The sequence below is a fragment of the Streptomyces sp. A0592 genome (assembly GCF_004795115.1).
In the GTDB taxonomy this organism is placed as follows: Bacteria; Actinomycetota; Actinomycetes; order Streptomycetales; family Streptomycetaceae; genus Streptomyces; species Streptomyces erythrochromogenes.
The window spans coordinates 1-49,003 of the sequence record NZ_SSBM01000040.1 but is presented as its reverse complement, the minus strand read 5'-3'; the positions used below and the strand labels follow the sequence as shown (position 1 = coordinate 49,003).

Genomic DNA, 49,003 nt, shown 5'->3' with positions numbered 1-49,003 from the left:
TCCCAGGGTTACCGGGGTTCCCAGGGTTACCGGGGTTCCCAGGGTTACCGGGGTTCCCAGGGTTACCGGGGTTCCCAGGGTTACCGGGGTTCCCAGGGTTACCGGGGTTCCCAGGGTTACCGGGGTTACCGGGGTTCCCAGGGTTGCCCGGATTCCCGGGGTTGCCCGGGTGGTCGTCGCACGGTTCGTCGTCGCCCGGGTTTCCGGGGTGTCCCGGGTGACCGGGGTGACCCGGCTTGCCGTGGCCCGAGGCGTTGGCGCAGTGGTTCCCGAAGGCCGGGTTGAGGCCTCCCACCACCGTCACCGTGTTCCCGCAGGCATTCACCGGCGCGTCCACGGGCGCCTGCACGGTGTTCCCGGACAGCAGGCCCGGAGAGTTCTTCGCATGCCCCGTAGCGGCGGAATCCGCGTGCGCGTGGCCCCCGCCCAGCGCCAGGACACCCCCCGCGGCAGCCATGGTGATCAGGGTCTTCCTGGTGACCTGTGCCGGTCGTCGCATCTGTACTCGTCCCCTGGTGTGTACGTATCGGCCGGAGCTCGCAGACCCGGCCGCCCAGGCTCCCCCGCCTGGTACGCCGATGAATGATTTCGGGCCGTAAAAGGCCGGTGGCCCCGGAGCGCTGGATTGCGCTCCGGGGCCGAAGACTTCAGTCGCGTCAGGCGTTGACGCAGGTGTTGCCGAAGGCCGGGTTCAGCAGGCCGATCACGGACACGGTGTTGCCGCAGACGTTGACCGGGATGTGGACCGGGACCTGGACGACGTTGCCGGACAGGACGCCGGGGGAGCCGATGGCCGCACCCTGGGCGCCCGCGTCGGCGACGGCCAGACCCGCACCCGCGAGAACCAGACCACCGGTGGCAGCCGCAGCGGCGACAACCTTCTTGAGCATTGTTCCTCCTAGTAGGCAAAGTGCGGTCCCAGCCGCGGACCGCACCACCTGTAACGAGGAGGGATCACCAGGGCTACGAGCGTATGAGTGCATTCACTCTTCTCAGTGGAATGCGCACACCTTCTCGAATCTCAGGCGTTGTCGATGAATCGGTCGAGCACCCGCGCCCCGAACTTCAGTCCTTCCACCGGCACCCGCTCGTCCACGCCGTGGAACATTCCGGCGAAGTCGAGCTCCGGCGGCAGCTGCAGCGGCGCGAAGCCGAAGCAGCGGATGCCGAGGTCGTCGAAGGACTTGGCGTCCGTGCCGCCCGAGAGCATATACGGGACCGCCCGCGCGATCGGGTCCTCCGCCTGCAGGGCGCCCTGCATCGCCTCGACCAGCCGGCCGTCGAAGTCCGTCTCCAGGGCCTTGTCGGCGTGCACGTCCTCGCGCTTCACGCGGGGGCCGAGGATGCGGTCCAGGTCCGCGAAGAACTCCTCCTCGTAGCCCGGCAGGAAGCGGCCGTCCACGTGGGCCGTCGCCTGGCCCGGGATGACGTTGACCTTGTAGCCGGCGCCGAGCATCGTGGGGGCGGCCGAGTTGCGCAGGGTCGCGCCGACCATCTTGGCGATGCCGCCGAGCTTGGCGAGCGTGGCGTCCATGTTGTCCGGGTCCAGCGGGGTGCCGAGCGCGTCCGAGAGCTCGTCCAGGAAGGACCGTACGGTCTTGGTCACGCGCACCGGCCACTGGTGGCGGCCGAGCCGGCCCACGGCCTCGCACAGCTCCGTGATGGCGTTGTCGTTGTTGGTCATGGAGCCGTGGCCCGCGGTGCCCTCCACCGTCAGGCGCATCCAGTGCATGCCCTTCTGGGCGGTCTCCACGAGGTAGAGCCGGAGGTTCTCGTTCACGGTGAAGGAGAAGCCGCCGACCTCGCCGATCGCCTCGGTGACGCCCTCGAACAGGCCCGGGTGCTTGTCGACGAGGTGCCGGGCCCCGTAGATGCCGCCGGCCTCCTCGTCGGCGAGGAAGGCCAGCACGATGTCCCGCGGGGGCTTGCGGCCGCTGCGCATCCGGTCGCGGACGACGGCCAGCGTCATCGCGTCCATGTCCTTCATGTCGACGGCGCCGCGGCCCCAGAGGCAGCCGTCGGCGATCTCACCCGCGAACGGGTCGTACGTCCAGTCCGCGGCGTTGGCCGGAACCACGTCGGTGTGCCCGTGGATCAGCAGTGCGGGCCGCGAGGGGTCCTCCCCCCCGATCCGGGCCACCGTCGAGGCGCGCCCCTTGTGCGATTCGAAGATCTGCGGCTCCAGCCCGACCTCGGCGAGCTTCTCGGCGACCCACTCCGCCGCCTTGCGCTCCCCGGGGCCCGAGTGGTCTCCGTAGTTGCTGGTGTCGATCCGGATGAGGTCCCGGCAGAGGTCGACGACCTCGTCCTCGCCGGAAACGGTCTTGCCCGCGCTCGACTCGCTCACGCTGCTTCCTCCCACTGATCCACTCAGTACCGAACGTTCCCATCCTCGCCCCCCGGGCCCCTGTCCCCAAGGGCGATCCCCGGCCGTCGGGGGGTGTGATCGAGGACCCCCCGCCGTTTGGTAATGTTTTCCACGTCGGAACGGCCCGCGAGGGACGGACGGCACACACCCGGTCCGGGTGGCGGAATGGCAGACGCGCTAGCTTGAGGTGCTAGTGCCCTTTATCGGGCGTGGGGGTTCAAGTCCCCCCTCGGACACCAACGAGAAGGACCCCGCTTCGGCGGGGTCCTTCTTCGTTCCCGGGAGCGGCCGCGGTCGGCACCGGGCGCGCGGCGGCGGCCCCGGATTGTTTGGTAGTGTTTCGCTCGTCGCAACGGCCCGCGAGGGCGGACGACACACACCCGGTCCGGGTGGCGGAATGGCAGACGCGCTAGCTTGAGGTGCTAGTGCCCTTTATCGGGCGTGGGGGTTCAAGTCCCCCCTCGGACACAACGACGAGAGGCCGGTCGGGAGAAATCCCGACCGGCCTCTCGCGCGTCTCGGGGCCGTACGGGCGAGGGCGCTCCCGCCCGACACGACACCGGCCCCGGTCCCCCCGCCGCTCAGGGCGGGCTCGGCAACATGCGAGGCCCCCCGCGCCGGCGGGTCGCCGGTGCGGGGGGCCTCGGAGCCCTCGCGAACGTCAGTCGCGGTCGGCGGCCAGTTCGGCCACTCGGCCTCGGACCAGGAACCAGCCGCCGACCAGGGCGGCGGCGATGGCCGGGAGGAGCATCACCGTGGTGCGGCCGACGCCGCCGTCGCTCCACATCAGCACCAGGACCGTGACGAGGAAGATCAGGGTCACGATCTGGGTGTACGGGGCCCAGGGCAGGCGGTAGGACGGGCGGGAGACCAGGCCCTTCGTCGAGCGGTGCCAGAAGAAGAGCGAGCAGAGCATGACCATGCCCCAGGTGCCCAGGATGCCGATGGAGGCGAGGTTGAGGACGATCTCGAAGGCCTCGCCCGGCATCCAGTAGTTCAGGCCGACGCCGGCGACGCCGAAGGCGGCGGTGAAGAGGACGCCGCCGTAGGGGACCTTGCCCTTGTTCATGACGCCGGTGAACTTCGGGGCGGAGCCGGAGAGGGCCATCGAGCGCAGGATGCGGCCGGTGGAGTACAGGCCCGAGTTCAGCGAGGAGAGGGCGGCGGTCAGGACGACCAGGTTCATGATGCCCGCGGTACCGGGGATGCCCAGCTTGTCGAAGACGGTCACGAACGGGGACTGGTCGGCGGAATAGGCGGAGTACGGGAGCAGCAGGGCCAGCAGGACGACGGAGCCGACGTAGAAGACGCCGACGCGCCACATGATGGAGTTGATCGCCTTCGGCATGATCTTCTCCGGGTTCTCGGTCTCGCCCGCGGCGACGCCGCACAGCTCGACGGAGGCGTACGCGAAGACGACGCCCTGGACCACCAGGAGCATCGGCAGTACGCCGGAGGGGAAGAGGCCGCCGTTGTCGGTGATCGTCGACAGGCCGGGGGTGTGCCCGTCGATCGGGTGGCTGGTGGCGAGCAGGTAGATGGCGACCAGCATGAAGATCACCAGGGCGCTGACCTTGACGATCGAGAACCAGAACTCCATCTCGCCGAAGTACTTCACCGAGATCAGGTTGGCGGTGAGGACGATGGCGAGCGCGATGAACGCGAGGACCCACTGCGGGACGTCGGTGAACGCGGACCAGTAGTGGGCGAACACGGCGGCGGCCGTGATGTCGGCCACGGTGGTCGTGGACCAGTTCAGGAAGTACAGCCAGCCGGCCGTGTAGGCGCCCTTCTCGCCCATGAACTCGCGGGCGTAGGAGACGAAGGCGCCGGAGGAGGGACGGTAGAGGACCAGCTCGCCGAGGGCCCGGACCACGAAGAAGGCGAAGACGCCGCAGACCGCGTAGGCGATCGCGAGGGAGGGGCCGGCGCCGGCGAGGCGGCCGCCGGCGCCGAGGAACAGGCCGGTGCCTATCGCTCCGCCGATCGCGATCATGTTGATGTGGCGGGACTTGAGGTCCTTGCTGTAACCCTCGTCACCGGCGTCGACATGGCGGGAGGGCGCCGGAGCGGGTGCCTCGGTCATGGTGCGGTCACTCATGTATGACATTCGCCTTCGTGGGTGGGACAGGCAGCCGGGAGGGCCCCGCAGGGGAGCTGGGTGGTGTCCCCTGTGACGCGTTCCGGGTGTTTTGATCGCCATAGGAGACCACGAGGCTCGGCCAGCCGCCAAAATCGCCCCTGTACGTCGAAGCCCCCGACGACCTTGGAAACAGGCGTCGGGGGCTTCGTAGGGGCTGGAAAGCGAGGTCAGTCGGCGGGTGTGCCCTCTGCCACCTGATCGAGGCGGAAGGCTTCGTTGCCGAGCCCGATGCGGGCGTGGACCTCGGGGCGGCTGCGGCGCAGGAAGACGCCGTAGAGCAGTCCGGCCACGACGGCGGCGCCGATGATGCCGGGCAGGACCCAGCTGAGCGCGGAGCCCTTCTCGGCGCCGACGAGGACACCGAAGTCCTTGACGGTGTAGACGGCGATGGCAAGCAGGGCGAGGCCGGCGGCGGCCGCCGCGACGAGCCGCCAGACCTGGGCGCCGGCGGTGCCGCGGCGGACGAAGAAGGCGATCACGGCGAAGGAGGCGGTGGCCATGAGGAGCGTCACACCCAGAGCGCCGACGCTGCCCATCCAGGTGAACAGGTGCAGGACGGGGGCGGTGGGGTCGCCGGCCGGGAGGTCGTCGGTGACCGCGAAGGCGAGGACGACGACGGTCGCGATGCCGGTCTGGAGGAGCGAGCCGGTGGCGGGGGCGCCGGTGCCGGCGTTGGTGCGGCCGAAGGCGGCCGGGAGCAGGCCCTCGCGGCCCATGGCGAAGGCGTAGCGGGCGACGACGTTGTGGAAGCTGAGCATGGCGGCGAACATGCCGGTCACGAAGAGGACGTGCAGGACGTCGGTGAAGGCGGTGCCGAGGCGGGCCTCGGTGAGCTGGAAGAGCAGGCCGGGGCCGGCCTCCGCGGCCGTCTTGACGACCTCGCCGGGGCCGGTGGCGATGGTGAGCGCCCAGGCGCTGAAGGCGAAGAAGAGGGCGACGAAGCCGACGGCGAGGAACATCACGCGGGAGACGACGATGTGCGGCTTGCTGGTCTCCTCGGCGTACACCGGGGACTGCTCGAAGCCGACGAAGGCGGCGATGCAGAAGCACAGGGCGGTGCCGAGGCCGGCTCCGCCGAGGGTCTCCGGGTTGAAGGCGTGGAGCGAGAGGCCTTCGGGTCCGGGCTTGGCGAGGGCGGCGGCGTCGAAGACGACGACGAGGGCGCACTCGATCAGGAGCAGGACGCCGAGGACCTTGGCGTTGAGGTCGATCTTGAGCCAGCCGAGCGCGCCGGTGACGGCGACCGCGAGCAGGGCGGGGATCCACCAGGCGAGTTCGATGTCCAGGTAGGTGGCGAAGAGGCCGGAGATCTCGAAGCCGAGGATGCCGTAGACGCCGACCTGCATGGCGCTGTACGCGACGAGGGCGACGAGGGAGGCGGCGGCGCCGGCGGTGGGGCCGAGGCCGCGGGCGATGTAGGCGTAGAAGGCGCCCGCGTTGTGGACGTGGCGGCTCATCTCGGCGTAGCCGACGCTGAAGAGCGCGAGGACGAGGCCCAGGATGACGAAGAGCAGGGGCTGGCCGACGACGCCCATCAAGCCGAAGGTCGTGGGCATGACACCCGCGACCACCATCAGGGGGGCGCTCGCGGCGAGTACGGAGAGCAGCATGCCTGCGGTGCCGAGGCGGTCGGCGCGCAGCGCGCGGTCCTGGCCCTTGTACGTGCGTATCTCGGCCGGTTCCTGGAGCGTGGTGGATCTGCCCGTCGGCATGGCGGCGTCCTTTCCGGGGCGCGGTTCTTTCGGGGGCGGATGGGGAAGCGGGGGGTGAGGCGGTGGGGCCGTGGGGAGGGTCAGGCGGTGCCGAGTGCGACGTTGCGCGCGGCGAGGAAGGCCTTGTGCGGGTCGCGGTCGGGATAGGACCAGGGGGCGCGGGTGGCGTGGCTGCCGATGCGGTGGAACAGCGCGGCGGCCTCCGCGGGTCGGCCCTCGCAGAGTTTGGCGTGGGCGAGGAAGTTGAGGTCGACCCGGTTGCGGGGGTGGTCGTCGCGCTCCCACTCCAGCCACCAGTCGAAGGCGGACCGCAGCACTTGGCGGGCGCGGCGGCCCTCCCAGTGCGCTGCGGCCGCCTCGGGGGTGTGGCCGCGCGTGGCGGCGAGCACCCGGTAGCGCTCTGCGTGCGCGACGACGGGGAGCACGGCCAGCGGTGAGTCGGCCGGGGACTCCTCTGCGGCCCAGGCCGCGAAGTCGTAGACCTCGTGGAGCGGGTCCTGGCCGGGGGCGAGGGTGCGTTCGGCCAGCTTCGCCACCATGAGGTGGTGGGCGTGGTGGTGCTCGCGGTGGCGGGCCCGGACCTGGTCGAAGTGGCGGCTGAACTCCTCCTCGGTGCCGAAGGCGCGGGAGAGCAGGAGCAGACCGAGCCAGGGGGTGGGGTCGTCGGGGAGCAGGGCGGCGGCCCGGCGGCAGGCTTCCTCGGCCGCGGCCGGGGTGCACTTGTGGCGCAGGGCGGTGAAGACGGCGGCGCAGGCCAGGAGGGTGGCGGCGTCGGCGCTGTCCGGTTCGGCGAGCAGCCACTCGCGGGCCCAGGCGGTGGCCGCCGGGGTCTGGGCGAGGACGACGACGCGGTGGCCCCGGCGGTCCCAGTCGTCGCCGGTGCCGACGAGGAGGGAACGGACCCTGGCCCAGCGCCCCTGGGTGAACTGGGAGCGTACGTCGATGAGTTCGGCGTCGCAGAGGGCGGGGTCGAAGAGCTGGGCGTCCCGCTTGCGGGCGCGGCCGAGGGGCGGCGGAGGCGGGGACATCCGCGGGGTTTCCCTCCAGGACGCGGGCGGACGGGGATCGGGTCGGTGGCGACCTCCCCCGCGCGCGCCGGGCGCACGCGCGTGGTGGGGTGGTCGGGCCGTGAGGTCTGGGGATCGTGCCGGTGGAGCTCCGCGGAACTCCGGGGGACTGCGGAGGAACTGCGGTGGTGCTGCGTCGGGTCGCCGGTGCGCAGGCGGAATTCGCTCGGAACTCCGGTGAGCACTCCGGTGATCACGCACAGCAAAGCGGTACGCGCAGCTCCGAGTCAAGGTCCAGTCCACTGCGTGGCGGGTTTCAACTGCTGTGGCGACCGTGCCAGTTGGGCGGGCGATATTCGTTCCGGCAGGTCGGGGGCGGCGCCTTAGGGTGGCCGTATGACTGCATATGACGATCTTCCCCCGTACCTGCTGGGGTTCCCCGGCCCGTTGCGCGACCAGTTGGTCGCGGCCGTGCTGAGCGGGGTGAAGACCAGCACCACCGGCCTGCTCGCGGAGTACGAGGCGGAGCGGGAACCCCTGCCGGAGCCCGGCGCGCGGTCCCTGCTGGTCGACTCCGACGAGCGGGGTGTGGCGGTGGTGGAGGTGACGGCCGTGGAGGTGCTGCGGCTCGCCGAGGTGGGGCTGGAGCACGCCCTCGACGAGGGCGAGGGGTACACGTCGGTGGCTGAATGGCGCACGGCACACGAGGAGTTCTGGCACAGCGAGCCGGTGCGCACCGTGATCGGCGACCCGGGGTTCACGGTCGACGACGACACCCTCGTCATCGCGGAACGGTTCCGGGTCACCGAGCGGCTCGTCTGACGCCCCCGGCGCGCGGGTCGCGGGCCGCGGGCCGCGGCCGACCGCACGCGCCGCGGCCTGCCTCAGCCGACCACACGCGCCGGAGCCGGCCTCAGCCGACCGCCTGCGCCGCGGCCCGGCCCGCCGCGCGGCCCGAGAAGATGCACCCGCCGAGGAAGGTGCCCTCCAGGGCCCGGTAGCCGTGGACCCCGCCGCCGCCGAACCCGGCCGCCTCGCCCGCCGCGTAGACGCCCGGCAGCGGTTCGCCCGTGCCGGTCAGGACCCGCGAGGAGAGGTCGGTCTCCAGGCCGCCCAGTGACTTGCGGGTCAGGATGGAGAGCCTTACCGCGATCAGCGGGCCGGCCTTCGGGTCGAGGATCCGGTGCGGGGCGGCGGTGCGGATCAGCTTGTCGCCGAGGTATCTGCGGGCGCCGTGGATGGCGGTGACCTGGAGGTCCTTGGTGAAGGGGTTGGCGATCTCCCGGTCGCGGGCCACGATCTCGCGCCGGACGGCGGCCTCGTCGAGGAGGTCCTCCTTGGTGACGGCGTTCATGCCGCGCACGAGGGCGGAGAGGTCCCGCTCGACGACGAAGTCCGCGCCGCGGTCCATGAAGGCCTTGACCGGGCCGGGCACGGCCTGGCGGGCCCGGGTGATGACGTCGCGCACGGACTTGCCGGTGAGGTCCGGGTTCTGCTCGGAGCCGGAGAGGGCGAACTCCTTGCCGATGATGCGCTGGTTGAGCACGAACCAGGTGTGGTCGTGGCCCGTCTTCATGATGTGGTCGAGCGTGCCGAGGGTGTCGAAGCCGGGGAAGAGCGGGACGGGCAGCCGCTTGCCCGTGGCGTCCAGCCAGAGCGGGGACGGGCCGGGGAGGATGCGGATCCCGTGCTGGGACCAGATCGGGTCCCAGTTCTGGATGCCCTCGGTGTAGTGCCACATCCGGTCCTTGTTGATGTGGCTGGCGCCCGCGGCCTCCGCGATGCCCAGCATCAGGCCGTCCACGTGCGCGGGGACCCCGGAGAGCATCCGCTGCGGCGGGGTGCCGAGCCGGGCGGGCCACTGCGCGCGTACGAGGTCGTGGTTGCCGCCGATGCCGCCGCTGGTGACGATCACGGCCTGGGCCCGCAGGGAGAAGGACCCGGTGGCCTCGCGGCTGCTGGCGGTACCCCGTACGGCGTCGGAGGGCTCCAGGACCTCGCCGGTGACGGTGTCCACGGCGCCGGCGGTGGCGGACAGCCCGGTCACCCGGTGGCGGAAGGCGAGGCGGACCAGGCCGCGGGCCACGCCCTCGCGGACCCGCCGTACGAACGGCTCCACCAGGCCGGGTCCGGTGCCCCAGGTGATGTGGAAGCGGGGGACGGAGTTGCCGTGTCCGTTGGCGTCGTAGCCGCCGCGCTCGGCCCAGCCGACGACGGGGAAGAAGCGGACGCCCTGCCGGTGCAGCCAGGGGCGCTTCTCCCCGGCCGCGAAGTCGACGTAGGCCTCGGCCCAGCGGCGCGGCCAGGCGTCCTCGTCGCGGTCGAACCCGGCCGTGCCCAGCCAGTCCTGGAGGGCGAGGTCCCGGTTGTCCTTGATCCGCATCCGGCGCTGCTCGGGCGAGTCCACGAAGAACAGCCCGCCGAAGGACCAGTGCGCCTGCCCCCCGATGGACTGCTCCGGCTCCTGGTCGAGCAGGATGACCTTGCGGCCCGCGTCGACGAGCTCGGCGGTGGCCACGAGCCCCGCGAGCCCGGCTCCGATCACGATCACGTCTGCGTCGTACGTCATGCGGATACCCGTCCTCCGTCGATGGTGGGGCAGATCCTTTGCTACGGAGCGGTAACCAGTCAACAGCGGTGGTTGGATGAACCCGTGAGTGCCGCAGATGAAGTACTGGACGTGGTGGACCGGGAGGACCGGGTCCTCGGGCAGGCCCGGCGGGGCGAGGTGTACGCCCGCGGACTGATCCACCGCTGTGTGTTCGTGCTGGCCAGGGACGCGCAGGAGCGGATCTTCGTGCACCGGCGGACCGCCTCGAAGCTCGTCTTCCCCTCCCACTACGACATGTTCGTGGGCGGGGTGCTGGGCGCCGGCGAGAGCTACGGGGAGGCCGCGCTGCGGGAGGCCGGGGAGGAGCTCGGGGTGCGGGGGCTGCCGCAGCCGGCACCCCTGTTCAAGTTCCTGTACGAGGGCCCGGGCGGGTCCTGGTGGTCCTCCGTGTACGAGGTGCGGTGCGAGCTGCCGGTGGCCCCGCAGGTCTCGGAGGTGGACTGGCACACCTTCCTCACGCGGGAGGAGCTGGACCGGCGGGTCGGGGACGGGGAGTGGGACTGGGTGCCGGACGGGCTGGAGGCCTACCGGCGGCTGCGCGCGTACCGGCTCCCGCCAGTAGATTGATCAGGTGATCGACTTCGTCAAGGACGTACGCCTGTGGTTCGCGCCGTCGCGGCTGAAGGACGAGGGCGACACCCCCGACTACCGCTTCTCGCTGGCCAACGAACGTACGTTCCTCGCCTGGATCCGGACCGCTCTGGCCCTGGTCGGCGGCGGTTTCGCCGTCGACCAGTTCCTGCCCGACCTGCGGTGGGGCGTACGGGTGGGGATGGCCCTGGCGCTGCTCGTGGTGGGTGCGGCCTGCGCGCTGCGGGCGGTGAACCACTGGGTGCGCTGCGAGCGGGCGATGCGGCGGCACGAGGACCTGCCGCTGTCGCGGTTCCCGGTGGTGCTGAGCCTGGGCGTGGGGCTGGTCGCGGTGGCGATGGTGGTGGTCGTGCTGCTGGGCTGGACGTCGGGGCGGTGAGCGTTCCGGGGACGGACCGCGACGCCGGGCTCCAGCCGGAGCGGACCCGGCTCGCGTGGCGGCGTACGACCCTGGCGTCCTCGGTGGTGGCGGTGCTGGCGCTGCGGCAGGCGCTGCGCGGGTCCGGGTCGTCGACGGAGGTGGCCGGTGCGGCGGTGATCGTGTTGGTCTGGCTGGCGTTCCTGTGGGTGGCGCACCGCCGGATCCAGGCGCTGGCGACCGGCCGGCCGCAGGTGCTGGGGGCCCGGTCGGTGCTGGCCGCGGTCGCGTGCACGGTGGCGCTGGCGGCGTTCGCGGTGGCGGTCATCCTCTGACCCTGACCCGCCCCTGGGCGGGTCAGGGTCAGAGGATGACCGTGACCCGCCCCTGGGCGCTGAGCGCCGAGCCCTGAGTCCTGAGCCGCCTGACCGATCATCCCACTTACCCCTTCTGATCGGGACACAACGGGTGATAGCCGACCATTCGCACTAGTCTCGACGCCATGACGACCCTCCACCACGAACACCCCACGCACCAGCACGTCCACGGCGCGGACTGCGGCCACCAGGCGGTCCCGCACGGCGACCACGTCGACTACGCGCACGACGGACACCTGCACCGGGAGCACTCGGGGCACTGGGACGAGTGCGAGCCGGCCGGGCACACCGCCCACGAGGGCCACGCCCACGCGCACGGCACGGGCTGCGGGCACGACACCGTCCGGCACGGCGACCACGTCGACTATCTGCACGACGGACACCGGCACGCAGCGCACGACGGGCACTACGACGACCACTGACCGTCGCCGCCGCCCCTGACCGGCGCTCCGGGCCAGGCCCCTCGCGGGCTCCCCCGGCCGGCCCGGGGCGGCACCCGCTCTCCCCCGGCGCGACGGCGGCTGGCAGGATGCCGACCGCCTGTCACAGCGACCCGGGGAGAGCGCAGATGCCCGTCGACGACCCGTACCTCGTCCAGCCCGCGCCGGGGGTGTACGCCTACGTCCAGCCCGACGGCGGCTGGTGCCTGAACAACGCCGGCTTCGTGAGCGACGGCGGCCGGACCCTGCTCGTCGACACCGCCGCCACCGAGCGGCGGGCCCTGGCGCTGCGCGAGGCGGTCGTGGCGGCCGGGGTGCCGCTCCCGCGGACCGTGGTGAACACCCACCACCACGGCGACCACACCTACGGCAACTCCGTCTTCACCCCCGAGGCGCTGGTCCTCGCGCACGACAACGCCCGGACCGAGCAGCTCGCCGCCGGCCACCAGCTGGAGATGATCTGGCCCGCGACGGACTTCGGGGCGATCGACATCACCGCGCCCGACCTCACCTACAGCGACCGGGCGACCGTGCACGTGGGCGGGACCGAGGTGCAGGTCGTCCACCCGGGCGTCGCGCACACCACCGGGGACTCGGTCGTGTGGCTGCCCCGGCAGCGGGTGGTCTTCACCGGGGACCTGGTCTTCGCCGGGGGCACGCCGTTCCTGGCGATGGGCTCGCTCGCCGGTTCCCTGCGGGCGCTGGAGCTGCTGCGGTCGCTGGACGCGGAGACCGTCGTCCCGGGCCACGGGCCGCTGACCGACCCGTCGGCCTACGACTCCACCGAGCGCTACCTGCGGTACGTCGCCGAACTGGCCCGGGAGGGGAGGGCCACGGGGCTGACCCCGCTGGAGGTGGCCCGACAGGCCGATCTCGGCGAATTCACGGCGTGGCGGGAGAGCGAGCGGCTGGTGGCGAACGTGCACCGGGCTTATGCGGAGCTGGCCGGGGAGCCGGAGGGCGCGCCGCTGGACATACTGGCGGTCCTCACGGACATGACGGTGATGAACGGCGGTACGCCGATCCTCTGCCACGCGTGAGCCCGCCGGGCCGGAGGGGTTCTTTCGGCCCGCCCTCTGGACGGCATACCGACTGGTCGGCATGATTACCTGCGGTGGTGCGCCGACGCACCGCCGCTCGTCCCTCATCGACTCTCCGCACGGAGGTGCGCACATGACCTCAGCCCCGGCCGACCCGCGAGGCCTGGATCTGGAGCGGCTGCGCGGTCATCTCGACCGGGCCCGGCCGGGACTCGTGGCCGGTGCGCTGCGCGGCCGGCTGATCGAGGGCGGCCGGTCGAATCTCACGTACGAGATCACCGACGGGACCGCCCGCTGGGTGGTGCGCCGGCCGCCGCTCGGCCACGTCCTGGCCACCGCCCACGACATGCGCCGGGAGCACCGGGTCATCGCGGCGCTGCACGGGACGGCCGTGCCGGTCCCGGAGCCGGTGCTGCTGTGCGAGGACGAGGAGGTGCTCGGGGCGCCGTTCTACGTCATGGAGTACGTCGACGGGGTGCCGTACCGCACGGCCGACGAGCTCGCCGCGATCGGCCCGGAGCGGACCCGGCGGGCGGTGCTCGGGCTGGTCGACACGCTGGTCGAGCTGCACGCGGTGGACCCGGAGGCGGTGGGCCTGGGCGACTTCGGCCGGCCGGAGGGCTTCCTCGACCGGCAGCTGCGGCGCTGGGGCAAGCAGCTCGCGGCCTCCCGGGGGCGTGAGCTCGCCGGGATCGACGAGCTGCACGGCGCCCTGGGCCGCAGCCTGCCCGACTCCCCCGCCCCGACCGTGGTGCACGGCGACTACCGGCTCGACAACGTCCTCATCGGCGGGTCCCCGTCCGGCCCCGACACGATCCGGGCGGTGCTGGACTGGGAGATGTCCACGCTCGGGGATCCGCTGACCGACCTCGGGCTGCTGGTGATGTACAGCTCCGACCTGGGTCTGCCCGCGTCCCCGGTCGGCACCACGAGCGGGGCCCCGGGGCATCCGACGCCCGCGGAGCTGGTCGAGCGGTACGCCGCCCGCTCCGGGCGGGACACCGGGGCCATCGCCTGGTACACGGCCTTCGCCTGGTTCAAGCTCGCGGTGATCCTCGAGGGCATCCACTACCGCTACACGCTCGGGCAGACCGTCGGTGCGGGCTTCGACCGGATCGGCGAGCTGGTTCCGGTCTTCATCGAGCACGGACTGACCACCCTCCAGGGCCTCCATCCATTCGACAACGGCCAGGAAGGCTGAGGCACGCAGCATGGACTTCGCATTCGACGCCCGGACCGAGGAACTCCGCGAACGGCTGCTCGCGTTCATGGAGGAGTACGTCTACCCGGCGGAGCCCGTCGCCGCCGAGCAGCGCGCACGGCTGGCCTCGCCCTGGGACACCCCGGCCGTCTTCGGTGAACTGAAGGCCGAAGCACGCCGCCAGGGTCTGTGGAACCTCTTCCTCGTAGACCAGCACAGCCTGCCCGACGCGGAGTACGGCGCGGGACTGACCAACCTCCAGTACGCGCCGCTCGCCGAGATCACCGGCCGCAGCCCGCACCTGGCGCCCACGGCGACCAACTGCGCGGCCCCCGACACCGGGAACATGGAGCTGCTGGCCCAGTTCGGGAGCGAGGAGCAGAAGAAGCAGTGGCTGGATCCGCTGCTGAACGGCGAGATCCGCTCCGCGTTCGCGATGACCGAGCCCGAGGTGGCCTCCTCGGACGCGACGAACATCGAGACCCGGATCGAGCGGGCGGGCGCCGAGTACGTGGTCACCGGCCGCAAGTGGTTCATCTCCGGCGCCATGAACCCGGACTGCAAGGTCTTCATCGTGATGGGCAAGACCGACCCGGAGGGCGCCGATCCGCGCCGTCAGCAGTCGATGGTCCTGGTCCCGCGGGACACCCCGGGCGTCGAGGTGCGGCGGGCCATGACGGTGTACGGGTACGAGGACCACGACCACGGCGGCCACGCCGAGGTGGTGTTCGACGGCGTACGGGTCCCCGCGGCGAACCTGATCGGCGAGGAGGGCGGCGGCTTCGCCATCGCCCAGGCCCGGCTCGGTCCGGGGCGCATCCACCACTGCATGCGGCTGATCGGCATGGCGGAGCGGGCGATCGAGCTGATGTGCCGGCGCGCGGTGGAGCGTACGGCCTTCGGCAAGCCGCTGGCCGCCCAGGGCGTCGTGCAGAACTGGATCGCCGACGCCCGCGTCACGGTGGAGCAGCTCCGGCTGTTGGTGCTGAAGACGGCCTGGCTGATGGACACGGTCGGGAACCGGGGTGCGCACACCGAGATCCAGGCCATCAAGATCGCGACGCCGCGGGCGGTGGTGCGGATCCTGGACGACGCGGTGCAGCTGCACGGCGCGGGCGGGGTGAGCCAGGACTTCCCGCTGGCCGAGCTGTGGGCGGCGGCCCGGACCCTGCGGCTGGCCGACGGCCCGGACGAGGTGCACCAGCGCTCCCTGGCCCGTAGGGAGCTGAGGCGCTACATGTAGCCTCCGGCGGAGCGGGGCCCGGGCCGGGAGCCAGGTCCCGGAGCGCAGCACCGGGCCCCGGGCCGACCGCGTCCAGGGGGCGGAGGGCTACACCGACCACCCCGCGCCGGACGCCTCGGGGATCAGGGCCGCAGCGCCCGCAACAGCAGGTCCGCGAGGTGGTCGGCGACCTGCTGCGGTGTGAGCGGGCCGTCGGCCCGGTACCAGGTCGACAGGTGGTGCACGGACCCGAAGTGGTAGTCCACCACCAGGTCGGCGGGGGTGGCGGTGGAGAAGACGCCGGCCTTCTGCCCCTCCTCGATCAGGGCCCGGAAGCGCTCGTGGTAGCGCCGGCGCTCCGCCCGCACCTGCTTGAACTTCTCCGGGCTGAGCTGGTGCATCGACCGAAAGAAGATCATGGCGTCGTCGAGGTTCTCGATGGTGGTGACGACCACGTCGGCGGCGGCCGCCCGCAGCCGTTCCTCGACGGGGGCGTCGGAGGCGGCCACCGCGTCGAGGCGCTGCTGCTGGAGGCGCAGCATGCGCGCGTACACCTCGTGCAGGAGGTCGTCCTTGGACCCGAAGTAGTGGTAGAGCGCGCCCTTGGTCACCCCGGCCGCCTCGACGATCTCCTGGACGGACGTGCGGTCGTAGCCGCGCTCGGCGAACAGCCGGGTGGCGACGGCCAGCAGCCGCTGCGGTACCGGGGCCTCGTGCGTGCCTGCGGGTTCCGTGGTCCTGGCCGCCATGGTGCCGACCCTCCCTTTCTCGTTCTGCCTGGTCGGTGCGACCAGCTGTACGACCGTCCGACTGTTTTCAGCCGCGATCGCGCAGTTCCCGTCGCAGGATCTTGCCACTGGTCGTCTTCGGAAGGACAGGCAGGATCTCGACCTGGCGCGGGTACTTGTACGCGGCTATGCGCTCGGCGCAGTGGGCGGAGAGCTCCTCCGGCTCGGCCGAGATGCCGGGGCGCAGGCTCACGTACGCCTTGACGCTCTCCCCGCGGTACGGGTCGGGGACGCCGACCACGGCGGCCTCGCGGACGGCGGGGTGGGTGTAGAGCACGTCCTCGACCTCGCGCGGCCAGACCTTGAAGCCGGACGCGTTGATCATGTCCTTCTTGCGGTCGACGACGTAGAGCCAGCCGTCCGGGTCCATGAAGCCGACGTCCCCGGTGCGCAGTTCGCCGTCCGGGAAGGCCTCGGCGGTTTCGGCGGGCAGGCCCCAGTATCCGGGCACGACCTGGGGGCCGCGTACGGCGATCTCGCCGGTCTCGCCGATGGGCAGCTCCTCCCCCTCCTCGTCGAGGATGCGGACGAGGGTGTCGGTGCCGGGCAGGCCCACGGAGAGGGTGCCGGAGGCGGGGTCGACGGGGGCTTCGAGGTGCACGGGCACGCTGGCGCAGGGGGCGGTGCACTCGGTGAGGCCGTAGCCGTTGCGGAGGTAGAAGCCGAAGGCCGCGCGCAGGCGTTCGACGAGCGCGGGCGGGAGCGGGGCGCCGCCGGAGGAGAGCACCTGGAAGGAGGCGAAGTGGTCCGGGGTGGCTGCGGGGTGGGCGGCGAGGGCCATGAAGGCGGTGGCCGGGCCGACGGCGTAGGCGGGCCGGTGTTCCAGGAAGGCGTCGAGGACGGCGCCGGCGTCGAAGCGGTGGGCGAGGACGAGGGTGCCGGCGTTGGCGAAGCACGCGGCGAGTTCGCAGACCATGCCGGTGATGTGGAAGAGGGGTGCGAGGGCGAAGTAGCGGGCGCCCTCGGCGAGGGGGTGGGAGGTCACCTGTCGCACGGCGTTGTAGGTGAGCGCGCCGTGCGGGTTCATCGCGCCCTTGGGCGTGCCGCTGGTGCCGGAGGTGTAGCTGATGAGGGCGGTGTCGGCGGCGGTGAGGTCCGGGCCGTCCGGAGCAGGCCGCCCGCCGCGGGCCACGGTGAGCAGGTCGGCGGTGACGGGATCGGCGGTGACGGGATCGGCGGGGTCCGCGGCGGCCGGCTGCTCGCGTCCGGGCACCGCTTCCGGCGCGACCGTCTGCGCGGGCACGAGCGGTCGGTCGGGGGCCGTGGCAGTGGCCGTGCCAGTGGCAGCGGTCGGGTCCGGTGCCGGGCCGAAGACGCGCGGGTCGTCGCGGGTCTGGAAGTCCCGGTCCGAGGCGGTCAGCACGGTCCGCACGGCGCTGCCCCGCACCGCCTGACGCAGGTACGCCGCCCAGGCGCGGCCGTCGCACACGAGCGCGGCGGCTCCCGAGTCGCGCAGGACGTGGCCGACCTCGCCGGACTTGTACATGGGGTTGAGGGGGACGACGACGGCCCCTGCCTTCCAGGCGCCGAGGACGGCCAGCACGAAGTGCGGGGTGTTCTGCAGCATGACCGCGACCCGGTCGCCGCGGCGGACGCCCCGCGCCGCGAGGTGGCCGGCGACGGCGTCGGAGAGCGCGTCGGCCTCGGCATAGCCGATCCGGCCGTCGAAGTAGGCGAGCGCGGTGCGTTCGGGGGCTCGGGCGGCTGCCTCTCGGAAGGCGTGCAGGACGGTCGGCGGCGGCGTGACGGGCGCCAGCTGGACCGGGGAGAGCAGTCCGCGCCAGGGCCGGGCGGCGTAGACCGAGGCAGAACCGGAGCCGGAGGCAGCGGCAGGGGCAGAGGTGGAAGCGGAACCGGGGGTCACCGGGTCTCCCATGCCTGCTGGAGGTGGTTCATGCCGCTCAGCCAGCGGTCCGGGTCGGTGGCACGGACCGTGTAGTAGTCGGCGACCTCGGGGTGCGGGAGGATCAAGAAGCGGCCCTTCTCCATGCCGTCGAACAGCGCGTCCGCGACCGCTTCCGGCTCGATCGCGGTCGGTGCGAGGACGAGTTCGCCCGCCGAGCCCGCGGCGGTCAGCATGTCGGTGCGCACTCCCTGCGGGCAGATGGCGTGGACCTGGACACCGCGGTGCCGGTAGGTCAGCGAGAGCCATTCCGCGAAGGCGAGCGCACCGTGCTTGGTGACACTGTACGGGGCGGCTCCGATCATGCTGAGCAGTCCCGCGGCCGAGACGGTGGAGACGAACCTGCCGCTCCCCCGCTCCAGCCAGTCGGGCAGCAGCAGCCGGGCGGCGCGGACGTGGGCCATGACGTTGACGTTCCAGGCGGCTTCCCAGACGGCCTCGTCGGCATCGGCGTCCCCGCCCGAGGCGAGTCCGGCGTTGGCGCAGTAGACGTCGACCGTCCCGCCGAGCGCCTCGCGGGCCTCGGCCACGATCTGCGAGGCGTCGCCCGGCACCGGGATCGCCCGTGCGCCGATGGCGCCCGCGACCGCGGCGGCCCTGGCGGGGTCGAGGTCGTTGACGACCACCGTGGCGCCCTCGGCCGCGAAGCGGTGGGCGAGCGCGGCGCCGATGCCGCCGCCCGCGCCGGTGACGACGACTCGCTGGTCCTGGTACGCGCTCACGGGATCACACCTCTCGTACGGCGGGTTGCGGATCCGGGCAGACTAACCAGTCGGTATGTCGGGGCGGAAGGGGCGCGCCTCGTAGCGTGTCGGGATGACGCTGTCGCGACGCGGGGTGCTGGGGCTGGCGGGGGTCGTGGGATCGGCGGGTGCGGTGGGCGCCCTGGGTGCGGCGGGTACCGCCGCAGGTGCCGGAGCAGCCGGGACCGGGACCGGCGCGCCTCGGGCGGCGGGCCGGGTGCGCACCGGCTTCGAGCGGCTCGCGGCGGACGGGTACGCCGTCCTCGCCGGACAGAAGGTCGGGGTGGTCACCAACCCCACGGGGATCACCGCCGATGCCCGGCACCTGGTGGACGTGCTGCACGCGGACGAACGGGTCGACCTCGTCGCGGTGTTCGGGCCCGAACACGGGTTCCGCGGGACGGCGCAGGCCGGGGACTCCGAGGGCGCCTCGCGGGACCCGGCGACCGGGCTGCCCGTCTACGACACGTACGACAAGAGCGGGCAGCGGCTCGCCGACGTGTTCACGGCGGCCGGGATCGACACCGTCGTCTTCGACATCCAGGACGTCGGGGCCCGCTTCTACACCTACATCTGGACCCTCTACGACTGCATGCGCGCAGCGGCCCTCGCCGGCAAGGCGGTGGTGGTGCTGGACCGGCCGAACCCGGTGGGCGGCCGGCGGGCGGCGGGCCCGGTGCTGGAGCGGCCGTACGCCAGCTTCGTGGGCCGGGAGCCGATCGCGCTCGCGCACGGGATGACGGCGGCCGAGCTGGCCCGGCTCTTCAACGGCGAGTTCCTGGCCGCCGGCCGGGCTGCCGCCGGCCGGGCTGCCGCCGGCCCCGTCAGGCTGACCACGGTGGCCATGTCCGGGTGGCGGCGCGGGTCCTTCTTCGGGGAGACCGGGCTGCCCTGGGTGCCGCCGAGCCCGAACATGCCGACGCCGGACACGGCCCTCGCGTACGCCGGCACCTGCCTGTTCGAGGGGACGAACCTCTCCGAGGGGCGCGGGACGACCACGCCCTTCGAGGTGCTGGGTGCCGAGGGGATCGACCGGCGGTGGGCGGAGGCGGCGAACGGGCTGGGGCTGCCCGGGGTGTGGTTCCGGGAGGCGTACTTCACGCCGACCTTCTCCAAGCACGTGGGGAAGGTGTGCGGCGGGGTCCGGCTGATCGTCCACGACCGGGAGGCCTTCGACCCGGTACGGGCCGGCATCGGGCTGCTGGTCACCGCCCGCCGGGTGTGGAGCGGCTTCGGCTGGCGCGCGGACCACTGGATCGACCGGCTGACCGGCTCGGACCGGGTGCGCACACTGGTGGACGCGGGCGCCGGGGTGGAGGAGGTCGCGGCCGACTGGGCGGCGGGGCTGGCCCGCTTCGAGACGGTGCGCGCGCAGTACCTGCTCTACTCCTGAGCCGGCCGCGCCGGGGGGCTGGCCGGGCGGGCGCCGCAGCAGGATGCTGGCTGCACCGGAAGCACGGCGTGAAGGGGGACGTCATGGCGGACGTCGGTGGCGGATTCGGCTTCGGGACGGGGACCGGGATCGGGGTGGGGCCGTACGCGGAGCTGACCTTCGACTCCGAGGGGGACGTCGACCGCGCCTCGCAGGGGGCGGTGTCCCGGATGGAGGCGACGGACGTGCTCGTCTTCGCGCACGGCTGGAACAGCGACCGGTCCACGGCGACCCGGCTCTACGAGCGGTTCTTCGCCCCTTTCCCCGCACTGGTGGGGCCGGGGGTGCGGCTGGGGTACGTGGGCGTCGTGTGGCCCTCGATGCGGTTCTCCGACGAGCCGATACCCGACTTCGAGGTGGCCGGGGCCCTCGCGGAACCGGGCAGCGGCTGCGCGCTCGACCCCCTGACCCGGCGGGCGCTCGGGGAGTTCTGGCCCGGACGGCGCGCGGAGCTGGACCGGCTGGCGGAGCTGCTGGCGGAGCAGCCGGAGTCGGCGGCCGCGTTCATCGAGTTCGGCGCGCTCGTCAGGGAGCTGGCCGGCCTGGACGCGGTGCACGCGGTGGCGGCGCCGGCGGTACCCGCGATCTTCACGGAGGACGTGCTGGAGGTCTGCCGGGCCCTCTCGCTCGCCCTGGCCAGGGCCGGCGCCGCGGCCGCCGGTACCGAGGAACCGGGGCTCACGGTCGGCGGGGGCCTGCGCGGCCTGTGGGGCGGCGCCAAGGAACTGCTCCGACAAGCGGCGTACTACAAGATGAAGAAGAGGGCGGGCGTGGTGGGCGAGCGGGGGCTGGGCCCGGTCCTGGCAGAGCTGGCGGCGGGCCGCCCGGCCCTGCGCTTCCATCTGATCGGCCACAGCTTCGGGGCCCGGGTGGTGTCCTTCTCGCTGCGCGCGGCGCCGGACGGCGCCCGGTACATCAGGTCCGTGACCCTGCTCCAGGGGGCCTTCTCGCACTACGCGTTCGCCGACCGGCTGCCGCACGACAAGGGGCGCGGCGGCGCGCTGCGCGGTCTCCACCGGAAGGTCGACGGTCCGGTGGTGGCCTGCCATTCCCCGCACGACTCGGCACTCAAGGTCTTCTACCCGCTGGCGTCCCGGATGGCGGGTGATTCGGCCGGTCTGCTCGGCTTCGACGCGCGGTGGGGCGCGATCGGGCACGACGGGGTCCAGGCGGTGCCGGGAGCGCCCCGGCTGAGCCTCGACACCGCCCTGCGCGAGGGGGTGCCCACGGCCGGATGCGTCAGTGTGGACGCGGGCTCCGTGGTGCGGCGCGGCGGCGCCCCCTCGGGGGCGCACAGCGACATCTGCCACGAGGAACTGGCCCGGGTGGTGGTGTCCGCGGGGCGCATGGGGCGCTGAGTTCCGGCCATGTGCCACCTGCACGCCTCGTCCGCCCCCGCATGCGCCCGCTCCCGACCGGGCATGTTGGGCACATCGGCGGAGGTGATGGTGTGATGGCGGGATTCCGGAGTCTGGCCTACCAGGTGCGCGACGCGCGCAATGACCGGGCCCTGCGGCGCCACTCGCTGCGCCGCTGCCTGGAGCGGTTCGCGCCCTACGGGCACCGGGCCACGTGGTGGCACCTGTGCGACCGGCACGGGATCGCCCCCGAGGACCGGGGGGCGGACCCGCTGCGGCTGGTGGCCGCGCTGGAGGAGCTGGAGGACGCGCGGAGGGTCTGGCTGGAGTACGAGCGCCAGTTCGCGGAACGGCGCCGGAGGGAGAAGCACCACGGGCTGCGCCGGCCGGAGTGGGCCTGGGGCGGCAGCGGGGACGCGGTGGTGCGCTGTGCGGACCCGGGGGTGCGGCCCGAGGGGGCCCTGGGCGAGGTGCTCCGGCGGCTGGTCCGGGCCCTGGAGTCGGAGCCGGGGACGGGGTGCCCGGTCTGCGGGGACACCGAGCTGCGGTGGCCGGAGGTGGCTCCGGTGGGCCCGTGGGAGGGGGCGCTGGCCTGGGACGGGCCGGTGTGCGCGGGCTGCGGGATCGTGGTGCCGAGACCGGCCCTGGCGGACTTCCCGTCGACGGACGCGGCGTGAAGGCGCAGGCGTGAAGGTGGCGGCGTGAAGGTGGCGGGTGGGCCGGCCGTGGTGTCGGTCAACGGTTCGCGCGGCGCCTCCGACGGGCCTGCGGTACCCATGTCACCGCAGGACCTGGCGGAGTCCGCGGTGCGGGCGGTCGCCGCCGGGGCGGGTGGGGTGCTGGTGCACCCCCGGACGCCGTGCGGGCGCGAGAGCCTCTCGCCGCGGGTGGTCGGGCCGGTGCTGGAGGCACTGCGGGACGCGGGGGTGGGCGTACCGCTGTCGGTGCCGGCGAGCATCGCGGCCGAGCCGGATCCGGCGCAGCGGCTGGCGCGGGTGGGCGCGTGGACGGTACTGCCGGACCGGGCCGTGGTGCATTTCGCGGAGCCGGGAGCGGCCGGGCTCGCCGGGGCCCTGCTGGAGCGGGGGGTGCCGGTGGACGCGGTGGCTCCGCTGGGCGGCGCGGCCGGGCCGGAGCCGCTGGAGCGGCTGCGGGCCTGGCTGGAACGGCGCCCGGGGGGCGACCGGGACGGGGTCCGGGTGGTGGCCGAGTGCGCGGCGGTGCCGGCCTACGAGCGGGCGACCGGGCCGGCCCTGCCGGCCGGTCTGCGCGGGCTGCCGCCACAAGCGGTGCTGCTGTTCGGGCGGGACGGGGCTGCCTGGCCGGTGCTGCGGCTGGCCGCCCGGTGCGGCACGGCCGCGCGCACCGGCGTGGGAGACGTGCTGCACCTGCCGGACGGGCGGCCGGCGCGGTCGAACGCCGAACTGGTGGCGGCGGCCCGGGAACTGACGGCCCGCTCGGGACGCTGTTAGAGCCGTGAGCCGGTGAGGCGTTCACCGAAGACGTCGTCCGGGTTGGACAGGGCGCAGGTCTCCATCGAGAGGCAGCCGCAGCCGATGCAGTCCGTCAGATGGTCGCGCAGCCGGGCGAGTCGGCTGATCCGTTCGTCGAGCTCGGTGCGCCAGGCCTCCGACAGGCGGGCCCAGTCCTCGCGGTTCGGGGTGCGCTCCTCGGGGAGCTGGGCCAGTGCCTCGCGGATGCTGGCGAGCGGGATGCCCACGCGCTGGGCCGCGCGTACGAAGGCCACCCGGCGCAGCGCGTCACGGGTGAAGCGGCGCTGGTTGCCGGACGTGCGGCGGCTGCTGATCAGGCCCTTGGCCTCGTAGAAGTGGAGCGCGGAGACGGCGGCGCCGCTGCGGGCGGACAGCTGGCCGACGGTGAGTTCGTGGATTTTCTCGGGAATCTGCGGCACCCGGCCGAGGGTAGCCGGAGGTCCGTTGACATACACATACGGTCCCAGCATGCTGAGCAAGCGCTTATTCGTCCGTCAGTGGTCCCGCGAGAGACAGGAACAGGCATGGCCGAGCCGAGGGTCTTCACGTCCGCCGAGGAGCTGCACGCCGGGATCGGCGAACCGCTCGGGCCGAGCGGCTGGCTGGAGGTGGACCAGAAGCGGATCGACCTCTTCGCGGACGCGACCGGCGACCACCAGTGGATCCACGTGGACCCGGAGCGCGCCGCGACCGGACCTTTCGGCTCCACCATCGCGCACGGCTACCTGACGCTGTCGCTGCTGCCCAGCCTGGTGCCGCAGGTCATGCGGGTCGAAGGCATGCGGATGGGCCTCAACTACGGCACGAACAAGGTGCGGTTCCCGGCGACGGTGCCGGTCGGTTCACGGCTGCGCGCCACCGCCGTGATCACGGAGGTCGCCGAGGCGGGCGGCGGCGTACAGGTCACCGCCACGGTGACGGTCGAACGCGAGGGCGGCGAGAAGCCGGTGTGCGTGGCGGAGTCGGTGTCCCGCTACTACTTCTGAGGGCCACGGCCCCCTGAGGGCTGCTACGTCGCCGGGCGCGGTCGTGCGCCCACCATGCGGAGCACGAGGTCGGCGTAGAGCGCGCCGACCTCGTCGGGCGTGCGCTGCCCGGCCGCACTGAACCAGCGGGCGACGTCAATGCACAGCGACAGGACGGCCAGGGTGGTCCCGGGCACGTCGGGGACGTCGAACTCCCCCGCCGCGACCCCGTCGGCGAGGATGCGGCGCACGGCGGCATCGCTCTGCCGGCGCAGCGTCACGATCTCGGAGCGGTGCCCGGGGGCGAGGGCGTCGAGCTCGTACTGGACCACGCGCGCGGTGGTGTGGTGCGCGGCGTGCCACCGGACGAAGGACCGCACGGCGGCGTCGAGGCGCTCGGCGGCGCAGCCGGGTCCGTCGGCGGCTGTGGTGAGGATGTCCAGGGCCTTGTCGTGCCCGATCCGACTGATCCGGTGGAGCAGCTCTTCCTTGGTCTTGTAGTGGATGTAGAGCGCGGCCGGGCTCATGCCGGCGCGGCCCGCGATGTCACGGGTGGTGGTGGCGTGGTAGCCGCGCTCGGCGAAGGCGTCGACGGCGGCGACGAGCAGCCGCCGTGCGGCGTCCGGGGTGACCTCGGACCACGGCCGGTAGCCGTCGACCGTGTCCTCCGCGCTGTCCATCGCTCACTCACCTCTTCACCGTCGGGAGTGAACACCCTACAGGGAAGGTGAGCAAGCGCTTAGCGTTCTCGGGCCGGCCGCTCCGGCCCGTGCGGCTACTTCGGTGCGAAGGGGTCGTACTCGGCCATGATCTTCTCCATTCTGGCCTGGTCCACCCGGCTGACGATCTGCGTGACCTCCTGGCGGTCGCGGATCACCTTGGCGAGGGTGAAGGCCGAGGTGGTGAGGTAGAGGACCGCGATCCCGAGGAACGCGCGGACCCAGCCGTCGGCCTCCAGGCGATAGATCCCGACGGCCACGGCCACGAGGGCGATGGCGAAGGAGGCGACGGCCTGTCCGTAGTACGCCCCCGTGTTCTGCTGCTTGACCGGTGTCTCGTTCATGCGTCGAGCATCGGGCGGGCGGCGGAGGGGCACATCCGCGCACGTACTCATACCGCTACTCAGAAGGCGGAAACCCCGGTGAGGGCGCGGCCGATGAGGAGCTTCTGGATCTGGCTGGTGCCTTCGTAGAGGGTCGCCACGCGGGCGTCGCGGAGCAGCTTCCCGGTCGGGTACTCGTCGATGTACCCGTAACCGCCGTGCACCTGGAGGGCGTTGCTCGCGGCGCGCACGGCGGCCTCGGAGGCGAAGAGCTTGGCGGTGGAGGACTCGGTGGCGAAGGGCCGTCCGCGGTCGATGAGGTCCGCGACGCGCCAGGTCAGCAGCCGGGCCGCGTCCACGTCGACCGAGATGTCGGCGATGAGCTCCTGGACCAGCTGGTGGTGGGCGATCGGCTTGCCGAACTGCTCGCGGTGGGCGGCGTACGAGACGGCGGCGTCCAGGGCGGCCTGCGCGATGCCGACGCAGCCGGCGGCGACCGACATGCGGCCCTTGGCGAGTGCGGACATGGCCACCGAGAAGCCCTTGCCCTCCGGGCCGAGCATCGCGGAGGCGGGCACGCGGACGGCGTCGAGGACGAGTTCGGAGGTGGCCTGGCCGCGCAGGCCGAGTTTGCCGTGGATCTCGCGGCGGGTCAGGCCGGGGGTGTCGGCGGGGACGAGGAAGGCGGAGACGCCGCGGTGGCCCGGCTCCGCCCCGGTGCGGGCGAAGAGCAGCACGACGTCGGCCCAGGTGCCGTTGCTGATGAACATCTTGGTCCCGTGGAGGACGTACGAGTCCCCCTCGCGCACGGCGCGAGTGGTGAGGTTCGCGGCGTCGGAGCCGGTGCCGGGCTCGGTCAGGCCGAAGCAGCCGAGCGCGTCGCCGGAGCACAGGCGGGGCAGCCAGGTGCGCTTGTGCTCCTCGGTCCCCCAGGTAGCGATGGTCTTGGCGACCAGGCCGAGGGAGACGGAGACGATGCCGCGCACGGCGGAGTCGCCGCGGCCGAGCTCCTCGGTGACGAGGACGTAGGAAAGGTGGTCGCCGCCGGATCCGCCGTACTCCTCGGGGACGGTCAGGCCGAGGAATCCGAGGGCGCCCAGCTTCTTCACGATGGCCCGGTCCACGCTCTCGGCCCGGTCCCACTCGGCGGCGTACGGGACGATCTCGCGCTCGGCGTACTCGCGGGCGAGCCGGCGTACGGCGCTCTGCTCCTCGCTCAGCTCCAGATTCACCGGGACCTCCTCCAGGCGGGTGGCGGGGTGGCGGCCGGCGCGGCTTTAACTAGCACCGGTAGTTTTTGGTGGGCAGGCTTTACTATGTGGCGCATGGCCAGACCGCGCAAGCCCCTTCTCAGCCGGGACCGGATCGTCGAGGCGGCCGGGACGCTGGTCGACGCGGAGGGGCTGGAGGCGGTGTCGACCCGGCGGCTGGCGGCCGCGCTCGGGGTCAGCGGGCCCTCGCTCTACAACCACTTCCGCACCAAGGACGAGATCCTGGACGCGGTGGCGGACGCGGTGAGCTCGCGCGTCGACCTGTCGATGTTCGACGGCGGCCAGGACTGGCGGGGAGCGCTGCAGGCGTGGGCGCACTCGTACCGGGACGCCCTCGCGGACCATCCCAACATCGTGCCGGTGCTGGCGCGCGGACCCGGTCGCCGCCCGGCGGGACTACGGGTGGCGGACGCGGTGTTCGGCGCGATGACGGAGGCCGGGTGGCCGGCGGCGCAGGCGACCCGGATCGGCGCGCTCATGCGGTACTTCATCCTGGGCTCGGCGGTGGGTTCCTTCGCCCGGGGCTTCGTGGACGACCGCTCGGCCTACGACCCGGCGGACTACCCGCACCTGGGCCAGGCCCACCTGCTGGCCGAGCGGCAGCGCGAGGTGGACGAGGGCGCGTTCGAGACGGGCCTGGAGGCGCTGCTGGACGGGCTGGCCCTCCAGTACGAGGCGCTGGCGCGCGCGAACCGGGGCGACTGAGGCCCGCCCGGACCCGGCACCGGACCGGGCCGGGCACCGGACCGGACCAGGCACCGGACCGGTTCAGGCACGGGACCGGACCAGGTGACAGGCCGGATGACGGGCAGGGTGTCGGGCCGAGGACTAGAAGACGACGAGGGAGCGGCCGCCCTTGCCCGCGAGCATGGCGTCGAACGCGGCTGGGATGTCGTCGAGGGTGATCCGGTCGGTCACCAGGGCGCCCAGGTCGAGGCGGCCCGCGCGGACGTGCTCGGCGATCACCGGGAGGTCGCGGGCGGGGTCGCTGTTGCCGTAGACGCAGCCGGTGAGAGTGCGCGCGAAGTGGAAGATCTCCAGGGCGTGGAAGGTGACCTGCTGCTCCTTGCCGCCGATGCCGACGACCGTGGTGCGGCCGCCGCGGCGGGTCGAATCCCAGGCGCCGCGGATGGTCTCGGCGCGGCCGACGCACTCGACGGCGACGTCCGCGCCCTGCCCGCCGGTGAGCGCACGGATCTGTTTGGCGGTGGTGTCGGAGGCGAGCACGAACTCGGTGGCTCCGGCCGCGCGCGCCAGTTCCTCCTTGGCCGGTGAGGCGTCGACGGCGACGACCGGGCCCGCCTGCGCGATCCGGGCGGCCTGGAGCGCGGCCAGGCCGACCCCGCCGACACCGAAGACGGCCACCGACTCGCCCGGGCGGACCTGGGCGCTGTGGTGGACGGCCCCGTAGCCGGTGAGGACGGCGCAGCCGAGCAGGGCGGCCTCGTCGAGCGGGATCCCGACGGGCGCGGGCAGCACGCAGGCGGCTGCGACGACGGTCTCCTCGGCGAACGCGGCCACGTTCAGCCCGGGGTGCAGCGCGGTGCCCCGGGCGTCGTGCGCGTAGACGTTGCCGACCCCGGCGAGGGCGGTCGCGCAGAGCCAGACCTCGCCGATGGTGCAGTGGTGGCACTTCCCGCAGGACGGCGCCCAGTTGAGCACGACACCGTCGCCGGGGGCGACGTGGGTGACGCCCTCCCCGACGGCGAGGACCGTGCCCGCGCCCTCGTGGCCCAGGACGGCGGGCACGGGGACCCGCATGGTGCCGTCGGTGAGGGACAGGTCGGAGTGGCAGACGCCGGCCGCGGCCAGCCTGACGCGGACCTGCCCGGGGCCGGGGTCGGGCAGCACGATCTCCCTTATCTCCAGCGGTGCTCCGACGGCGGGCAGGATGGCGGCGCGGACCATGGGCGTCGTCTCGACTTTCCGGTGCGGGGGCGGGTGCGGGCGCGGGGCTGCGGGAGCGTGCGGCTGCCGCGGGTGCTGCGGCTCAGAACTGCAGGGACTTGGTCTGGAGGTACTCGGCCAGGCCGTGGGGGCCCAGCTCGCGGCCTACACCCGACTGCTTGTGGCCGCCGAAGGGCGCGAGGATGTTGTAGCGGCCGCCGTTGATGTCCACCTGCCCGGTGTCCATGCGGCGCGCGAAGGCCGCGGCCGTCTCCTCGTCCGCGGCCCAGACGGCGCCGCCCAGGCCGTAGACGGTGCCGTTGGCGATGCGCAGGGCCTCGTCCTCGTCCTCGTACGCGAGGATCGACAGCACGGGGCCGAAGATCTCCTCCTGGGCGATGGCCATGTCGGGGGTCACGTCGGCGAACACGGTCGGGGCGACGAAGTACCCGTGCTCGTACGGCGCGTCCGGTCCGCCGGCGACCAGGCGCGCGCCCTCCTCCACGCCCTTGGCGATGAAGCCGCGGACGCGCTCGTGCTGCTTGGCGTTGACGACGGGGCCGACGCGGGTGCCCGCGGTGCGGGGGTCGCCGGTGGGGTGGTCGGCGACGGCGGCGACCGCGAGCGAAACGGCCTCCTCGTATTGGTCCCGGTGGACGAGCATCCGGGTGAGCGCGTTGCAGCTCTGGCCGGTGTTGTTCATGACGTGGCCGACACCCGCCGCCACGGCCTTGGGCAGGTCGGCCCCGGGCAGGATGACGTTCGCCGACTTGCCGCCCAGTTCGAGGGCGACGCGCTTGACGGCGGCGCCGGCCGTCGCGCCGACCTGCTTGCCGACGGCGGTCGAGCCGGTGAAGGAGACGAAGTCGACTCCCTCGTGGGCGGCCAGGGCCTGACCCGCGACCGGGCCCGTACCGGTCACCAGGTTGAAGACACCGGCCGGGATCCCCGCCTCGTGCACGGCTTCGGCGAAGAGCTGTGCGGTCAGCGGGGTGTCCTCCGCCGGCTTGAGGACGAGGGTGCAGCCGGCGGCGAGAGCGGGTGCCACCTTTGCAACGACCTGGTACAGCGGGTAGTTCCAGGGCGTGATGGCCCCGACCACGCCGACCGGCTCCAGCAGGACGGTGGAGTTCCCGATGCGCTCCTCGAAGGCGTACGAGGCGGCGAGCTCGACGTAGGTGGATACCACGGCGATCGACGAGCCGACGTGGACCGCCTTGGCGAAGCCGAGCGGGGCGCCGAGTTCGGCGGTGACGGTCTCCGTCAGCTCGCCCTTGCGGGCCTGCAGTGCGTCGCGGAGCGCACCGATCAGCGCGGCCCGTTCGGCCGGCGGCGTGGCGGCCCAGCCGGGCAGGGCCGCACGGGCCGCGCGTACGGCCGCGTCCACGTCCTCCTCGGTGCCGGCCGGGACCTGGGCGATGACCTGGCCGTCGGCGGGGTTGACGACCTCGATCCGGCCGGTTCCGGCGGCGGGCCGCCAGGCGCCGTCGATGTACATCCCGTCCTGGGCCTTCATGGCATTCCTCCCGAGTGCGCGAGCGCGTGGATCCGACCTCCCCGCCACCCTACAAACTAGCGTCGGTAGTTTTCGTCGGCCAGGGGCGGCGGGCATCAGATGATGCCGAAAACCATCCCTGCCGCGAGGACGACGAGGGAGGTGAGGGCCGCCCACTTCACGGTGAATCGGGTGTGGTCGCCGAACTCGACCTTGGCCATGCCCACCAGGACGTAGACGGCCGGAACCAGCGGGCTCGACATGTGCAGCGCCTGGCCGACGAGGGAGGCGCGGGCGATCTCGAGCGGGGAGACCCCGTGGGCGGCGCCGGCCTCGGCCAGGACGGGCAGGACCCCGAAGTAGAAGCCGTCGTTCGACATGAAGTAGGTGAGCGGCAGGCTGAGCAGGCCGGTGACCAGCGCCATGTGCGGGCCCATGCCCTCCGGGATGGCGCCGACCAGCCAGTCGGCCATGTCCTTGACCATGCCGGTGCCGGTGAGGACCCCGGTGAAGACGGCGGCGGCGAAGACCATGCCGGCGACGTTCAGGACGTTGTCGGCGTGGGCGGCGATCCGGGCCTTCTGGTCGGGCATGTGCGGGAAGTTGACGGTGAGGGCGAGGGCCGCACCGAGCAGGAACAGCACCGGGATGGGCAGCCACTCCATGATCATCGCGGTGAGGAGGGCGACGGTGAGGCCGGCGTTGAACCAGTAGAGGCGGGGGCGCAGGGTGGGCCGGTCGGGGTCGAGGCCCTGGAACCCGTCCTCGGGGTCGGGGCCGGAGCCCGCGCCGGAAGGGGAGGTGGAGGTGGAAGGGGAGGTGGAGGCCGCGGCGGGGGCCGGCCCGGTGCCCGCGCTCGACACCGCGGGTCCGGCGGAGGCCGACTGGGCGGCGTTTGCGGTGGCGGCCCCGACCAGGTCCTCCCGGCCATCCTCGACGTCCTCGACGGCGTCGGCGTCCTCGGCGGCCGGCGCCTTCCGACCGGGGAGGGCCAGCACTCCGACGCGGCGGCGTTCCCTGAGGCCGAGGACGTACGCCAGGACGAACACGAACAGCAGGCCCACCGCGAGGGCCGGGATCATCGGGACGAAGATGTCGGCGGCGTCGAGCTTGAGGGCGGTTGCCGCGCGGGCCGTGGGACCGCCCCAGGGCAGGGTGTTCATGACGCCGTTGGCCGTCGCCGCGACGCCCGTCATCACCACCAGGCTCAGACCGAGCCGCTTGTAGAGCGGGTACATGGCCGAGACCGTGATCATGAATGTGGTCGATCCGTCGCCGTCGAGCGAGACGATCGCGGCGAGGACTGCCGTGCCGACCACGACGCGCATCGGGTCGGCCTTGCAGAAGCGCAGGATGCCCCGGACGATCGGGTCGAAGAGGCCGACGTCGATCATCAGGCCGAAGTAGACGATGGCGAACATCAGCATGGCGGCGGTCGGAGCGAGCTTGCCGACGCCTTCGATGACGTAGTCGCCGAGGTGTGCGCCCTTTCCTGCGAACACGCAGAACAGTGCGGGAATGAGGACGAGCGCCGCGATGGGCGACATTTTCTTCAGCATGATCAGGACCAGGAAGGTCGCGATCATGGCGAAGCCGAGGAAGGTCAGCATGGGGGGAAGGTAGGCGCCGCCTCCTTTCGCCAACAAGACGTCGGCGCGTGAGCAATACGAGCAAAACCCCAGCTCAGGGCAGGGGTGTCAGCTCGACGGGGAAGGCGTTGAGCACGGCCGTGCCGGAGAGCCGGTCGATCCGGGTGCCGTCGAGCAGCTGGTTGACGTTGACGCCGGGCGTGGCGGAGGCAACGCCGAGGCGGGCGCCGGCGCGGTCGTGGCCCCAGCCGTGCGGGAGGCTCACCACTCCCGTGCGGACGGCTTCGGTGACCTCGACGGGCACCTCCAGGCTCCCGCCGTCGGCGGCGACCCTGGCCCGGCCGCCGTCGGTCAGGCCCAGCCGGGCCGCGTCCTGCGGGTGGACCTGGAGGGTGCAGCGGTTGGAACCTCCGGCGAGGGCCGGGACGTTGTGCAACCAGCTGTTGTTGGACCGCAGATGGCGGCGGCCCACGAGCACCAGGGCGGCTGGGCGGTCGGCGAGGGCCGCGCGCAGCCTGGGGAGCTCGGCCGCGATCGGGTCGGGGAGCAGCTCGATCCTGCCGCTGCGCGTCTTCAGCACCTCCGGGAGCCGGGGCCTCAGCGGTCCCAGGTCGATGCCGTGCGGCGCCTCCAGCAGGTCGTCGAGGACCAGCTCGTACGGCCCGAGGCGCAGCATCATGTCCAGCCGCCTCTCCGGACCGGTGCGCCCCGTCAACCGGCGGGCCTGCACGGAGGGGTCGGTGCCGTGGAGCGGCGAGTGCGCGTCGGCGGCAGCCCGGGCGAGGGTGTCGGCGATGACGCGTTCGTCGACGGCCCCGGGCGGGGCTCCGTGCAGCCCCGACACGGCGAGGATCAGGCGCGCGTGGATCTCGCACTCGTCCATCCGGCCTTCCTCCAGGGGGATGGCGGGCGGCGAGTAGCGGGCCTGGTTGCGTACGGCGAAGGCGTTGAAGGCGAAGTCGAAGTGCGCGCTCTGGGCGGGCGGTGGCGGCGGCAGCACAACGTGGGCATGGCGGGAGGTCTCGTTCAAGTACGGGTCGACGGAGACCATGAAGTCGAGGCCGGCCAGCGCCCGGTCGAGGCGGTCGCCGTCGGGTGCGGACAGGACGGGATTGGCGGCGATGGCGATCAGGGTGCGGATCCGCCCCTCCCCCGGCGTCTCGATCTCCTCGGCCAGGGCCGCGATGGGCAGTTCGCTCTTGGCCTCGGGGTGGCCGCTGACCCGGCTGTGCCAGCGGCCGACCGTGAAGCCCTTGCCGGGACCGGCCGGCCGGGGGGCGCGGTCGGTGGCGGAGAGCGGGAAGAGGGCTCCGCCGGGCCGGTCGAGGTTGCCGGTGAGGATGTTCAGTACGTCGACGAGCCAGCTGGCGAGCGTGCCGTGCTCGACGGTGCAGCTGCCGATCCGTCCGTAGACGGCGGCGGTGGGTGCGGCGGCGAGTTCACGGGCGAGGCTGCGGATCTCGTCGGCCTTGAGGTCGCAGGCGGGTGCGACGGCCTCAGGTGTGAAACTCCCGAGGGCGGCGCCGAGTTCCCCGAGCCCTTCGACGTGTTCCTCCAGCACCCCGGGGGCGGCGAGCTTCTCGGCGAGCAGGGTGTGCGCGAGGGCGGCGAGCAGGAGGACGTCGCTGCCGGGGCGCGGTGCGAGGTGGCGGTCGGCGAGTGCGGCGGTGCGGGTGCGGCGCGGGTCGACGACGACGAGGGTGCCGCCACGGGCGCGCAGGGCCTTGAGCCGGCCGGGGAAGTCGGGGGCCGTGCAGAGGGAGCCGTTGGACTCGACCGGGTTGGCGCCCAGGAGCAGCAGGAAGTCCGTCCGGTCGAGGTCGGGTACCGGGATGGCCAGGGGGTCGCCGAAGAGGAACCCGCTGGAGACGTGCTTGGGCATCTGGTCGAGCGTGCTGGCGGTGAACAGGTTGCGGGTGCCGAGGGTCTTGAGGAGCAGCGGCGGGTAGAGGGCGCCGGCCATGGTGTGCACGTTCGGGTTGCCGAGGACCACGCCGACGGACTGGGGTCCGCCCTTCGCGACGAGGCCGGGCACGGCGGCGGCGATCGCGTCGTAGGCCTCTGCCCAGGTGGCCTCCTGCAGTCGTCCGTCGCGGCGGACGAGGGGGGTCCGCAGGCGGTCGGGGTCGGCGTCCAGCTGCCCGAAGGCGGCGCCCTTGGGGCAGATGAAGCCGCGGCTGAAGACGTCGTCGCGGTCACCGCGGGCGCCGGTGACCGTGGCGCCTTCGATGGTGAGGGTGAGGCCGCAGGTGGCTTCGCAGAGGGGGCAGATGCGCAGGGCGGTGCGGGGCATGGGCCCTCCAGGGCGGCAGGCTGCGGCGCGGTCGTGCGGGGAGCCCCGAGCATACCGACCGGTAGGCACGGTGGCGAGGGAGTGCACGCCCCGGCCGTCACGAAACGCGGGCGGGCCGATGGGATACGGGCGCGCCAGGGGTGACATCGGCGGGGCCGGGAGGGACACCGAGGGATACCGAGGGATACCGAGGGATACCGAGGGATACCGAGGGCCGGGAGGAATGCGAAGCGGGGCCGGCTCAGTCCAGTACGCGGGCGAGGTAGGCGTGCATCATCGCGCGGGTCTCGGCGACGATGGCGGGGTCCCCGGCCGGGTCGTTCCGGAAGGCCAGTTGGATGAGCGCGTCGGTGGCCTCGACGGCGACGAGGACCGCACGCTCCAGCGTGGCGTCGCGGGTCAGGCCGAGGTGTGCGGAGAGCAGTTCGGTCAGGCGGGCGGCGACCTGGTGGTTGGGGTCGCCCTCGTTGTCCCCGGCCGGCGGTGCGGGCACGCCGAAGTCGACGAGGGCGAAGCCGGGCACGCTCCGCTTCATCGCCAGGTACTCGTCCAGTACGGCGTCCACGACCGGTCGCCAGTGGGTGGCGGGGAGGCCGTCGAGGCGGTCCGCGATGCCGTCGACGTATCGGTCCAGGTTGCGGTGGGCGAGAGCGATGGCCATGGCCCGCTTGTTGCCGAAGAAGCGGTAGACGGAGCCGATCGGCACACCGGCGCGCAGGGCGACGGCGCGGGTGCTGAGGTTCTCGTACCCGGTCTCGTCCAGCAGTTCGGCGCAGGCGTCGAGGATCCGGGCGAGCCGGTCGGCGCTGCGCTGCTGGATCGGTGTACGGCGCAGGGAGTGGGCGGGAGGCACGGGGTCCATCATGCCGTTCCTCGCTTCCGGGTCCGGCGGGGGCCTCAGTTCAGCAGGAGGCTGAGGCCCCCGATCGTGTAAATGATCATCAGGGTGAGCAGCGGCAGCTGTCCGGCCACCGCTTTCGCGGGCGGGAAGAGGCGTACGGAGCGGTCGTGGGCGGCGACGACACCGAGGACGTGGCCGGTGACGACGGCGATGACCTGGAGGGCGGCGAGGCCGCCCGGGCCCAGTGGTGGTGCGGGTTCGGGGGCGTTGTCAGTGCCGAGTGCCATGATTACTGTGCGTGGCCCTTCGACTACCAGGAGGGAGAAATAGTGGGCGACGAGATAGCCGAGGGCGATCGGCACGAGTGAGTGCGCGAAGGCGGTCAGCGGGCCGGGGTGCGGGCCGCTGACGAGGCGGGTGGCCGCGGCGCACAGGCAGTAGAGGGTGGCGACGAGGGCGATGGAGCCGAGCAGTCCGAGTGTGGCCGTGGGGGTGCGGCCGAGGGGGGAGGTCTGGAGGGTGTTGATCCACGAGGGGTTGTCGGCGAAGCCGTCGTAGGCGGTGGATCCGAGGAGGACGCAGACGGTGGCGACGAGTCCGGGCCGCTCGGGCGTCGCGTCGAGTCCGTGGAAGGGGTTGCGGAGGACGAGGAGGCCATCGCTGCGGCGGCCGAGGGGGGAGAGCCGGGCGAGGAGGGCGGAGTACGCCTCGAAGGCGTCCCCGTCGGCGAACCAGCTCTCGCCGTAGCGGGCGGCGAGCAGCAGCTGGGCGGTGGTGTAGGCGGCGAGCGCGATCAGGAGGGTGGTGGTGGATGCGGGATCGGGAGAGACGAGTTCGAGCCAGGTGAAGCCGAACAGTCCGGCGGCGGCGGGCCACAGCCCCAGCCGGACGGGAAGGGGGTGGTGGCCGGTACGGGGGCGGCGCAGGGCCATGGAGAGCAGGCGGTGCAGGGTGCGCAGCGGGTTGAGCAGGCGCCAGACGGGGCCGAGGAGGAGGGAGGCGGGCACGAGTCCGACCCAGAGGAGGACGTAGACGGCGCCGGGAGCGGGGTTGTGTGCGGGGTCGTCGGGACCGAGGAGGAGGTACAGCAGGACGGTGAGCGCGGCGGCGAGTCCGAGCCCGCGCAGGGTGGTTCGGGTGGTCGGCGCGTCGGCCACCCGCTGGAGGGCGGCGGGCAGGGCGAGGCCCGAGTGCTCTCCGCGGAAGCGGGAGGTGGACCAGAGCAGGCCGAGTGCGAGAAAGGAGACGAACAGCGCGGCGAAGGCTCCGGCGAACGCGTAGAAGGGAGAGATCGGCAGATCGTGCTGGGATCCGATGCCGTGCGCGAGCGCGGTGAACGGTTCGGCCGGGTGAAGGACCACGCCCTGGCCGTGACCGTGGCCGTCACCGAGGCCGAGGCCGTGGCCGAGGGGGCTCGGGCTCACCATCGGACCGCCAAGCACCGCGTGCCGCCGATGGATCGGCCTCGCATCCCGGGCCCGGGCCCGGGGGGCCGGGCCGGGGCGTCGGGGGCGGGTGGGGCGTGGCGGGCGTTCATCGGACGAGGAGTTGGGTCAGGACGAGGCTGGACTCGTGGGTCTCGACCTCGAAGAGGCCCGTGCGGTCGGCCGTCAGGATCAGGGTGGCCTCCTGGCCCGCCGGCAGGGCGAGTTCCTTGTCGTAGCCGTGGACGTGCAGGGTGTCCGCGCGGTCGCTGGTGACGCGCAGGGCGACGCGTTCTCCGCGCCGCAGTTCGGTGCGGGCCGGGGCGGGGCTGACTTTGCCGTCCCGGACGGTGATGGTGACCGTGCGGTCCACCTGCTCCTGGCCCGGGGGCGGTGCCTGCGCTGACGGGGGCGGCTGCGAAGGGGCTTCGCCGTGGCTGTGGCCGCCGGGCGTGCCCGGCGCGGGAGCGGTGAGCTGCGCCGCGCCCTCGACGGGTTTGCCGGAGACCGCCCAGGCGGTGTGGTCGTCCGCGTAGAGGCGGACGGTCAGGGTGTGCGCACCTTCGGGGACCTGCGCCGCGGGCAGGTGGAACCAGGGCCCGTACAGCCTGGCGATCTTGCGTCCGTCGAGTTCCAGGTGGGCGTGGCCGGCGCCCGGGAGGGCGGCACCGCCGGTGCTGTCGGGTGTGAAGCGGAAGTTCTTCACGCTCAGCTGGAGGTTCCAGCCGTCCTCGGAGTCCGGGCGGAGGCCCAGTCGGACCTCCGGGGCGCCCTCGGCCGGGACCTCGCGGAGCTTGTGGCCGGCCGCGTCGGCGGTCGCGAGCAGGGTGCCGACGCTGCCGGAGGCCTGCTCGTGGCTGGTGCCGGGCTTGTGGTGGGTGGTGGCCCGCCCGCCGCAGCCCGTCGCCGCGCCGCCTGCGAGGAGCAGGGCGACGGCGAGCAGGGCCGCGGTGCGGGTGGCTTCGCCGGTGCGGGCGGTGCGCCGGTGCCCGCGCGCCGCCCGGGTGGCCCCGGCGGCGCGGGACGGCGTACCGCAGTCGTCGCAGCGGGTCCCCTTGCCGGTCCCGCCTTCGGACCGGCAAGGGGACCGGCCATCGGGCCGTGCCTCGACCCGGTCCGCGAGCCGTGTGTTGGTCCCGCACCAGGGCCGGTGCGGGGACCGGGCGCCGGGCCGGTCTTCGGGCTGCTCGATCATGCCTGGCCTCCTGCGGCTCGGGGCGCCTGACTCTCCCGGGCTCCCGGAACCGCCTCGGCTGCCCCGGGTGCCTCGGCCGCCGCGGTGGTCCCGGCTGCCGTGGTGGTCCCGGCTGCCGTGGTGGTCCCGGCCGCCGCGGTGGTCCCGGCTGCCGGAGCTGCCTCGGCGGCTTTGATCTGACCTGACGGCCCCGCCGCTGCCTCGTGCAGGGGCCGGGCGGGGCCGGGCGGGGCCGGGGCGCGGTCGCCCTCGGGGTCGTCGCCCGGGCCGGCGGGGTGGGCCGGGGCGGCGCCCGGCCGGGCCGAGGCGACGACCGCCCACAGGACCCAGACCACGGCCACCAGGGCCCGCACCCAGGCGGGGCTCAGCGGGATCCACGGGATCATCAGGACCGCCTTGTCGAAGGCGTCCAGCAGGGTGAGCCCGGCCAGCAGCAGGGTCAGGCGGGCCAGCCACGGGCGGGTGCGGCGCAGCACCAGGCCGGCTCCCGTCCACCACAGGCCGAGCAGCAGGAGGGCGAGGGCCGGAACGAAGGTGGCGGTCAGCGCCATGGTGGAGCCGGCCACGTCGAGGACCAGGCCGGCCAGGCCCAGCAGCGTGGCGGCCGTGCCCAGGCTGGAGCCGCGCAGGCGGCGCCACCACAGGACCCCGCCCACCAGCAGCAGCACCGCGGCCACGGCCAGCGCGAGCTGGGTCTCCACCCGCTCCGGTCCGCGCGCGCCGTACCAGTCGCAGCCGGCCGGGAGTTTGCGGGCCTGGACGTTGTAGTCCGCGCAGACGAGGAGCTGGACCAGCTTGACCGGCTCGCCCACCAGGCGGGCCGACGCCCCCGTGACGTCGCCCCGTCGCTCGCCGCACCGCGGGACCGTGCCGGGGGTGGACCCGTCGGGGCCGTCCTGCCAGCAGTTGCCGCTGCCCTGGCCGTCCCACCAGACGTCCATGCCGTTGGGGCGGGATGCGCCGGACCGGTCCTTGCCGAGGACGTTGCCGGCGTAGCGGTTGTGGTGGGAGGTGTCGGTCTGCTTCGACCAGGCCTCCTCGCCGCGGATGAAGGCGGGGACCGCGCTGAGGAAGAAGCCCGCGCGCTCGTGCCCGTACACCCAGTTGCCCTCGTAGAGGTTCCAGTTGCCGCCCGCGGTGATGATGCCGGTGCCCGGCGGCATGGAGATCTGCGGGCAGACGACGCCGCGTTCGTAGCCGCGCTCGATCGGCGGTTTCGCGCAGGTTCCGTCGGCGACGTGGCGGTAGTAGTCCTGGTTGTTGTCGTGGATCAGGTTCCGCTCGAACTTGGCGTGGTTCTGCGGGAGTCCGGGGTGGCCGGGAAAGGCGCTGTCCATCGAGGCGCCGCCCATGTTCTGGTCGAACTCGTTGTCGTGCACCCACACCGAGTCACCCGCGGTGCCGGAGTAGCCGACCATGTTGTGGTGGCTGCGGCAGCCGGTGATCTCGATGGAGTAGCGGGGGACCTCGTAGCCGCGGCCGTCGTTGATGTCGGAGGCGCTACCGGGGTAGATGCCCGAGTCGCCGTTGCCGTAGGACTCGCAGTTCTTGTAGAGCCCGTGGTCGCTGGCGAAGGTCAGGAAGCCGTACTCGTCGTTCCAGCGGGTGAGCACGTCGTCGATGACGAAGCCGTCGGCGGCGAGCACGTACAGCGAGTTGAAGGTGGTGCGCTGGGCGGTGAAGTTGCGGAAGTAGACGCCGTCGGACTTGTCGGCGCGGATGGCGTTCAGCTTCTGGTACTTGGCATCGACGACCACGTCCAGGCGGTTCGCTCCGGTGCCCTCGATCTGCAGGTTCTTCTTGCCGAGGATGGCGACCAGGTTCTGGTTGTGCCGGCACTGCACCTGCTGCTCGTAGGACAGGATCTGGTAGCCCAGCGCGGAGTCGGGCGCCTTGAGCGCGGCGCACTCCCCCGTCGGCTTGGGCAGTGAGGGCTCCTCCTCGTAGAGGCCGGGGAGGATCGCGATGTTCATCCCCGGCCGGTCCACGGCGTCGACGGCTTCCTGGAGGTGCCGGTAGCCGCTCTGCTCGCAGCGCTCGTACAGGGCGAGGTTGCGGGCCTTGAGCTCCTCGGGGAAGGCGGATATCCGGCGTTCGAAGGCCGGCCGGTCCGTCTTGCAGACGATGAGGTCGGGGTCGGCCCTGCGGTACTGCGGCACGGAGCCGGAGCCGTCCGGGAAAGTGACCGGGCGCTCTTCGTGCGCGCGGGCCGCGGGCGCGGCGGCGAAGAGTGACAGGAGGGCGAGGAGGGCGGCGAGGAGCGCCGCCGGCACGGCAGGAAACCTGCGGGTCCACGACATGCGCGTGAGAGTAGAGCAATGTTCATCTTTTGTGATCCCCCCGGGAGCGAATCCGCGCCCCCGCCCGGCCGCCCCACGGCCCTTCCTCCCGGATCCTGCCGTTTCCTCCCGCCCCGCCCGTGGACTCCCGGCGGGACTCCCGGCGGGACTCCCGGCGGGCGCCGCCAGGACGCCGTTGACGAGCGGGCCGCGGAATCCTACTGTCGACCATAGGATTCCTTCGACGGAGCGGGAGCAGCACATGAGCGAGCAGGCCGGCAGCGAGCAGGCCAGGAAGACGGCCGAGGCACTGGAGTACCTCACCGGCTTCGGCAACGAACACAGCTCCGAGGCCGTCCCCGGCGCCCTGCCGCTCGGCCGGAACTCGCCCCAGCGGGCACCCCTCGGCCTCTACGCCGAGCAGCTCAGCGGCAGCGCCTTCACCGAGCCCCGCAGCCACAACCGCCGCTCGTGGCTCTACCGGATCCGCCCCTCGGCCGCGCACCCGCCCTTCACCCGGGTCGACAACGGCGCCCTGCGCACCGCCCCCTTCACCGAGGCGCCCGCGGACCCGAACCGGCTGCGCTGGAACCCGCTGCCCGACCCGGCCCCCGGCACCGACTTCCTGGCCGGCCTGTGGACCCTCGGCGGCAACGGCGACGCGACCCAGCGCACCGGCATGGCCGTCCACCTCTACGCCGCCAACGCGTCCATGACGGGCCGGGTGTTCAGCGACTCCGACGGCGAGCTGCTGATCGTCCCCGAGCGCGGCGGCCTGCTCCTGCGCACCGAGCTGGGCCTGCTCAGCGCCCGCCCGGGTGAGGTCGCCCTCATCCCGCGCGGCGTCCGCTTCCGCGTCGAGCTGCTGGACGCCGACGCCCGCGGCTACGTCTGCGAGAACTACGGCCAGCCCTTCGTCCTGCCCGACCTCGGCCCGATCGGCGCCAACGGCCTCGCCGCCGCGCGCGACTTCCGGGCCCCGGTGGCCGCGTACGAGGACGTCGAGCGCCCCACCGAGGTGATCAACAAGTTCTGCGGCAACCTCTGGTCGGCCACCTACGGCCACTCGCCGCTCGACGTGGTCGCCTGGTACGGCACGCACGTCCCCTACGTCTACGACCTGCGCCGCTTCAACGTCCTGGGCACGATCAGCTACGACCACCCGGACCCGTCGATCTTCACCGTCCTGACCTCGCCCTCGGACACCCCGGGCCTGGCGGGCGTGGACTTCGTGGTCTTCGCGCCGCGCTGGCTGGTCGGCGAGGACACCTTCCGCCCGCCGTACTTCCACCGCAACGTGATGAGCGAGTACATGGGCCTGATCGAGGGCGCCTACGACGCCAAGGCGGAGGGCTTCGTCCCCGGCGGCGGCTCGCTCCACAACATGATGTCCGCGCACGGGCCCGACCACGAGACCTTCGACAAGGCCAGCGCCGCCGAGCTGAAGCCGCAGAAGATCGACGACGGCCTGGCCTTCATGTTCGAAACCCGCTGGCCGATCACCGCCACCGCCCAGGCGGCCGGCGCGGACCACCTCCAGCGCGGGTACGACGACGTGTGGCAGGGTCTGCAGCGCCACTTCCGCGCCTGACCTGCACTGCGTACCCTGCGCATGCGCCGCCGCACGTCAGCCCCGTCCAGCCGTTCGGAGATCCACCCGTGACCGCCTTCGCCCCCGACTCGCTGGTCCTGAACCGGAAGCTCCCGCTCTGGTACCAGGTCTCGCAGTCACTGCGCGCCTCGATACTGGGGCGCACCCCGGACGCCTCGCTGCGCCTGCCCACCGAGGAGCAGCTGGCCGAGCACTACGGGGTGAGCGTGCTGACCATGCGGCAGGCGCTCAAGGAGCTCGAGGGCGAGGGCCTGATCAGCCGGCACCGGCGGCGCGGCACCTTCATCGAGCCGGGCGCACTGCGCAGCACCCCGGTCCGGCTGCTGGGCTCGGTCGACGCGATCGTGGCCCAGCAGTCCGGCGACAGCACCACCGTCCTCGGCCACGGGCGCACCCCCGTGGCCGGGGAGCTGCTGGACCACTTCCCGGACACGTCCGAGGTGGTCACGTACCGGCGGCTGCGGCGCGACCGTGAGAGCGGTGAGCCGACCAACTGGGCGGAGAACGCGGTCCTGCCGGAGTTCGCGGAGGCCGTCGACGTCGCCGATCTGGAACGCTGGCCGATGACGAAGGTGCTGCGGGACGTCGTGGGGGTGCGCATCAGCCGGATCACGGACACCGTGGAGGCCCGGCTCGCGGACCCGGAGACGGCCGAACTGCTCCAGGTCCCGCTGCTCAGCCCGATCCTGCACTACACGGGCGTGACCTACGCCGAGGACGGGCGGGTGGTGGACGTGGCGCGGATCCGCTACCGGGGCGACCGGTTCTCCTTCACGGTGACGGTCGACGCGCACTGACCCCGCAGACCGCCCGCCCACGGACGCGGGGGCGTCACGCCGCTCGGCTCACTTCTTCTCGTCGTCGGCGGTGCGCTCGCCCTCCGCCTGGGAGGGCGTGGTGCGCATCGTCTGGGGGTGGCGCTCCTTGCGCTGGGCCTCGTCCATGTCCTCGTCGAGGCGTTCGCCCTCGGCCTGGGACGGAGTCGAGTATTCGTCGTACTGGCTCATGACCGTCTCCTCGGTCGATACCGTACGTATCCGTATATAAGGAGCGTAGCTCTTCGGCCTGGACGCAGCCCGGCCATCGGAGCCCGTCGCTACCATCGGCGGCGTGAGCGCTGACACACCGCAGCCGGACCCGCTGCTGGACGATCTGATGCCCTGGGCCGTGGGCGGCCTGCGCCTGGGCCGGGACTGGGTGGCCGCACCCGATCCGGCGGCCCTGCGCACCCGCTGGACCGTTCTGGCGGGCTCCGAAGGCGCCGAGCGGGACCGGCTGTTCCGCCCGAGCCGCAGCCGCACGCCCACCGCCTCGGCGGCCGCGCTGCCCGGTCAGCGGTCGGCTGCCACGGCCCGGTTCGCCGATGCCCCCGGCCCCTGCCCCGACCCCGTACGGGTACTGCGCGAGCCCTTCGACGAGCAGTGGCTGCTGCCCGACCAGCGGCTCATCGACACCGCCCGCCCGGAGCTCTGGCGGGTCCGCGACGAGCACCAGCTGTTCCTCGTCGAGACCCCGGAGCCGATGGTCACCGCGCACCTGCCGGCCGGCCGCGGCGGCCGGCTCGGCCGGATCCGCCCGCTGCACCGGCGCCCGGGCGGCGCCGAGCCGAACCTCGCCCCCGGCCTGCTGCCGCTGCTGGGCGAGCGCCACGGCGGCTGGGTGACCCCCGAGGACGTCCTGTGCTGGATCCTGGCGGCTGGCCGGCCCGGCCCGCACGGGTACGAGGTCCCGCTCGCGGCCGACTCCGGGCGCTGGCGGGCCGGGCTGGAGCTGGGGCACCGGCTGCTCACCGTCCAGCTGCGCGGGGCACGCGGCGGGGAGGCGCCCCGCCTGCCCGGCGGGCGCCGCCCGTACGTCCGCTCCGCGGTCGGAGGGTGGCCGCGCGAGCTCTCGTACGACGCGGACACGGAGACGCTCGGGCTGGGGAGCGGGACGGTCTCCCCCGTGCCGGCCGGGGCCTGGGAGTACGAGGTGCAGGGCGTGCGCGTGCTGGAGGGCTGGCTGGCCGCCCGTACGGCGCACCGGGGACCGGAGGCCGACGGGCTGGCCGCGCTGGGGCCCGCCGAGTGGCCCCAGAGCTGGACCTCGGAACTGCTCGCGCTGGTGACGACGCTGGCGCTGCTGGCCGAACTGGCTCCGGAGCGCGCCGCGTTCGAGCCCGGTCCGGCCCTGCCGGCCGCGGAGCTGCGCGCGGCCGGGGTGCTGCCGCCGCCGGCCTGGACCCGGCGCCCGGCCTCGGTGCTGGACCACCAGGAGGAGGGTCCGGGCGGCCAGTTCGCCCTGCTCTGACCGCCCGCGGCGGTCCGCGGCCCGCCCGCGGGCGGGTCTGAACCGGTCCTCATGGGCGACCAACGGCGCATATCGTCCGCCGCGTGGTGACAGACCCCCGTCCGACCCGGTAGGCAGGGCTCATGACCACCGAACCGCTGCCTCTGGACGGCATCACCGTCGTCACCGTCGAACAGGCCGTCTCGGCCCCCTTCGCCACCCGTCAGCTCGCCGACCTCGGCGCCAGGGTGATCAAGGTCGAGCGCCCCGACGGCGGCGACTTCGCCCGCGGCTACGACACCGCCGCGCACGGCCTCGCCTCGCACTTCGTGTGGGCGAACCGGGGCAAGGAGTCGATCGCGCTCGACCTGAAGGACCCGCGCGGCCGCGAGGTGCTGCACGGCCTGCTGGCCGGTGCGGACGTCTTCGTGCAGAACCTCGCCCAGGGCGCCGCCGCCCGCCTCGGGCTCGATTCGGCCGCGCTGTGCGCCCGCTACCCGCGGCTGGTCGCCGTGGACGTGTCCGGCTACGGCGCCGAGGGCCCGTACGCCCACAAGCGCGCCTACGACATGCTCGTGCAGTGCGAGGCGGGGCTGGTGTCGGTGACCGGCACCCCGGAGCAGCCCGTCAAGGCGGGGATCCCGGCGGCCGACATCGCGGCGGCCATGTACGCCTTCTCGGGGGTGCTGGCCGCGCTGCTGCGCCGCGGCGTCACCGGGCGCGGGGGCAGGGTGGAGGTGTCCATGCTGGACGCGCTCGCCGAATGGATGGGGCACCCGCTGCACCACACGATGCACGGCGGGGAGCAGCCCGTGCGCACGGGGCTCGCGCACGCGGTCATCGCCCCGTACGACGCCTATGCGACGGCGGACGGAGACCGGGTGCTGCTGTCGGTGCAGAACGACCGCGAGTGGCGGCGGCTCGCGCAACAGGTGCTGGAGCAGCCGGAGTTGGCCGATAATCCGGCGTACGCGACGAACACGGCGCGGACCGGGAACCGGGAGAGGACCGATGCGGTCGTGGCCCGGGCGCTGGGCCGGCTGGGCGCCGACGAGGCGATCGCGCGGTTGGAGGCGGCGGGCATCGCCTGCGCGCGGCTGAACTCGGTGGCGCAACTGGCCGGGCATCCGCAGCTCGCGGCCCGGGACCGGTGGCGGGAGGTGGGATCGCCGGTCGGTCCGCTGCGGGCCCTGCTGCCGCCGATCGGGCTGCCGGGCGGCGCGGCACCGCACATGGGTGCGGTGCCCGCGCTGGGTGAGCACACCGATGACCTCTTGCGCGCCCTGGGGATGGCGGGCGCACGGATCTCGGAACTGCGCCGGGACGGTGTGATCGCATAGGGCCGGGGTGGCCGCAGGCCGGGAGGGCCAACGGCCGCGGGTGCGGGGTCTGTTACGAGCGGCGGCTGCCGAAGAGCGTGCGACGCAGACGGCGCAGCGGCGCGAAGAGCGAGACGCGCGCGCTCCGGCTCCGCAGACGGTGCGTGTGGTCGCGGGAGGTGAGCTCGCGCATCAGCAGCGTCGCCTCCGCGGCCTCCCGGTGCGGGACGGCGGGTCCGCCCAGCACGGCGAGGTGGCGGTCGAGGCGCGAGCTGGTCGCACTGCTGCCGCAGGTGATGGCAGGCACGCGAGGCGGCCTGCTGCGCATTGCTATCTGTTCCATGATCTCTCCCCACCCGTACGAGGGCACCCGGCCCGGGCAGGTTAACCCTATCGCCCCCGCGTTGCCCGCGGGTATCCCGGTGGTGTGAATTACCCCTGTGGCGACGGGGAGTTGACGATTACTCAGCGGAGTCGCCCGTTACTCTCCGCACAGAAGCGGGTGCGGAAATCACCCTCCGGAAGAGCTCGGCGCGAGTCTCGTCACGACAGGGGCCGCTCGACGCTCGCTGCGCTAACTTGGAGTGACGGGTCGATGACCCATGGGCGCACAGAAGCATTCGGGGGGCTCGCGTGAGTGAGGAATCCAACTCCGATCGTGTCGTCTCGGGGCGCTACCGGCTGCTGGAGCAGATCGGCCGCGGCGGGATGGGCGTGGTGTGGCGGGCCCGGGACGAGGTGCTGGCCCGCGACGTGGCCGTCAAGGAGGTACGCGCACCGGCCGGGCTGGACGCCGCCGAACTCCAGCGCATGTACCGGCGCCTGGAGCGGGAGGCCTGGGCCGCCGCCAGGGTCTCGCACCGCGGGGTGGTCACGGTCTACGACGTGGCCTCCGAGGACGGCCGGCCCTGGATCGTGATGGAGCTGGTGCGCGGGCTCTCGCTGGCCGACGTGCTGGAGGCGGAGGGGCCGATGACCCCGCAGCGCGCGGCGCACATCGGTGAGCAGGTCCTGGCCGCACTGCGCTCCGCGCACGATTCGGGGGTGCTGCACCGGGACGTGAAGCCGGCCAACGTGCTGATCGCCAACGACGGCCGGGTGGTGCTCAGCGACTTCGGGATCGCGAGCCTGGAGGGCTCCTCCGCCATCACCATGACGGGCGAGGTGGTCGGCTCCCCCGAGTTCCTGGCGCCCGAGCGGGCGTTGGGACGCGATCCCGGCCCGGGGTCGGACCTGTGGTCGCTCGGGGTGATGCTCTACGCCTGCGTCGAGGGGGTCACGCCCTTCCGGCAGGCCACCGCGCTGGACACGCTGCGGGCCGTGGTGGACGAGGAGCCGCCCCCGGCGCGCCGGGCCGGTCCGCTGGAGCCCGTACTGGCGGGGCTGCTGCGCAAGGAACCCGCGGAGCGGCTGGACGCGGCGGAGGCCGCCCGGATGCTTCGGGTGGTGGGCGCGGGCGGAGCCGTACGGGCCTCCGGCGGGCCGGTGTCGGGAGCGGGTGCGCCGATGCCGACGGCCCGCCTCGGCCACGAACCGCAGGGCGGCGGCGGGCCGTACGGGGCGCAGGCGCCCCCGGCTCCCGCGCCCGGGCCGGTTCCGGCGGGCGGGTACGACGGGGGCGGGGGCACGGGCGGAGGCACGGCCACGGCCGGGGGCACGGGCGGAGGCGCGGCCGGGCCGGTGCTCTTCGCCGGGATCGTCCTGCTGCTGCTCGCCCTGGCCGCGCTGGGCTGGGTACTGCTCAAGGACTTCGGGGACAAGGGCGGCCGCGGCGGGAGCGGAGGTGCCCCCACGGGCTCGGCCACCGTCCCGGCCGCCACCACGGCCCCGACGGCCACCGCGCCGGCGTCCGCGCCCGCATCGGCCTCGGCCCCGGCCTCGCCGAGCGCGGGCCTGCACGTCTCGGTGTACGTCGACGCGGTGCGCACCAAGTACGCCGGGAGCTGTCCGCCGCCCGCCGGGGGCGCGCCCGCCTTCGGCGCGACCGTCGAGGTGGATCGGATCCCGGTGGTGCTGGAGTACCGCTGGGCCACGCGGAGCGGCCGGACGTCCGGGCCCGGCTGGCAGTCCGTCACGTACGAGGCGGCCGGGCCGAAGAGCCGGCGGCTGGATCACACCGAGCTCACGCACGTGCCCGGCGAGGTCTTCGAGGACGCGGTCCGGCTGGAGGTGCGGGGACCGGCGGAGGTCGCCACCGAGTGGGTGGCGACCTCCGTGGCGTGCGAGAAGGCGACCCCGTCGGGCGGGGCCTACTCCCCCGGTGCGAGCCCGTCCCCGGCGTCGCCGACGGCGAGCGCCGGGACGACCCCGGAGACCGGCGGGGAGGATCAGGCGGCGTTGGTGAGGGCGGGCAGGTAGCCGCCGGACTGTCCGGCGGCGGTCGGGTGGTAGGACTCGGCGATGTTCAGCCAGTTGACGCTGTGCAGCCACGGGCTGCCGGAGCAGATCTCGTGGCCCGTGAAGGAGCCGGCGACCGAGGCGAAGGTGAAGCCGTGGTTCGCGGCGCGTTTGGCGATGGCGGCGTTGAGGTGGTCGGCGGCGCCGTTGATGGCGGCGCGCTCGCCTTCGCTCAGACCGGTCGTGCAGCTGCCGTTCAGCTTGTAGAAGCGGGGATAGCCGAGGACGACGACGCGGGCGGCGGGCGCCCGGCTGTCGATGGCGTTGTAGACCTGGTCGAGCAGGCCGGGGAGGGTGGAGTCCACGTAGGCCTTGGCCTGGTTCACGCGGTTGACGCAGGTGGATTCGGACTGGAGGACGCAGGTCGTCATGACGTCGGAGAATCCGGCGTCGTTGCCGCCGATGGTGATGCTGACCAGGTCGGTCCCGGAGTTGAGGGGGGCGAGCTGGCCCGAGAGCACATCACCCGTACGGGCGCCGGAGCAGGCGGTGAAGGCGAAGGTCTGCGGGGAGTGGGCCGCGGCCCAGAGGGCGGGGTAGGCGCGGGCGGTGCGCTTGCAGTTGCCGCTGGCGCCGTCGTAGCTGCCGGCGCCGAGGCCGGAGGAGTACGAGTCGCCGAGGGCGACGTAGCCGAAGTCGGCCTGGGCGGCGGCCGCCTGGCCGGCGCCGAACAGTGCGGCGGTCGCAGCGAGTAAGAGGGAGGAGGTCAGGGCAGCGAAGCGCGACATTCTGATGCTCATGTGTGCGGCTCCTTGTGGGGGTTACTCCTGAGTTGTTGGTACAAGCAGCCGGGGGTTGCCGGAAGTGTCCATGCCAAGAATGTTCGGAGTGGAGTTGCGGCCCGAATCTTCACCCGTCCTGCGTTTGAAGAGGGAACTTGGCACCCGATCCGGCGAAACACGGGTGCACGGGGCCACCTCGTGCCGGATCATGGGCGCCATGCCAGCCAACCCGCATGACGCGCTGCCGATCCGGCTCAACGTCGACGACAGCGATTCGCCGTCGGACGTCGTCGACGCGCTGTTCCTCGGCCGGTTCGCCTCGGGCGAGCAGCCCTACTCGCACAGCGTGTCGATCGAGCGGGTCAAGGCGGAGGCGACCCTCCTGCCGCCGGAGGCCACGGTGTTGCGCTCGGCGCGGGACAGCGACCGCAGTGCCACCCTCGCCGAGGGCGAGGGCTGGACCATGCTCGTCTCCCGCTGGAGCCGGGGCGCGGACGTCACCGTGACGGCCGTCAGCGACGAACTGGCCGCCGGCGTGCTCGGCAAGGCCACCGAGGGCGTGCAGGACGAGCCGGAACCGCAGCCGGAGAACGTCACGATGGGATTCTGGTACGTCTCCCCGCGCCGCGGCCCGTACCGGACGACCCGCCAGATCGCGGCCGGTACCTGGGCGGAGGTGCGGCCCAACTACACCGCGCCGGTCGCCGGCGCGATGGACCGGCTGATGAAGGTGACCCCGGACGACATCGCGGGCCGGCTGCTCCTGCTGCACGGGCCGCCGGGCACCGGCAAGACCTCCGCCCTGCGCACGCTCGCCCGGTCCTGGCGGGACTGGTGCCAGGTGGACTGCGTCCTGGACCCGGAGCGGCTGTTCAACGACGTCGGCTACCTGATGGACATCGCGATCGGCGAGGACGAGGGCACGGCGAAGGGCCGCTGGCGGCTGCTGCTGCTGGAGGACTGCGACGAACTGATCCGCGGCGAGGCCCGGCACACGGCCGGCCAGGCGCTGTCGCGGCTGCTGAACCTGACGGACGGCCTGCTCGGGCAGGGCCGCAACGTCCTGGTCGGAGTGACGACCAACGAGGACCTGGAACGGCTCCACCCCGCGGTGGTCCGCCCCGGGCGCTGCCTGGCCCGCATCGAGGTCGGCCGGCTGACCCACCGCGAGGCGGTGGACTGGCTGGGCACCGACGAGGGCGTCCCCCGGGAGGGCGCCACCCTGGCCGAACTCTTCGCCCTGCGCCGCGGCACGGGCCCGGCGGCGATCCTGCCGCCGCAGCCCCATTCGGAGGCGGGTCTGTACCTGTAGCCTCCGGCGGTCGGCGGGACCAGGCTCCGGCCCGGCCGGCCGGCGGCCGCGGAGAGGCGCAGAGCCGCCCCCGCGGCGCTTGCGGCGCGGGGGTCCGGGGGCGGAGCCCCCAGCGGCAGGCCGGGCGCGCGCCCTGCAGCGGGTCTCCCCGAGCCGAACGGCCGAAAGGCCGGACCGCGGGGGCGGGCCGCAGGCCGGCGGGGCGGGCCTCTGGCCGGGCCCGGCGGGGCGGTTACTTCGCGGCGTACCTGACCCGGAGGGCTTCGGTGGCGGCGGAGACCGCCGAGCCGGACGGCCGACCGCCG

The 49,003-nt window shown here is 73.3% G+C and carries 45 protein-coding genes and 2 tRNA genes; 22 read left to right on the top strand and 25 right to left on the bottom strand.

Going from position 1 to position 49,003, the window contains the following annotated elements; all coding sequences use genetic code 11:
• The 3 genes from E6U81_RS40650 to E6U81_RS33830 all read right to left on the bottom strand — a co-directional run.
• Nucleotides 1-499: chaplin (locus E6U81_RS40650; protein WP_136233824.1), on the bottom strand; the 499-nt coding region annotated here is incomplete at its 3' end.
• A 157-nt stretch (nucleotides 500-656) separates the two neighbouring features.
• Nucleotides 657-890: a chaplin ChpH gene (gene chpH, locus E6U81_RS33835; protein WP_030963738.1), complete on the bottom strand. Its 234-nt coding sequence runs from the start codon at nucleotides 888-890 to the stop codon at nucleotides 657-659.
• A gap of 131 nt (nucleotides 891-1,021) precedes the next feature.
• On the bottom strand, nucleotides 1,022-2,347 hold the full coding sequence (locus E6U81_RS33830; protein WP_136233823.1) for a M20/M25/M40 family metallo-hydrolase: 1,326 nt from the start codon (nucleotides 2,345-2,347) through the stop codon (nucleotides 1,022-1,024).
• A gap of 172 nt (nucleotides 2,348-2,519) precedes the next feature.
• Between E6U81_RS33830 and E6U81_RS33825 the strand changes: the two genes are divergently transcribed.
• Together E6U81_RS33825 and E6U81_RS33820 are read left to right on the top strand one after the other, a co-directional pair.
• Nucleotides 2,520-2,607: transfer RNA gene (locus tag E6U81_RS33825), tRNA-Leu, on the top strand.
• A 144-nt stretch (nucleotides 2,608-2,751) separates the two neighbouring features.
• Nucleotides 2,752-2,836: transfer RNA gene (locus E6U81_RS33820), tRNA-Leu, on the top strand.
• Between the two features lie 193 nt (nucleotides 2,837-3,029).
• On the opposite strand, the gene E6U81_RS33815 is transcribed toward E6U81_RS33820, so the two are convergent.
• From E6U81_RS33815 to E6U81_RS33805, 3 genes are all read right to left on the bottom strand, one after another.
• Complete coding sequence (locus E6U81_RS33815) at nucleotides 3,030-4,469, bottom strand: amino acid permease (protein WP_136233822.1); 1,440 nt, start codon at nucleotides 4,467-4,469, stop codon at nucleotides 3,030-3,032.
• Nucleotides 4,470-4,678: 209 nt separating this feature from the next.
• A complete protein-coding gene (locus tag E6U81_RS33810) occupies nucleotides 4,679-6,223 on the bottom strand; it encodes an APC family permease (RefSeq protein WP_136233821.1) in 1,545 nt (514 codons plus the stop codon).
• Between the two features lie 80 nt (nucleotides 6,224-6,303).
• The gene (locus E6U81_RS33805) at nucleotides 6,304-7,251 is read right to left on the bottom strand and encodes a hypothetical protein (protein WP_136233820.1); all 948 of its coding nucleotides are present in this window, start codon (nucleotides 7,249-7,251) and stop codon (nucleotides 6,304-6,306) included.
• A 375-nt stretch (nucleotides 7,252-7,626) separates the two neighbouring features.
• On the opposite strand from E6U81_RS33805, the gene E6U81_RS33800 reads away from it, so the two are divergent.
• On the top strand, nucleotides 7,627-8,052 hold the full coding sequence (locus E6U81_RS33800; RefSeq protein ID WP_136233819.1) for an ASCH domain-containing protein: 426 nt from the start codon (nucleotides 7,627-7,629) through the stop codon (nucleotides 8,050-8,052).
• 91 nt (nucleotides 8,053-8,143) lie between these two features.
• Here the strand turns inward: E6U81_RS33800 and E6U81_RS33795 are convergent, their stop codons facing one another.
• A complete protein-coding gene (locus E6U81_RS33795) occupies nucleotides 8,144-9,799 on the bottom strand; it encodes an FAD-binding dehydrogenase (RefSeq protein WP_136233818.1) in 1,656 nt (551 codons plus the stop codon).
• A gap of 84 nt (nucleotides 9,800-9,883) precedes the next feature.
• Here E6U81_RS33795 and E6U81_RS33790 point away from each other — a divergent pair, with 84 nt between their 5' ends.
• The 7 genes from E6U81_RS33790 to E6U81_RS33760 all read left to right on the top strand — a co-directional run bounded on the left by E6U81_RS33790 (nucleotide 9,884) and on the right by E6U81_RS33760 (nucleotide 15,091).
• Nucleotides 9,884-10,408, top strand: a complete 525-nt coding sequence (locus E6U81_RS33790; protein WP_136233817.1) for an NUDIX domain-containing protein — start codon at nucleotides 9,884-9,886, stop codon at nucleotides 10,406-10,408.
• Nucleotides 10,409-10,412: 4 nt separating this feature from the next.
• Nucleotides 10,413-10,811 (top strand): DUF202 domain-containing protein, encoded by a 399-nt coding sequence (locus E6U81_RS33785; RefSeq protein WP_031153931.1) that lies wholly within the window; start codon nucleotides 10,413-10,415, stop codon nucleotides 10,809-10,811.
• A complete protein-coding gene (locus E6U81_RS33780; RefSeq protein ID WP_136233816.1) occupies nucleotides 10,808-11,125 on the top strand; it encodes a DUF202 domain-containing protein in 318 nt (105 codons plus the stop codon). The genes E6U81_RS33785 and E6U81_RS33780 overlap by 4 nt, the downstream gene beginning before the upstream one ends.
• Before the next feature lie 167 nt (nucleotides 11,126-11,292).
• A complete protein-coding gene (locus E6U81_RS33775; RefSeq protein ID WP_136233815.1) occupies nucleotides 11,293-11,589 on the top strand; it encodes a hypothetical protein in 297 nt (98 codons plus the stop codon).
• Nucleotides 11,590-11,735: 146 nt separating this feature from the next.
• On the top strand, nucleotides 11,736-12,647 hold the full coding sequence (locus E6U81_RS33770) for an MBL fold metallo-hydrolase (protein ID WP_136233814.1): 912 nt from the start codon (nucleotides 11,736-11,738) through the stop codon (nucleotides 12,645-12,647).
• 133 nt (nucleotides 12,648-12,780) lie between these two features.
• Nucleotides 12,781-13,848 (top strand): phosphotransferase family protein, encoded by a 1,068-nt coding sequence (locus E6U81_RS33765; protein ID WP_136233813.1) that lies wholly within the window; start codon nucleotides 12,781-12,783, stop codon nucleotides 13,846-13,848.
• Nucleotides 13,849-13,858: 10 nt separating this feature from the next.
• Entirely contained in the window at nucleotides 13,859-15,091 is a 1,233-nt protein-coding gene (locus E6U81_RS33760) for an acyl-CoA dehydrogenase family protein (protein ID WP_136233812.1), read from the top strand.
• Between the two features lie 122 nt (nucleotides 15,092-15,213).
• Here E6U81_RS33760 and E6U81_RS33755 read toward each other — a convergent pair whose 3' ends face one another.
• The 3 genes from E6U81_RS33755 to E6U81_RS33745 all read right to left on the bottom strand — a co-directional run bounded on the left by E6U81_RS33755 (nucleotide 15,214) and on the right by E6U81_RS33745 (nucleotide 18,483).
• Nucleotides 15,214-15,819: a TetR/AcrR family transcriptional regulator gene (locus tag E6U81_RS33755; RefSeq protein ID WP_136233811.1), complete on the bottom strand. Its 606-nt coding sequence runs from the start codon at nucleotides 15,817-15,819 to the stop codon at nucleotides 15,214-15,216.
• 67 nt (nucleotides 15,820-15,886) lie between these two features.
• Complete coding sequence (locus tag E6U81_RS33750) at nucleotides 15,887-17,722, bottom strand: AMP-binding protein (RefSeq protein WP_240804169.1); 1,836 nt, start codon at nucleotides 17,720-17,722, stop codon at nucleotides 15,887-15,889.
• Complete coding sequence (locus E6U81_RS33745) at nucleotides 17,719-18,483, bottom strand: SDR family oxidoreductase (protein ID WP_136233809.1); 765 nt, start codon at nucleotides 18,481-18,483, stop codon at nucleotides 17,719-17,721. The genes E6U81_RS33750 and E6U81_RS33745 overlap by 4 nt, the downstream gene beginning before the upstream one ends.
• A gap of 94 nt (nucleotides 18,484-18,577) precedes the next feature.
• Here E6U81_RS33745 and E6U81_RS33740 point away from each other — a divergent pair, with 94 nt between their 5' ends.
• The 4 genes from E6U81_RS33740 (at nucleotide 18,578) to E6U81_RS33725 (ending at nucleotide 22,766) form a co-directional block, all read left to right on the top strand.
• The gene (locus E6U81_RS33740; RefSeq protein WP_136233808.1) at nucleotides 18,578-19,897 is read left to right on the top strand and encodes a DUF1343 domain-containing protein; all 1,320 of its coding nucleotides are present in this window, start codon (nucleotides 18,578-18,580) and stop codon (nucleotides 19,895-19,897) included.
• Nucleotides 19,898-19,980: 83 nt separating this feature from the next.
• Nucleotides 19,981-21,294, top strand: a complete 1,314-nt coding sequence (locus tag E6U81_RS33735; RefSeq protein ID WP_206310088.1) for a serine-threonine protein kinase — start codon at nucleotides 19,981-19,983, stop codon at nucleotides 21,292-21,294.
• Nucleotides 21,295-21,389: 95 nt separating this feature from the next.
• Nucleotides 21,390-21,971 (top strand): hypothetical protein, encoded by a 582-nt coding sequence (locus E6U81_RS33730; RefSeq protein WP_136233807.1) that lies wholly within the window; start codon nucleotides 21,390-21,392, stop codon nucleotides 21,969-21,971.
• Between the two features lie 24 nt (nucleotides 21,972-21,995).
• Nucleotides 21,996-22,766: a 3-keto-5-aminohexanoate cleavage protein gene (locus E6U81_RS33725; protein WP_240804168.1), complete on the top strand. Its 771-nt coding sequence runs from the start codon at nucleotides 21,996-21,998 to the stop codon at nucleotides 22,764-22,766.
• Here the strand turns inward: E6U81_RS33725 and soxR are convergent.
• Nucleotides 22,763-23,206 carry a redox-sensitive transcriptional activator SoxR gene (soxR, locus tag E6U81_RS33720; protein WP_136233806.1) on the bottom strand — a complete coding sequence of 148 codons (444 nt, stop codon included), beginning with the start codon at nucleotides 23,204-23,206 and terminating at the stop codon, nucleotides 22,763-22,765. The two genes, E6U81_RS33725 and soxR, sit on opposite strands and share 4 nt — an antisense overlap.
• Nucleotides 23,207-23,311: 105 nt before the next feature.
• On the opposite strand from soxR, the gene E6U81_RS33715 reads away from it, so the two are divergent.
• The gene (locus E6U81_RS33715) at nucleotides 23,312-23,773 is read left to right on the top strand and encodes a MaoC family dehydratase (RefSeq protein WP_030901938.1); all 462 of its coding nucleotides are present in this window, start codon (nucleotides 23,312-23,314) and stop codon (nucleotides 23,771-23,773) included.
• 23 nt (nucleotides 23,774-23,796) lie between these two features.
• Here the strand turns inward: E6U81_RS33715 and E6U81_RS33710 are convergent, their stop codons facing one another.
• From E6U81_RS33710 to E6U81_RS33700, 3 genes are all read right to left on the bottom strand, one after another.
• The gene (locus E6U81_RS33710) at nucleotides 23,797-24,432 is read right to left on the bottom strand and encodes a TetR/AcrR family transcriptional regulator (protein ID WP_136233805.1); all 636 of its coding nucleotides are present in this window, start codon (nucleotides 24,430-24,432) and stop codon (nucleotides 23,797-23,799) included.
• Between the two features lie 95 nt (nucleotides 24,433-24,527).
• Nucleotides 24,528-24,815 carry a YiaA/YiaB family inner membrane protein gene (locus E6U81_RS33705; protein WP_030661476.1) on the bottom strand — a complete coding sequence of 96 codons (288 nt, stop codon included), beginning with the start codon at nucleotides 24,813-24,815 and terminating at the stop codon, nucleotides 24,528-24,530.
• A gap of 59 nt (nucleotides 24,816-24,874) precedes the next feature.
• Entirely contained in the window at nucleotides 24,875-26,026 is a 1,152-nt protein-coding gene (locus E6U81_RS33700) for an acyl-CoA dehydrogenase family protein (RefSeq protein WP_136233804.1), read from the bottom strand.
• Nucleotides 26,027-26,119: 93 nt separating this feature from the next.
• Here E6U81_RS33700 and E6U81_RS33695 point away from each other — a divergent pair, with 93 nt between their 5' ends.
• Complete coding sequence (locus E6U81_RS33695) at nucleotides 26,120-26,770, top strand: TetR/AcrR family transcriptional regulator (RefSeq protein WP_136233803.1); 651 nt, start codon at nucleotides 26,120-26,122, stop codon at nucleotides 26,768-26,770.
• A 123-nt stretch (nucleotides 26,771-26,893) separates the two neighbouring features.
• Here the strand turns inward: E6U81_RS33695 and E6U81_RS33690 are convergent, their stop codons facing one another.
• The 8 genes from E6U81_RS33690 to E6U81_RS33655 form a co-directional block, all read right to left on the bottom strand.
• A complete protein-coding gene (locus tag E6U81_RS33690) occupies nucleotides 26,894-27,973 on the bottom strand; it encodes a Zn-dependent alcohol dehydrogenase (RefSeq protein WP_136233802.1) in 1,080 nt (359 codons plus the stop codon).
• Nucleotides 27,974-28,055: 82 nt separating this feature from the next.
• A complete protein-coding gene (locus E6U81_RS33685) occupies nucleotides 28,056-29,468 on the bottom strand; it encodes an aldehyde dehydrogenase family protein (RefSeq protein ID WP_136233801.1) in 1,413 nt (470 codons plus the stop codon).
• Nucleotides 29,469-29,563: 95 nt separating this feature from the next.
• Nucleotides 29,564-31,057, bottom strand: a complete 1,494-nt coding sequence (locus E6U81_RS33680; RefSeq protein WP_136233800.1) for a citrate:proton symporter — start codon at nucleotides 31,055-31,057, stop codon at nucleotides 29,564-29,566.
• Nucleotides 31,058-31,130: 73 nt separating this feature from the next.
• Nucleotides 31,131-33,329, bottom strand: a complete 2,199-nt coding sequence (locus tag E6U81_RS33675) for a molybdopterin-dependent oxidoreductase (protein ID WP_136233799.1) — start codon at nucleotides 33,327-33,329, stop codon at nucleotides 31,131-31,133.
• A gap of 241 nt (nucleotides 33,330-33,570) precedes the next feature.
• Entirely contained in the window at nucleotides 33,571-34,191 is a 621-nt protein-coding gene (locus E6U81_RS33670) for a TetR/AcrR family transcriptional regulator (protein ID WP_136233828.1), read from the bottom strand.
• A gap of 35 nt (nucleotides 34,192-34,226) precedes the next feature.
• Complete coding sequence (locus E6U81_RS33665) at nucleotides 34,227-35,531, bottom strand: hypothetical protein (RefSeq protein ID WP_136233827.1); 1,305 nt, start codon at nucleotides 35,529-35,531, stop codon at nucleotides 34,227-34,229.
• A gap of 172 nt (nucleotides 35,532-35,703) precedes the next feature.
• Nucleotides 35,704-36,537, bottom strand: a complete 834-nt coding sequence (locus E6U81_RS33660; protein ID WP_136233826.1) for a hypothetical protein — start codon at nucleotides 36,535-36,537, stop codon at nucleotides 35,704-35,706.
• 248 nt (nucleotides 36,538-36,785) lie between these two features.
• Nucleotides 36,786-39,089 (bottom strand): right-handed parallel beta-helix repeat-containing protein, encoded by a 2,304-nt coding sequence (locus E6U81_RS33655; protein WP_136233798.1) that lies wholly within the window; start codon nucleotides 39,087-39,089, stop codon nucleotides 36,786-36,788.
• A 241-nt stretch (nucleotides 39,090-39,330) separates the two neighbouring features.
• Here E6U81_RS33655 and hmgA point away from each other — a divergent pair, with 241 nt between their 5' ends.
• Entirely contained in the window at nucleotides 39,331-40,659 is a 1,329-nt protein-coding gene (gene hmgA / locus E6U81_RS33650) for a homogentisate 1,2-dioxygenase (RefSeq protein WP_136233797.1), read from the top strand.
• 68 nt (nucleotides 40,660-40,727) lie between these two features.
• Nucleotides 40,728-41,477, top strand: coding sequence for a GntR family transcriptional regulator (locus E6U81_RS33645; protein ID WP_136233796.1), 750 nt, complete (start codon nucleotides 40,728-40,730; stop codon nucleotides 41,475-41,477).
• 48 nt (nucleotides 41,478-41,525) lie between these two features.
• Here the strand turns inward: E6U81_RS33645 and E6U81_RS40185 are convergent, their stop codons facing one another.
• Nucleotides 41,526-41,687: a hypothetical protein gene (locus tag E6U81_RS40185; RefSeq protein ID WP_167344737.1), complete on the bottom strand. Its 162-nt coding sequence runs from the start codon at nucleotides 41,685-41,687 to the stop codon at nucleotides 41,526-41,528.
• A gap of 148 nt (nucleotides 41,688-41,835) precedes the next feature.
• Between E6U81_RS40185 and E6U81_RS33640 the strand changes: the two genes are divergently transcribed.
• Both E6U81_RS33640 and E6U81_RS33635 read left to right on the top strand, forming a co-directional pair.
• The gene (locus tag E6U81_RS33640) at nucleotides 41,836-42,969 is read left to right on the top strand and encodes a type ISP restriction/modification enzyme (RefSeq protein WP_168714809.1); all 1,134 of its coding nucleotides are present in this window, start codon (nucleotides 41,836-41,838) and stop codon (nucleotides 42,967-42,969) included.
• A 122-nt stretch (nucleotides 42,970-43,091) separates the two neighbouring features.
• Nucleotides 43,092-44,288: a CaiB/BaiF CoA-transferase family protein gene (locus E6U81_RS33635; RefSeq protein ID WP_136233794.1), complete on the top strand. Its 1,197-nt coding sequence runs from the start codon at nucleotides 43,092-43,094 to the stop codon at nucleotides 44,286-44,288.
• 52 nt (nucleotides 44,289-44,340) lie between these two features.
• On the opposite strand, the gene E6U81_RS33630 is transcribed toward E6U81_RS33635, so the two are convergent.
• Nucleotides 44,341-44,610 carry a hypothetical protein gene (locus E6U81_RS33630; RefSeq protein WP_172671376.1) on the bottom strand — a complete coding sequence of 90 codons (270 nt, stop codon included), beginning with the start codon at nucleotides 44,608-44,610 and terminating at the stop codon, nucleotides 44,341-44,343.
• A 290-nt stretch (nucleotides 44,611-44,900) separates the two neighbouring features.
• Between E6U81_RS33630 and E6U81_RS33625 the strand changes: the two genes are divergently transcribed.
• The gene (locus tag E6U81_RS33625; protein WP_136233793.1) at nucleotides 44,901-46,625 is read left to right on the top strand and encodes a serine/threonine-protein kinase; all 1,725 of its coding nucleotides are present in this window, start codon (nucleotides 44,901-44,903) and stop codon (nucleotides 46,623-46,625) included.
• On the opposite strand, the gene E6U81_RS33620 is transcribed toward E6U81_RS33625, so the two are convergent.
• Nucleotides 46,595-47,398 (bottom strand): SGNH/GDSL hydrolase family protein, encoded by an 804-nt coding sequence (locus E6U81_RS33620; protein ID WP_136233825.1) that lies wholly within the window; start codon nucleotides 47,396-47,398, stop codon nucleotides 46,595-46,597. The genes E6U81_RS33625 and E6U81_RS33620 overlap by 31 nt on opposite strands.
• A gap of 205 nt (nucleotides 47,399-47,603) precedes the next feature.
• Between E6U81_RS33620 and E6U81_RS33615 the strand changes: the two genes are divergently transcribed.
• A complete protein-coding gene (locus tag E6U81_RS33615; RefSeq protein ID WP_037633113.1) occupies nucleotides 47,604-48,698 on the top strand; it encodes a DUF5925 domain-containing protein in 1,095 nt (364 codons plus the stop codon).
• Nucleotides 48,699-49,003 lie beyond the last annotated feature (305 nt).

What these genes read in the sequence shown, in the direction of transcription:
- chpH (WP_030963738.1), bottom strand. Translation starts at nt 890, where the DNA reads ATGCTCAAGAAGGTTGTCGCCGCTGCGGCTGCCACCGGTGGTCTGGTT.
- E6U81_RS33815 (WP_136233822.1), bottom strand. Translation starts at nt 4,469, where the DNA reads ATGAGTGACCGCACCATGACCGAGGCACCCGCTCCGGCGCCCTCCCGC.
- E6U81_RS33810 (WP_136233821.1), bottom strand. Translation starts at nt 6,223, where the DNA reads ATGCCGACGGGCAGATCCACCACGCTCCAGGAACCGGCCGAGATACGC.
- E6U81_RS33805 (WP_136233820.1), bottom strand. Translation starts at nt 7,251, where the DNA reads ATGTCCCCGCCTCCGCCGCCCCTCGGCCGCGCCCGCAAGCGGGACGCC.
- E6U81_RS33800 (WP_136233819.1), top strand. Translation starts at nt 7,627, where the DNA reads ATGACTGCATATGACGATCTTCCCCCGTACCTGCTGGGGTTCCCCGGC.
- E6U81_RS33795 (WP_136233818.1), bottom strand. Translation starts at nt 9,799, where the DNA reads ATGACGTACGACGCAGACGTGATCGTGATCGGAGCCGGGCTCGCGGGG.
- E6U81_RS33775 (WP_136233815.1), top strand. Translation starts at nt 11,293, where the DNA reads ATGACGACCCTCCACCACGAACACCCCACGCACCAGCACGTCCACGGC.
- E6U81_RS33770 (WP_136233814.1), top strand. Translation starts at nt 11,736, where the DNA reads ATGCCCGTCGACGACCCGTACCTCGTCCAGCCCGCGCCGGGGGTGTAC.
- E6U81_RS33765 (WP_136233813.1), top strand. Translation starts at nt 12,781, where the DNA reads ATGACCTCAGCCCCGGCCGACCCGCGAGGCCTGGATCTGGAGCGGCTG.
- E6U81_RS33760 (WP_136233812.1), top strand. Translation starts at nt 13,859, where the DNA reads ATGGACTTCGCATTCGACGCCCGGACCGAGGAACTCCGCGAACGGCTG.
- E6U81_RS33755 (WP_136233811.1), bottom strand. Translation starts at nt 15,819, where the DNA reads ATGGCGGCCAGGACCACGGAACCCGCAGGCACGCACGAGGCCCCGGTA.
- E6U81_RS33740 (WP_136233808.1), top strand. Translation starts at nt 18,578, where the DNA reads ATGACGCTGTCGCGACGCGGGGTGCTGGGGCTGGCGGGGGTCGTGGGA.
- E6U81_RS33735 (WP_206310088.1), top strand. Translation starts at nt 19,981, where the DNA reads ATGGCGGACGTCGGTGGCGGATTCGGCTTCGGGACGGGGACCGGGATC.
- E6U81_RS33730 (WP_136233807.1), top strand. Translation starts at nt 21,390, where the DNA reads ATGGCGGGATTCCGGAGTCTGGCCTACCAGGTGCGCGACGCGCGCAAT.
- E6U81_RS33715 (WP_030901938.1), top strand. Translation starts at nt 23,312, where the DNA reads ATGGCCGAGCCGAGGGTCTTCACGTCCGCCGAGGAGCTGCACGCCGGG.
- E6U81_RS33710 (WP_136233805.1), bottom strand. Translation starts at nt 24,432, where the DNA reads ATGGACAGCGCGGAGGACACGGTCGACGGCTACCGGCCGTGGTCCGAG.
- E6U81_RS33705 (WP_030661476.1), bottom strand. Translation starts at nt 24,815, where the DNA reads ATGAACGAGACACCGGTCAAGCAGCAGAACACGGGGGCGTACTACGGA.
- E6U81_RS33695 (WP_136233803.1), top strand. Translation starts at nt 26,120, where the DNA reads ATGGCCAGACCGCGCAAGCCCCTTCTCAGCCGGGACCGGATCGTCGAG.
- E6U81_RS33690 (WP_136233802.1), bottom strand. Translation starts at nt 27,973, where the DNA reads ATGGTCCGCGCCGCCATCCTGCCCGCCGTCGGAGCACCGCTGGAGATA.
- E6U81_RS33685 (WP_136233801.1), bottom strand. Translation starts at nt 29,468, where the DNA reads ATGAAGGCCCAGGACGGGATGTACATCGACGGCGCCTGGCGGCCCGCC.
- E6U81_RS33680 (WP_136233800.1), bottom strand. Translation starts at nt 31,057, where the DNA reads ATGCTGACCTTCCTCGGCTTCGCCATGATCGCGACCTTCCTGGTCCTG.
- E6U81_RS33675 (WP_136233799.1), bottom strand. Translation starts at nt 33,329, where the DNA reads ATGCCCCGCACCGCCCTGCGCATCTGCCCCCTCTGCGAAGCCACCTGC.
- E6U81_RS33670 (WP_136233828.1), bottom strand. Translation starts at nt 34,191, where the DNA reads ATGGACCCCGTGCCTCCCGCCCACTCCCTGCGCCGTACACCGATCCAG.
- E6U81_RS33655 (WP_136233798.1), bottom strand. Translation starts at nt 39,089, where the DNA reads ATGTCGTGGACCCGCAGGTTTCCTGCCGTGCCGGCGGCGCTCCTCGCC.
- hmgA (WP_136233797.1), top strand. Translation starts at nt 39,331, where the DNA reads ATGAGCGAGCAGGCCGGCAGCGAGCAGGCCAGGAAGACGGCCGAGGCA.
- E6U81_RS40185 (WP_167344737.1), bottom strand. Translation starts at nt 41,687, where the DNA reads ATGAGCCAGTACGACGAATACTCGACTCCGTCCCAGGCCGAGGGCGAA.
- E6U81_RS33640 (WP_168714809.1), top strand. Translation starts at nt 41,836, where the DNA reads ATGCCCTGGGCCGTGGGCGGCCTGCGCCTGGGCCGGGACTGGGTGGCC.
- E6U81_RS33635 (WP_136233794.1), top strand. Translation starts at nt 43,092, where the DNA reads ATGACCACCGAACCGCTGCCTCTGGACGGCATCACCGTCGTCACCGTC.
- E6U81_RS33630 (WP_172671376.1), bottom strand. Translation starts at nt 44,610, where the DNA reads ATGGAACAGATAGCAATGCGCAGCAGGCCGCCTCGCGTGCCTGCCATC.
- E6U81_RS33615 (WP_037633113.1), top strand. Translation starts at nt 47,604, where the DNA reads ATGCCAGCCAACCCGCATGACGCGCTGCCGATCCGGCTCAACGTCGAC.